This window comes from Blautia sp. MSK.20.85 (genome assembly GCF_013317245.1).
Lineage (GTDB): Bacteria > Bacillota > Clostridia > Lachnospirales > Lachnospiraceae > Blautia_A.
Map to the genome: position 1 here is coordinate 1 of NZ_JAAIUN010000018.1, position 57,671 is coordinate 57,671.

Genomic DNA, 57,671 nt, shown 5'->3' on the forward strand with positions numbered 1-57,671 from the left:
ACATAAAACAACAGTATATACACCCAAAAACAGCAGGTTCCGGATCACTCCGAAAACCTGCTGTCCTGATTCGCTGACTATTATTATTTTACGATAAAAGATTTTCTCTTGCTGACAACATCGAAGATAACCGCTGCCAGAAGAACCATACCTTTAACAACCTTCTGGATATTCTGGTCAATACCCATGATACTCATGCCAAGATTCAGAACACCCATCAGAAGTGCACCAATGATAACACCAGGAACTGTACCGGTACCACCATAAGCAGAAGCACCACCAATAAGTCAATCACAGTCCTTCTCCTGTATGTTTTTCCTTACTGCTCGAATCTGCCCTTCATCTTCACTTCCTGCTCCCACACAGCGACCTTGCCGCGGGCAAACAGGCTGTTGATGTTGAGATTCTCATCCAGTACCAGAAGGTCTGCGTCTGCGCCTTCCGCTACACAGCCCTTGATTCCTTCTTTGCCAAGGAGTACGGCCGGAGTGCTGGTCAGAAGCTGTAAGGCATCCTCCAGCGGCATGCCCTCTCTTACCAGGATCTGGATGGTACGGTGCAGATACTTCGGGGACGCGTAGGTCAGGCCAATGCACTCGCCCTCTTCGTTGAAGCGCGGCTGGCTTCCGAACGCGTCACTGGACATGGTTACATGATCCAGGCTCACATCTTCGCGGTGCAACAGCTCATAGAGCTTCAGAGCATCGGATTCGACCTCCACATCATCGGCGCCGGCGGTGCAGTCAATGTAGCCGCCACGGCGCACCAGATCCGCGCCGGCATCAATCAGTCCAGGATTGCGTAAGATGTGGGTCGGCAGCAGGTTCTTGGCTGGAACGTCGGAATGATCCAGCACATAGAAAATCGGATCCAGTCTTCCCTCTCCGTCACCCATGTGCATGGTTACCAGGCCAGGGGTATTGCTGAGTAAGCCGGCTCTGCGCGCTGCAGTAGCCAGCGCGATCAGCTCTTCTCCGCCTGGGTTGGAGCTTCTGTGGTCCGATACCGCTACCTTCACACCGATCATCGGTGGAACCAGGATGATATCGCGCTCTACACTTCCGGTCAGGGTGGTCGGCGGGTAACCATAGGAACTGGTCAGAGTGTACACGGTCATGCCCTCTTCGGTCAGGGCGCGAGCTTTTGCGACCAGATTTTCCACACTGCGGGTTACGCCATCGGTTCCCAGAAGTCCGACTACCGTGGTAATACCATTTTTGAAGAATTCACTGAGCTGGGATTCCGGTACACGGGATGCCGGCCCCTGCTCTCCGCCGCCGCCTGTGATATGCACGTGCATGTCAATGTAAGCCGGAACAACGGTCTTTCCCTCCAGATCATAGGTTTCCACTCCCGGAAGTCCCTCATATCCCTCAATAGTATCCTGCATCAGAAGGATTTTTTCCCCCTCAATAAGGATATCTTTCTTTCCCAGTTTCTCCGGTGCGTACACATTCGCGTTTTTCAGTAACTTGATCATAATGTCAATTCTCCTGTCTCTTTCTTTTCCGCTTTTCTATTTCAAAGCTTCTGTCAGTCTGTCTCAAAGGTGCCTTTTACCAGTGCTTTTCCATACTCCACCATTTTCTGTCCACGGACAAATACCGTATCTACCAGAAATTCCTCATCCAGGATCACAAGATCCGCGTCGCTGCCCGGACGGATGCAGCCCTTTTTCGGGAATAATCCGTTGGCTCTGGCCGGGTTCTCCCCGCAGATGCGGATGGCTTTTTCCACCGGAACCCCTGCCTTTACAGCATCACGCACTTCCTCATGCAGGGAAGAAAGCCGTGTAACCAGAAGCTTTGCGCCGCCCCCGCCAATCACATGAACATGCTGGTCCACATAACCAGGAATTACCATTTTTCCATCTGCAGAAACAACTTCCACCGGAGCAGAAAGTTCCGGTGGATCGATGTGTTCTGCCACAGAAAATACTTTTTCATCTACGATCAGGATATCACGGATTCCTTTTGGATCCGGATCATACAGATTCGCGTTTTTAATCAAAAGCACTCTGGACATCGTATTTAGTTCTCCTTTTTCTTCTCATCATCGAGCTTGGCAATACCAAATCCGGTAAAGCCCCAGATGATTGCAAAAATCCAGCCGGTGTAGCACAGGATTGCCCATGGAAGGTAATCCAAAGTCTCTACGCCAAGGGTGGAAGCCATGTAAGCACCTGCTGCGGACCACGGGATCAGCGGTACAACTACGGTACCGGCATCCTCAAGGGTTCTGGACAGGTTCTTTGCCGCAAGCCCGCGCTCTTTGTAAGCGTCACGGAACATCTCGCCCGGAATCAGAATGGCAAGGTAAGAGTTACCGGTGGTCAGTGCCATGGTAATGCAGGCTGCAACGGTTGCGGTGATCAGCGCACCGGTACTCTTTGCCACGCTTAAGATCTTCTGGAGTACCACATCCAGACAGCCAGCCCGGCTCATGATACCTGCGAAGCAGAATGCGCAGAATACCAGAAGTGTGGTGCTCATAATGCCGTTCATACCGCCGCGGTTTAACAGCTTGGTTACGGCCTCGGAACAGGTCTCGGTGTCAAATCCTGCACGGTGGATCATGGATACATCAAAACCGTTTACGGTTGCCTTTAACACATCTCCTAACGCTACGTGCTGAATGAAGACACTCTCCAAGCCTGCTACAAAAGTAGAAAGAAGCATAACCGGAATGGTTGGCTTCTGAAGCAGGGAGCCGCCCAGCACGATCACTACCGGAATGATGATCAGCAGGTTCCAGCTGTACATGGAAGAAAGCTGGCTTAATAAAGTAGTAACGGTGTCAGAAGTAATATCTGCGCTTACATCTGCGTTCATACCAACAATGGCATATACCACCAGGGAAACGATGGTTGCTGGGACAGTGGTGTAGAACATATGTCCGATATGCTCATACAGTGTGCTGCCTGCCGCGATCGGAGCCAGGTTTGTGGTATCGGACAGCGGAGACATCTTGTCACCAAAGTAGGAACCTGCGATGCAGGCGCCTGCAGTAGCCGGAAGGGATACGCCAAGGGCGCTTGCGATTCCCATCAGGGCAACACCCATGGTTGCAACGGAACCCCAGGAGGTACCGGTAACAACCGAAACCACTGCCTCGATCAGGAACGCGGTAACCAGCATGAATTTCGGGTTTACGATCTGGACGCCGTAATAAATCATCATCGGAATGGTACCGGATGCCATCCAGGTACCAACCATAGCGCCAACACATACAAGAATCAGGATGGCAGGCATGCCCTTTGCAATCTTGGTGCAGATCTCATCCATCATCTCATCCCAGGTAATGCCTACACGGAACGCGATAAATGCTGCGATTGCAGCTACCATGATCAGAAGCGGCTCTGTGCTGTAGCCGAATACGCCTTTTCCGATGGTAAGGATCAGGAGCATTGCGACGATCGGTGTGATCGATTCCGCAAAAGTGGGCAGACGTTTGGCCCGTTCTTTCTTTTCTTTCATTTGTAGTTTCTCCTTTTAGCCTCCTTCGTGACAGTTTCACATTTTATCACGGCAGAGTATTAAGATTTGGACTTATTATATCAGAAAAGATAACGGGCAACAACTAAAACTTTATATTTTTTTATTTTCTTGTTACACGGGAGTTTGACACATTGAAATTCAAAAAAGTACCGCAAAGCCTTGAAACAGGCTTATTTTTTTGTCAAATTTTTATTTTTATTATATAGTAATATTTAGTGATATGTACTATAACAGTGGAAGCGGTAATTATTGTGCGTATAACAACATCAAAATCAAAAAATTCCGAGTCCTTTTATATCACTCAGTCCTATACAAATCCGGTTATTAAACCGCGCTTTGAAAGGAACTTATACTACAGAACAATTGCTCCATATTTTAAAAGACATAAAATTTGCAGATGTAGAAAAACAGGGTTTCATGCCGGTATATGAACGTCAGAAAATCACTGACGATCTCCACGAAACCTGTGGATTCAGAACAGACTATCAATTCATAACAAAACGGAAAATGAAAGGAATTCAGAAAAAAAGTAAGCGGAGATAAAACATTACTATGTTTCGTGTATGCAGATAAAAGTGCCACACCCCTTGTATTTGAAGGGCACTGAAAAACTTCCATTTCTTCTTAAGTGGAAGTTTTTCTTTTATATTATTTTCAAATCTTTACTTAGGAAAATCATAAAAAGCTATGGTTTACTCCATAGCCAGCTCATCTAATCTTACTATTCGTTTTACATTTGCTGTAAATGCCGTAAAATACATTTGCAGATGCATAGCAAATAAACCTCTCGAATCTGCTTTACGCAAACCGTGAGCTTCCTTTAGTTCTCCATTCTTTTCTTCTATCCTGTGCCGAATCTTCATTCGCTCCTGAAAATATTCGCTTTCTTCAAATTTAAGCCTTTCAAGATTTTTCTCGCTTGCTTGCGTGATACTGTAGCTTCTTGTTTTAGCGTTTGATCTTCCTACACGGCATTTTTCTCTTTGGGGACATTTCCGACACGTTACTTTGCTAAATATATATCTTAAATAAGTATTCCCATTTTTTGCCGTTCTTTTTTCTACACGCGTGGAAAGCTCTCCGGCAGGACACTGCAGCATCCCAGCATCTTTATTAAAGCAGAAACCTTCCTCAAGGTTCCCGTTTGCTGCAGCAGCTACTGCTGTATTGGTTCTGGCAATCAATGTAATCTCTTTTCCGCAGACTTCCAGATTGTCATCACTGACATATGCCATATCGCCTATAACTTCTGTAACTTTTATTCCATTTTCCTTCGCGTTTTCTATCAGTTTTGGTAATTCCTGCCCATCTGGTGCTCCTCCATCTGTTACAGTGATCCCCGCAATGAGACGTTCTTCAGTCATCGCAAGATGATTCTTATATCCATAGAACGTACTGGTTGCCGTTTTATGTCCAAACCGTGCATCTTTATCATCTTTGGATCGGATCTCTTTGAGCCGCTCATCTTCTAGTAGTTCTTTCATTTCATGAGAAAGTTTCTGTATCTTTTTATTTCCACAGGATTTTATTCCTTCCTCCAGAACCTGGAGTAGTTCCCTAGTATAGGCAATTTCTTCATCCAGTCCTGCTTCCAAAGAGGGTTTCTCAGGAAATCGCTCTGATAATTCAAAAGCTGTTTTATAAACCTCTTTCCGAAGTTGTTTGCTCATATCCCGCAGAATCTGCGTTGGAGATTTTGCCCAGACAGAAGCAATTGTATGGGTGGAATCAACGATAATGGTTCCCGATTTGATCAGATTTTTATCCAAAGCCTGTTGAATGGTTTCTTTTAACATTTCTTCCAGAATATCTTCTGTAATACGAGTTTTTCTGAATTTTGTGAGAAGACTGGGATCTATCATTTTTGCTTCTGGTTCCAGGTCAAGGAAAAATTTATATGCCATGTCCGTCTGGGCGCTGCTAATCAGGGCTTCGTCAGAAAGATCGTACAGTTTTTTCAGGAAAAGCAGTTTAAACATCATTTCTGGTTCCTTTGCCGGGCGACCGAAATTTTCACAAAAAAGCCCAATTCTTTTTTAGAATCAGACTTTTTCAGTGCCCTTTTAAATATGGTTTTGATTTGGTTTTGTAGCATAAAAAAATCTCCTTGTAGTTGTATTTGCATCGTGCAGATGCTTCTTTAACTACAAGGGCCGCTCTCACTACTTCTAAAAACCAATCAGTAGTGAGAGCGGCCGCACATTTGAGTTGAAGTGTCAACCCCTATTTAGGGAAAAACTAAAAAAGAGGTTAGACCTCATGTATAAGATCTAACCTTGAAAATTAACTAAATGACATTGACCAGTGAACAGTAACAAAATAACCTTACATAAAACAACAGTATATACACCCAAAAACAGCAGGTTCCGGATCACTCCGAAAACCTGCTGTCCTGATTCGCTGACTATTATTATTTTACGATAAAAGATTTTCTCTTGCTGACAACATCGAAGATAACCGCTGCCAGAAGAACCATACCTTTAACAACCTTCTGGATATTCTGGTCAATACCCATGATACTCATACCAAGATTCAGAACACCCATCAGAAGTGCACCAATGATAACACCAGGAACTGTACCGGTACCACCATAAGCAGAAGCACCACCAATAAAACAAGCACCGATCGCATCCATCTCAAAGTTTGTACCAGCCTGCGGGTTGGAAGAATTCAATCTGGCCATTGTCACCATACCTGCGATAGCAGCCAGAAGACCCATGTTCAAGTAAGCAAGGAAATAAACTTTGTTCGTATCAATACCGGAAAGCTTTGTTGCCTTCTCATTACCACCAACTGCGTAGAAATAACGGCCTGTTGTAGTCTTGGAAGCAATGTATGTATAGATCGCGATGATCACTGCAACCCAGAGAAGAGAATTCGGGATACCTTTGTACTGAGCAAGTCTGAACATGAATGCAAGAACAACTACACAGATCAGAACCATCTTCACTGCAACACCACCGAAAGACTCAACACTGTAGCCTTTTTTTGCACGGTCTGCACGGTTTTTCATAACAAGTGCAACATAGACGATGCAGACAATAATGCCAACTACGAAACATGTTCTGTTAAATCCTTCACCTCCACCAAGGAAGTCCGGAATATAGTTATTGAACAGAGCCAGATAAGCATCCGGCATCGGGGCCAGGGTCTGTCCTTCCAGAACTACGTTGGAAAGGCCACGAAAAGCAAGCATACCTGCCAGAGTAACAATAAATGGAGGAATTCGTACATAAGCGATCCAGAATCCCTGCCATGCACCAATGGCAATACCCACAAGAAGCATCACGATCATAGTGAGATACGGGTTCATACTGTTGAGAACCATCATCTTACCACCGACAGCAGCAACAAAGCATACAACAGAACCAACTGACAGATCGATGTTACCACCTGTTAAAATACAGAACAGCATACCGGTTGCAAGAATAAATACATATGCATTCTGGGCTACCAGGTTATTTACATTCTGCGGAAGAAGCATAACGCCCTTTGTGTTCACAGAAAACATGATCACAACAAATACCAGAACAATGACCATGGTATATTTTTTTAATATTTCTGAAAAACTAATCTTTTTCTCCATCTTCTTACTCTCCTTTACCTGACTTCACGATCCTGGACATGATCAGCTCAGATGTAGCTTCCTCACCACTTACCTCTCCTACGAATCTGCCCTCGTTCATGATATAGATTCTGTCTGACATTCCAAGCACTTCCGGAAGCTCAGAAGAGATCATGATCACAGATTTTCCTGCTGCGACCAGGTCATTGATGATACAGTAGATTTCATATTTGGCTCCTACGTCAATACCTCTTGTAGGTTCATCCAAGATCAGAATATCCGGCTCTGCAAACATCCATTTTGCAAGAAGGACCTTCTGCTGATTACCACCGCTCAGGTTTCCGACATTCTGCTCAACTGTCGGACACTTGGTTTTCAGTTTCTTCCTGTATTCCTCAGCAACTGCGTATTCTTTATCCGTATCGATCACTTTTCCATTACTGATACCAGACATGTTTGCAAGCGTAGTGTTCATCTTTATGGACTTGGAAAGGATCAGCCCGTTTCCTTTTCGATCCTCTGTAACATAAGCAAGCTTGTTGTCGATGGCTTCCTGAACTGTATTCAGCTTCACTTCTTTTCCGTTCATGAACACCTGTCCAGAAATTTTAGTTCCATAGCTCTTGCCAAAAATACTCATAGCCAGTTCTGTACGTCCTGCTCCCATCAGTCCTGAAATACCGACAACCTCTCCTTTATGTACTTTAAAGGATACGTTATTTACCACCTTACGTTCTGTATACAGCGGATGATAAACATTCCAGTTTTTAATCTCCATGGAAACATCGCCGATCTTTACATTTGGACGTTTCGGGAACCGATCTGTCATCTCACGTCCAACCATTCCCTGAATGATCCTCTGCTCAGAAAAATCGTCTTTCTTTTTATCCAGTGTTTCAATGGTAGATCCATCTCGGATAACTGTGATCTTATCTGCTACATAGGAGATTTCATTTAATTTATGGGAAATGATGATAGAGGTCATTCCCTGCTTCTTGAATTTCAGAAGAAGATCCAGAAGAGCTTTGGAGTCATCTTCATTCAGTGATGCGGTAGGCTCATCCAGAATGAGCAGCTTTGCATTCTTTGCAAGTGCCTTTGCGATCTCAACCAACTGCTGCTTACCTACACCAATATCCTTGATCAAAGTTCTGGAGGATTCCTCCAGTCCTACTATTTTCAAATATTTATCTGCTTCTCCATAAGTTTCATTCCAGTTGATGGAAAAGCTTTTGCCTCTTTCATTACCCAGATACATGTTCTCCCCGATGGTCATGTACGGGATCAGAGCAAGTTCCTGGTGGATGATTACAATTCCTTTATGTTCACTGTCTTTGATAGTGTTAAACTTACAGATCTCACCATCATAAATAATATTTCCTTCATACGAACCGTACGGATAAATACCACTTAATACATTCATCAATGTAGATTTACCGGCACCGTTTTCACCTACCAGTGCGTGGATCTCGCCTTCCTCGACCTGGAGATTAACATTATCCAGTGCCTTTACACCTGGGAAAGTTTTGGTGATATTTTTCATTTCCAGAAGTATCTTAGCCAACTCAATTTCCCTCCCTTTCCACTGTTCATGCAGGCGGTTATATTCCCCGCCTGCATGTGATAAATTTCTTTCTTAAAAATTCTGATTATTTGATCTGATCCTCTGTGTAGTATCCGGAGTCGATCAGGATCTCTTTGTAGTTATCTGTTGTAACAACAACCGGATCGCAAAGGTATGTCGGGATGACACCGGTTCCGTTATCATAGGATTTTGTATCGTTCACTTCCGGCTCCTCACCTTTCATGATGGAGTCAACCATTTTTACTACTGCAGATGCAAGAGCTCTTGTATCTTTGAATACAGACATTGCCTGTTTTCCGGCTACAAGGTTCTTAACGTTTGGTGTGTCACAGTCCTGACCAGTAATGATCGGATATTCTCCTGTGTAGGAAGCTGCCAGTGCATTCTCAACACCAAGGGCTGTGGAATCGTTGGAGCAGAGAACTGCGTCAAGGTTTGTTCCGTCAGAGTAGTTACCTGCGATGATAGTATCCATTCTATCCTGTGCTTTTGCACTGTCCCAGTTAGCTGTAGCAACCTGCTCGAACTCTGTCTGACCGGATTTTACTACCAGCTTACCGTCATCGATGTATTTCTGGAGAACATCCATTGCACCACCGAAGAAGAAGTTACAGTTGTTATCGCCAGGATCTCCTGTGAACAGCTCAATATTGAATGGTCCGTCCTGATTGTCAAGATCCAGTGCATCTACCAGGTACTCGCCCTGTTTCTGACCTACTTTGTAGTTATCAAATGTTGCATAATAGGTTACTGCATCGGAATTCATAAGAAGACGGTCATAAGAGATAACCGGAATTCCTTTTTCTTTGGCCTGTTTCAGAGGCTCGCCAAGGCTGCTTCCATCGATGGATGCCACAACCAGAAGGTCACATCCGTTTGCTACCTGGTTCTCAAGCTGGGAAACCTGTGTGCTTACATCATTGGATGCATACTGAAGGTCTACCTCATATCCTGCTGCCTCCAGCTCTTTCTTCATGTTATCGCCATCCTGGTTCCATCTCTGGAGATCCTTGGTCGGCATGGTAACACCGATCAGTTTCTTGTCTGCTGCCTGTGCTGTTGCTGCCGGAACTACCACCATACCAGCTACCATTGTTGCGCAAAGAAGTGCAGATACCATTTTTCTTTTCATTGTAAAATCCTCCGTTTCATTATTTGTTTTTGGAATCACGTTTCCTTTGATGATGTTACTATAACACAGGACTGTCTGGACATAGTTGGCAAGGACAGAGACATTTTTTTGCAAAAGAAAAATGCCCTGCATCAGGCAAGACATTTTTGCACCAAAAATCTGCTATTGATTTTTGTCATAATTGTGTATTATTGCGCATATGGATACACTGCCACATTACTTGCAGAATTTCACTGCCACATATATGCCGGTATGCAATCTGTTCTGCATTACTCTGTATCGTAATCTATATTGAGATATACTTCATCTCGTCTGTGGAAACCGCCGTCAATGATCACCTCATCAATATTATCCCTTGTAACGGCAACCGGTTCCAGCACCTTCGCCGGGATATCATAGCTTCCATCGCTCATGGTATCTGTCACATCTGACGGAATCTTTCCCTCTTCTGCCATCTTCACCGCATATTCAGCTGCCTGGCGTGCCAGATCTTCGATAGATTTAAATGCTGTCATGTACTGGGTTCCTTCCACAATACGCTGACATGCAGCCAGATCACCATCCTGGCCTACCACGATCACCTGTCCGGCAAGCTGGTTTTCCGCAAGAATCTGTATCACCTGGCTGGCAATATCATCATTTCCGCACATGATTCCCTTTACATCAGGATACTCTTCCAGTGCTTCCTCCACATAATCTGCTGCCAGCTCTGCGATCCAGCCCTCACAGTTGGCTTCGTAAACTACCTTCAGATCACTGTTTTTCAGAGTGTCTTCAAATCCCTCTTTTACCATGTCCACATTGTTATCTGAAGCAGAGCCCTGGATCATAAAAATCTTTCCGCCATCAGGGATCGCTTCCATCATGGACTGTGCCATGATCTCTCCGACTTTCCGGTTATCAAAGGAAATATACATGTCTGTATCCGCATCATTTACCATGCGGTCATAGGAGATCACCCTGATTCCTGCATTGTGGGCACGCTCCACAGCCTCAGATAATGCTTTGCAGTCTCTGGCAATGATCACGATCACGTCCATATGCTTCTTGATAAAATAGTCAATCTGGCTGATCTGCTCTTTTGTATCTGCTCCCGCATCCTGAACATTCACTTCCGCTCCCAGCTCCCTTGCTGTTGCCACGAATACATCCCTGTCACGAATCCACCTCTCAATAACAAAAGAATCCACTGTAAGACCGATCTGAATTTTCTTTTCACCACTGTCTTCCTCTGTATCGTTTTCCTGTGCAGCTGTCTGCTTTGTTTTTTCGGAAGCGCAGCCATTCAGCATCAATGTCAACAGACACAGCAAGATCAACAGCTTCCTAATCATTTTCCCCCCGCTCATATTGTCTACCTCAACTTCTCTCTGAATTCACTTGGTGTCACGCCTTCGTATTTCTTGAATATCCTGCTGAAATAATTGGGGTCGCTGTATCCGGATTCCGCACAGATCTCCTTGATGGAAAGCCCTGAATCCTTGAGAAGTTCTCTTGCATTCCGAAGCCGCACTTCTGTAAGATACTCGATAAAATTTCCTCCGGTCTCCTGCTTAAAAAGCTTGCTGAAATAATAAGGGCTGATATCCACCTCCCGTGACACCTCATCCAGTGAAATATCTTTTTTGTAATTGTCCCGAATATAGGACTTTGCTTTTTCGATAATAGAAACCGCTTCTTTTTCCCTTGCACTTTCCATGTTACTGCAGATTTCTGATGTTTTGCCCAGGAACCATTTTTTCATTCCTTCTATATCTGTATATTCCTGGATCTCATGAATATAATTTCTGCGGCAGCTGATCGCATATTTCACGGTACCTGCAAAAAAGGCCTTTTTTTCCACTCCCATCACAAGCTCCAGGATCTTGATGCGCATGTCCTCCAGATCTACTCCCGGCTGCTTCTCCATCCACCGGATAAATTCCTCGGCACAGCTTAAAGCTCCTGCCACATCCTTATCCATCACCCGCTTTTCATAGCGACGTTCCAAATCTCTTGGATATTCGCCGTCATATTTCTGTGCAGCCGGAACATCCTCAATATGTATAACATGGCTGGTGCTTTCCCGAAGTGCGATCATGGCCTCCTTGAAGGATTCTTTCATGGTGCTTCCCATCTCCTTCACCCGGCCGATACCACAGCGAAATTTACTGTCGATCCTGCTTTCCAGCTTATGTACCATGTTTCTGGTTCTTGTTACAACCTCCACACGTTCCTCATAGGACTCCCTGGAATTACGGTATGGAACAAGCAGTACAATACGGTTTCCCATAATGGGTCCTACCAGACATTCAAAAAATCCCTGAGCGATTTCCCGGAATGTGGAATAAAATTTGTTTGCCTTCACACTGGCCCCCACCGCATTGGTAAGAACGCCATTTTCCGTGGAATCCCCGAATTCAGCCACGATCATATATCCATATTCTTCCCGGATATCCAGAAGCTCCCTGTAATTATCCTGATATGTCTGAAAATCATCCTGCAGAAGAATATTATTGATATATCCGCTCTCAATCATGGGCACAACTGTCTCCAGCTTTTCACGGATACGGAGATCATCGCTTCGCTTCTGTCTTGTAGAATCTACCTTTTCCATAGCTTTGGAGCATATTTCCAGAATCACCTTTTTGTTTACCGGCTTGGTAAGAAATTCCATAACTCCAAGATTTACCGCTTCCTTGGCATAATTAAATTTATCATAGGCTGTAATGATCACAAAGACCACAGATCTGTTAAATTTCTGAATTTCCCGGATTGCCTGGATTCCACTTAAGCCCGGCATCTGAATGTCCATAAAGCAGATATCCGGCGGATATTTCTCCGCCTCCTCCACAACCACACGGCCTGTCTTGGCTGTATGGATCTCACATTCATTTCCATAGTTGGAACTTATAATATTTTTCAGGGATTCCAGCATGATCCCCTCATCATCAGCAATCAGGATTCTGTACATTTTTTTCGCTCCTCTCCAGAGGAATATTGATCACTACCTCTGTTCCCATTCCTTCACCTTCACTGTATATTTCCATTAATCCGTCCCGCTCATAATACAGTTCCAGACGGCTGATCACATTATTCATTCCGATTCCCGTGGAATCACCCTCGCCTGAACTGCTGTGGACTTTTTTTGACAGTACTCTTTGTATCTGTTCTCCGGTCATGCCCAGTCCGTTATCCCGAACACTGATCTCAATATGGTCGTTCCATCTCTCCACACTGAGATCAATATGTCCTTCCCAATCTATATTCCGGATTCCATGATTGACTGCGTTTTCCACAACCGGCTGCAGGATCATACTGGGAACACGTACATTTTCCACATCACATTCCACTTTTTTTGAAAAATGGATGTCCCCGGCAAACCGTACATTCAGAATATAAATGTAATTGTCCACAGCCTCCAGTTCTTCCTCCAGTGTGGCATCTTCCTCACCCTTCTTTACATTGTAGCGAAAAAAATCTGCCATCTTTTCCACAAAGATACTGGTTTTTTCTGCATCCTCCATCATTGCAAGCTGTACTCCTGCATTCAGGGAATTAAAAAGGAAATGCGGATTAATCTGAGACTGGAGATACTTAAGCTGTGCCTCCTTGAGATGTGTTTCCATCAAAAGCTCCCTCTCTATCATCTGCTGTTCTTTTTCCATGCTGGCCTTTGTCCTGGCAATGTAAAGACCAAGATTATCCACCATGGTATTAAAGGCTCTTGTTACCGTTCCAAGCTCATCCCTGGAATCTGCTGGGGGCATCTTTACATTAAAATTCCCCTGACCTACCAGCTGTGCAGTTTCTGCCATATTAGTCAGCGGCAGGAACATCTCCCTTGTTGCCATGATCAGAAGGAACATTCCACAGATCACCACCAGAAGCATGATCATCATATTACTGATCTCCAGATATCTCATAACCGCCCGGAGAGCTGCATAAGTCTGGGAATTTTCTTTAAAAAGCTGCTTGTTCAGCTCATCCATAGAACTCTGGATATAACTGTAAAGCTCCAGACTTTCATCATATTCCTGCTTATATTTCTCCACATTCCTGCCTCTCTTGGCAGCTACAGTTCCTGCGGTACAGGAAAGATATGATTCCGACATCTTACGTATCTTCTTCTCCAGAAGTTTTACGGAATCATCAATATTCCGTTCATTTAACTTCTCCAGCTCCTGCCTGTATTTCGCCTCATTCTGATAATAATCCATCAGTGCCTGAGAGTTTTTTACCTTCAGATACTGGTACATACTGTCCTGCACATCGTCAAAAACCTGCCCAAGCTCTGTGATCTGGGCATTGCTGGCATACACATCATCCATCTCATGCATGGAGTTGTTGATCCGCGCATAAAACAGCATGTTGATGCTGAACAGTAAAACTGCCAGCACGCCAACCTCGATCATGATCTTGCTTACAAGAGAAAAGTCACTCCAACGAATCTTTTTCATCTGTGACTGCCTCCCTCCTCATCTTCTCCACTGCTGTTCTGTCAAGAAAATTAATGTCTACGTTGTAGAAAGAATTGGTTCTTCCATCTTCTATATAGCTGGTAACTGCCTCCACACTGTACTGTCCCAGCTGGGTCGTGTCCACATCACAGGTAACTGAAATAACACCTTTTTCAACTGCCGCCAGAATATCCTCAGATGTATAATAACCAATGATCTTCACTTTTCCTGCAAGGTTGAAATCCAGAATTGCCTGTCTTGCACACTCCGTTGTCTCCTCATCCATACACACAAGGATATCCGGAACATTCCGCTTCTGCTGAAAAATATCAGTAACTGCCTCCTCTGTTTCAAAGGTTCCTGTTGACAGAAGATTCCTTCCCTTGATCTCAATATCCTCAGAACCAGCTGCCATCTTCACCGCATTGCTGATCTGAGTGTATATCTGACTTTCGTTCATATCATCAATGTCCCGTTTCTGCAGGATCAGGATATTCTTCGTGTTCTCATCCACGTATTTGGCAACAATTTCCCCGTAAGCCATGCCAAGCTGATAATCGCTGACTCCCACAAAGCTCTGGCGGCGGCTGTGCACCGCATCACTCATGACTGTAACCACCGGTATTCCGTTTCTTACTGCAGTATTGATCGCTTCTTCCAGACCGGCTTCTCCATTATACTGCAGGATAATACCATCCGCCTTGGCCGCAATGCTCATATTCATATAATCAAGTTTATCATAGGATGTTTCCCTGTCCGGCCCCATGATCTCAATCAGTACATTATTAGGAGCTGCTTTTTTCTTCGCACTGTCATATACTGCCTGCCAGAACTGGGAATCGGGACTGTCCACGATCATGTCGTACTGGTATTTATATATTTTCTCTTCCTGTTTATCCAACCCTGCTTTTTCACTGATTCCTCTGTAATAGGATTCTCCTGTCACATAAGTAAGTACTATCACGGCAGCAAAGATCAGCAGGATACAAACTGATTTTTTCTTCATAGTACACTCCGTTCTGTTCCACAAAATATTCCAGGTTCAGTTTATCATAATTTCACAGAAAAGTCACTGTTTAACATGGATTTTCTGTGCACTTTCATGTTATATTAGTAACTATAACATTGCCAAAGGAGGCCGCAAGACATGACAAACGCAACCAAACTTGCTCTGGAAGAATCCCTGAAACGTCTGCTTCTTAAGAAGCCTTTAGATAAGATCACCATCAACGACCTGACTACAGACTGCGGGATCAGCCGCATGACTTTTTATTATCATTTCAAAGATATCTACGATCTTGTGGAGTGGAGTTGTCTGGAGGATGCCAGGATCGCCCTCCAGGGCAAAAAAACTTCTTCTACCTGGCATGAGGGACTTCTTCAGATCTTTGATGCCGTAATGGAAAACAAACCGTTCATCTTAAATGTATACCGCAGCGTTGGACGGGAACAGATCGAGAATTATCTGTTTGCGCTCACCTGTGATCTGCTGATGGGTGTGGTAACTGAGAAATCAAAAGACATCCTCATTACAGAAGAGCAGAAAATTTTTATCGCAGATCTCTATAAATACAGCTTTGTAGGCATTATGCTGGACTGGATCAAAAATGGCATGCGCGAAGATTACCACGGAATCGTGGATGACACCGCAACTGCACTGTATGGATGTATCGACAATGCCATCCACAATTTTGCCGCAAAAAACAAAACTGCCGGTGTGCGTACAGAATAAAAACTTATCAAAACAGGCATAATGATAAAAAACTGAACATTTCCGGTGTTTTGTAAATAGAATCTTTTTTCCGGATGGGCTATCATAGCCTCAACAGCAACAAAGAACAGTTAATCCGATACAAACAGGTATCTCATTTACGAAAGGTGGATGTCATATGTCAGATAAAAAAGGATTCATGGGACTTGCAGCACTTGCGGCAGCCGGAGCCGGCGCAGCCATGCTGATGAAAAAAACAAAAGAGATCAATGAAGAGGAAACTTTCCATGTAAAGGAAACTACCGAGAACTACCGCAATACCGAACGTGGAAAATATGCCAAAAACGGCAAGGGGATCTATTATTCCAACGGTAACTATGAAGCTTTTGCCCGTCCGGAGAAGCCGGAAGGTGTGGATGACAAACATGCTTACATCGTAGGAAGCGGCCTTGCTTCCCTGGCAGCTGCCTGCTTCCTGGTCAGAGATGCACAGATGCCCGGGGACCATATCCACATCCTGGAAGCCATGGACATTGCCGGCGGTGCCTGCGATGGAATTTTTGATCCGTCCAGAGGTTATATCATGCGTGGCGGCCGTGAGATGGAAAATCATTTCGAATGTCTCTGGGATCTTTTCCACAGCATTCCTTCCCTCGAAAAGCCAGGTGCTTCTGTTCTGGACGAATTTTACTGGCTGAATAAGCATGACCCCAATTATTCTCTGTGCCGTGCAACCGTTAACCGTGGGCAGGACGCTCATACCGACGGAAAATTTAACTTAAGCCAGAAGGGCTGCATGGAAATCATGAAGCTGTTTATGACAAAGGATGAGGATCTTTACGACAAAACTATCGAGGATGTTTTCGATGATGAAGTGTTTGATTCCACTTTCTGGCTGTACTGGAGGACCATGTTCGCATTTGAGAACTGGCACAGTGCTCTGGAGATGAAGCTTTACTTCCAGCGCTTCATCCATCACATTGCAGGCCTTCCGGATTTCAGTGCCCTGAAGTTCACCAAGTACAATCAGTATGAATCCCTGATCCTTCCTATGAAAAAATATCTGGAGGATGCAGGTGTTGACTTCCAGTTTAATACCGAGGTCACAAACGTGATCTTTGATTTCAAGGATGGCAAAAAGATCGCCTCCGCCATTGAATGTAAGGTAAAAGGTGTGGAACAGGGCATTCTTCTTACTGAAAATGATTATGTTTTTGTCACAAACGGAAGCTGTACAGAAGGCACCATCTATGGCGACCAGAATCATGCTCCAAACGGTGACGCAGAAGTCCGCACCAGCGGCGTATGGTCCCTGTGGAAAAATATCGCAGCCCAGGATCCGTCCTTCGGACATCCGGAAAAATTCTGCTCTGATATTTCCAAAACAAACTGGGAATCTGCTACCATCACGACTCTGGATGACCGCATCATCCCGTATATCACCAATATCTGCCAGCGTGACCCGCGTTCCGGCAAGGTTGTTACCGGCGGTATCGTAAGCTGCCAGGATTCCAAATGGCTCTTAAGCTGGACCATCAACCGTCAGGGACAGTTCAAGGAGCAGGATCCGAAGAAAGTCTGCGTATGGGTATACGGACTGTTCACCGATGTTCCTGGTGACTATATCAAAAAACCGATGAAAGAATGTACCGGTAAGGAAATTACCGCTGAGTGGCTGTACCACCTGGGTGTTCCGGTAGATCAGATCGACGACATGGCTGAAAACAGTGCTGTCTGCGTTCCGACTATGATGCCGTATATCACTGCATTCTTTATGCCCCGCGCCAAAGGTGACCGCCCGGATGTTATCCCGGATGGATGCGTAAACTTCGCATTCCTGGGTCAGTTTGCAGAGACTCCACGTGATACCATATTCACAACAGAATATTCCGTACGTACCGCAATGGAAGCTGTATATGGACTTTTTGGTGTAGACCGTGGTGTTCCGGAAGTATGGGGAAGCGTTTATGATATCCGTGAGCTTCTTGACAGCAGCGTGAAGCTGATGGATGGAAAATCTCCTCTTGAGATCCAGCTGCCCGGACCTCTGAATGCACTGAAAAAACCACTTCTCAATGTTGTAAAGGGTACTGTGGTTGAAAAGGTGCTCCGGGATCATAATGTGCTGAAGGATTATATGTAAGATATACAGCCTGGCAGACAGATATTCTCAATCCGAAAATTGAGATTTGAACACAGTAACGGAGCCTCCGGTTCTATTCGTGCAGCAATCCCCCCGAAATACTTCTCGCGCGGTATTTCCGGGGGATTATTTTATTTTCTGATACTTATTTTCCCAGTGTTTCATTCATACTTCCGGAACGGAAGCCCTGAAGATCCAGAGTCACGTAAGAAAATCCCAATGTGCGGAATTTCTCTGTGATCTTTGTTCTTGTTTCATTATCTGCAATTTTCAGGATATCTTCTTCCGGAACCTCGATCCTTGCCATGGTACCGTGGATACGGACACGGAACTGATGGAATCCCAGATCCATGAGAAACTGCTCGGCCTGGTCTACCATGTGAAGTTTTTCCTCGGTGATGGTCTCACCGTATACAAATCTGGAAGCAAGGCAGGCAAAGGATGGCTTGTTCCAGGTTGGAAGGTTCATGCCCTTTGACAGCTTGCGAATCTCTTCTTTATAGAGGCCGGCCTCCTGGAGAGGACTTCGGACCCCAAGCTCCTGAATGGCTCTTTTTCCAGGACGGTAATCTCCCAGGTCATCCATATTGGAGCCTTCCACGATCATGTTCATATGGTGGGATTTTGCTGCTTCCCAGAGTTTGGTGAAGATGGCTTTTTTGCAGATGTAGCAACGGTCCGGCGGGTTCTGGCGGAAGCCTGGAATGTCGAATTCGTTGATCTTACAGATCTCCTGTCGGATATGATTTTCCTGGCAAAAATCCTCTGTTTCTTTCAGCTCTCTGTCAGTAAAGGAACAGGGACAGGCAGTAATGGCCATGGCCCTGTCGCCAAGTGTTTCCTGTGCGGCTTTCAGAAGAAACGTGGAGTCTACACCGCCGGAAAAGGCTACGGCTACGCTTCCAAGGGAACGAAGGATCTCCTGGAGTTTTCTGTATTTTTCTTCAAGTGTGATATTGTCTGTTGCTGGCATATGTTCTGTCACCTCGTAATTTGTAAAATATTATTTGTGTATTATTGTAAACGATACCTTTTTGTCCTACAAGCATTTTCTTTCTGATGGATACACTATGAAATTTGTAAGTATATCCGGACGATCTATCCGGCTCATAAGCTTTTCGTAAAATTATCTTCCACAAAATTTTTACAGAACAGGAAAGACTTCTTCCTGGAGGACTCTTTTATGTCATTGGAACATTACGAAATAATTTTCCATGATATAAAATAGGACCGGAAATGCAGCATATGCCACGCTTCCGATCCTTCCTTTTTTACAATTATCACATTTCGATCACATCAAGATCATCCGGAATAAACAGATTTCCGTGATAATACTCTCTGCCTTCTGCGCCGTAGAGTTCTTTACGTTTCTTAATGTTCTTATCCTCTGTATGATACAGTACAAGGTTTTTCACGCCAAGATTTTCAGCAAGCTCGCTGGCATCCTTGACTGTGGAGTGATGTTTCTCATAAGGATTGAAGATATCACGCTGTCCGTACAGGCAGAATGCTTCGTGGAACATCCAGTCGCTGCCTTTGGCGTATTTCTCCTCGCACTCGTTGTATGGCTCATCGCCACAACAGGTAAGTACCTTGCCACCGTCGTAGATCATCTGGAATCCGAACTGTTTTGCCTTGGTGGAACCGATGTCAAAGAAGGTCACTTTCTTATTGAGGATCGTTCTCTCCTCACCGTCTTTTACTTCGATCAGGTGAAGTCTGTCACCAATGTACTGTGTCTCCTTTTTATTCAGAAGCTTAAAGGCCATGTCTTTCAGAAGTCCGATCACCTCATCATGGGCATAGATATTCGCCTCGCCCTGGTAAGTACCTTTTTTCATATTCTGGCAGATGATGCGGATCACCCAGACGATTCCCATGATATGGTCTACGTGCTTATGTGTAACGAAGATCTCATGGACATCCATCAGGTCAATACCTGCCTTCTTCAGCTGGGAAAGTACAGTATTTCCGCCGCCTCCGTCAACCAGAAAATGGCCGTACTCATCGCTGAGCACGAAACATGTATTGTAGCATTCTGTTACCAGTGCGTTACCTGTTCCAAGCATGGTTAATTTCATTGTTTTTCTCCTCCTGTATAGCCCTGGTCATCAAACATTCTGCCACCCATTGCTTTTGTTTTCTGACACTCTCACCGGCTGCTTCAGACCATATTGTAGATACCTACATAACAGCCTTATGTTTTCTCGTTTTTTCTGTGTTTTTCGTGTCCAATGATAACATTATGGAGAAATATTTTCAATAAATTTCTATAAAAAGAACCTCTTTCCTCCCTGCACTCTGCACATTGGACATAGAAAAGCTTTCTTTGCGCTCCATTATTTTTATGTTACAATGGTCCCATATCAATAATTATAACTGGAGGGATTTCTAATGAAGATCACAATCTTAAACGGCAGTCCGCGCCACAACGGCAACACACAGATCATGGCCGATACCTTTGCAAAAGCTGCTCAGGAAAACGGTCATACAGCAACTGTTCTGAACATTGCAAATTTACATATCCGCGGATGCATGGACTGCAAATACTGCTACTCCCATGAGGGCAAATGTGTACAGGATGATGATATGAAGAAGGTTTTTGCGGAGCTTTCTGATACCGACCTTCTGGTATTTGCATCACCAGTTTACTGGTTTGATATCACCGCACAGCTGAAAACCGTAATTGACCGTATGTATGCATGGGGAAGTATCGGATTTCCGTTCCACAAAACAGCTCTGCTCCTGGATGCAGGCGCAGATCATGTCTTTGATGCAGCCATCGCTCAGTACAAGGCCATGACCTCTTATCTGAAATGGGAAGATATGGGTATTGTCACAGTTCCCAATATGCTGGAAAAAGGCAGCATGAAAGTCTGTCCGCAGCTGGAAGAGGTTAAGAAACTGGCAGCCAGACTGTAATTTTTGTATCACAAAGGGGAGCAGTCACATGGTTGACCATGGCTGCTCCCCCTTTTACATTTTTCTTATTACAGCATTTCTATCTCCGTCTCAAAATACTGCTCCTGAAACCGGACCTGTTCCATGATCTCCTCTGCTGTCATGGTCTTATCCTCCGGAACTGCCACCCACTTGTCTTCCACATCATTGAGGCGGTGGATGATGGCGATCACTTTTCCTGATCTGTCCGTTTCATTTTTCTTCCTTTGTCAAACGGATATTCGCAATCCGCATTTGTTACGTAGCTCATGACCAATCTCTCATTCTTTTACATTCCGTCAGAAAAACTGACCTTCTCATTTCAATCCGTTCTTCTCTTTACCAGATCTTCGCCTCTACTGCCGCACGCTCAATTCCAAGACCCTTCATATATCGGTCCATAAATGCGTTGAATCCTTTTACACCTTCGGCTTCCGGTGCAAGTGTGCTGCCTTCGTTTCCTTTGAAGACATTTTCATCCAGGAAATCCGCAAGGTCTTCGCCGTCTTTTTTGTTGATCATATAAGAAGCCAGAAGCGCAATTCCCCAGGCTCCGCCTTCTCCTGCTGTGGACATTACGGATACCGGCGCATTTACCGCATCTGCAAGGATCTGCTGGCCAACACCCTTTGTCTTAAAGAGGCCGCCGTGTCCCAGAAGCTTATCAATCTTTACATGCTCCTGATTGAGAAGGATATCCAGACCTACACGCATGGCACCAAGGCAGGTGTAAAGATTGTTTCTCATAAAGTTTGCCAGTGTAAATTTACTCTCAGGAGAACGTACAAACAGTGGACGTCCCTCTTCAAAACTGGTCATATGCTCGCCGGAGAAATAACAGTAGGAAAGAAGTCCACCACAGTCCGGATCCCCTTCCAGGGCTTTGTTATAAAGAGTTCCGAACAGTTTGTTCATATCCACTTTCATACCCATGGCTTCCGCAAATTCCTTAAACACATTTACCCATGCGTTCAGATCCGAAGTACAGTTGTTGGAATGTGCCATGGCAACCGGATCTCCTGCCGGAGTGGTGACCATATCAATCTCTTTGTACGGTTTGGAAAGAGCCTTTTCCAGGACAATCATGGCAAATACGGATGTTCCTGCAGAAACATTTCCGGTACGCTGACGGACACTGTTTGTGGCAACCATACCGGTTCCTGCGTCTCCCTCAGGCGGACACATGGGGATTCCGGCTTTCAGCTTTCCGCTTATATCCAGAAGCTTCGCACCTTCCTCTGTGAGAACTCCGGCATCCTGGCCTGCCACCAGAGCTTTCGGCATAATATCGCGGAGTTTCCATGGGAATCCATAAGGCGCGATCAGCTCATCGAACTTCTGCACCATCTCTTCGTTATAGTCCTTTGTCTCGCTGTCGATCGGGAACATACCTGCCGCATCGCCGATACCAAGAACTCTTTTTCCGGTAAGTTTCCAGTGTACATAGGCCTCCAGAGTGGTGATGTAATCGATGTCTTTTACATGCTCCTCACCATTAAGGATTGCCTGATACAGGTGGGCAATGCTCCATCTCTGAGGGATATTGTAATGGAAAAGCTCTGCCAGCTTTTCAGAAGCTTCCCCTGTGATGTTGTTTCTCCAGGTACGGAACGGAACCATCAGCTCTCCCGCTTTGTTAAACGGCATATATCCATGCATCATGGCACTGACACCAAAAGCACCTACACTTGTAAGCTCCATCCCATATTTTTTCTGAACATCTTCTGCCATATCCTGGTAACTGCCCTGGAGACCTTTCCAGATCTCCTCCAGGCTGTATGTCCAGATACCATCCACATACTGGTTCTCCCATTCATAGGCTCCGGATGCGATGGGCTGGTTCTTATCGTCCACCAGAACTGCCTTGATCCTTGTGGAACCAAACTCAATACCAAGAGCCGTGCGATTCTCAAGAATTGCTGTTTTTGCCTCATTTACTCCCATTGTAAAAAACCTCCCATATTATTTGCTGAAATACATGCTGTTCCATCTCAGCTCATTCTGCAGATTCCAGATCGTTGTATCGCCATCAATATAAACCGCTTCAATACCCATAGCTGCTGCCCAGTCACCCATCTGCTCTGCAGTAAGGTCATAGGTAAATGCAGTGTGATGTGCGCCGCCGGCAAGGATCCATGCTTCTGCTGCTGTGGAAAGATCCGGCTTCGGTGTCCAGAATGCAGTACCTACCGGAAGTGCAGGCATCGGCTTCTCTGTTTTCTTACACTCAACCTCATTGATCAGCAGACGGAAACGGTCGCCAAGGTCAACCAGGGATGTTGCGATTCCAGGACCTGTCTTAGAAGTAAATACCAGTCTTGCAGGATCTTCACGATCTCCCATGGAAAGCGGGCATACACGCATGCTGACCTTGCCATCAGCAACGGATGGGCAAACCTCCAGCATATGTGCCTCAAGGATTCCCTCTTTACCAGGTACTAGGTTATAAGTGTAGTCCTCCATAAAAGAAGTACCCCTGGCGTCCTTTTTGCCTGCTGCCATGATCTTCATCAGGCGAACCATAGCTGCTGTTTTCCAGTCACCCTCGCCACCGAAGCCATAGCCTTTTTCCATCAGTCGCTGGATTGCAAGTCCCGGAAGCTGCTTCAGGGAGCCCAGATCACCAAAGTGTGTTACGATAGCCTGATAGTTTTTCTCCTCGAGGAAGCGCTCAAAACCGATCTCGATCCCTGCCTGGACTGCTACATGCTTCTTAAATTCCTCAGGGTCACGTCCATCCAGAATCATATCGTATTTATTATAATATTCTTCTACCAGAACATCAATATCTCCCTGGCTTACATCCTGAACATATTCTGCGATCTCGTTAACCGGATAAGCATCGATCTCCCATCCGAATTTCATCTGAGCCTCAACCTTATCGCCCTCTGTTACAGCTACGTTTCTCATATTGTCGGCTACACGGCATACACGGATATGGCTGCTCTCCATGATACCAACTGCAGTACGCATCCAGGATGCCAGACGCTCCTGGACCTTTTTGTCTGCCCAGTGTCCTGCAATGACTTTTCTCTCGATTCCCATGCGGGTTACCATATGGCCAAACTCACGGCCGCCGTGTGCGGACTGGTTCTCATTCATAAAGTCCATATCAATGGTATCATAGGGGATTTCCACATTGAACTGTGTATGAAGATGGCACAGCGGTTTGCGATACTCTTTAAGGCCAAGGATCCAGGATTTTGCCGGGGAAAATGTATGCATCCACGCGATCACGCCGGCACAGTTTTCATCTGCATTGGCATCATTAAAGGTTTTACGGATCAGCTCATTTGTGATCAGCGTTGGTTTCCATACAACCTCAAACGGAAGTACACCGGATTTATTCAGTTCCTCTACGATGATCTTTGAATGCTCGGCTACCTTGCGGAGACATTCATCTCCGTAAAGATCCTGTGAACCTGTGCAAAACCAGAATTTGTAATCTCTTCCTGTTTTCATGTGAAAATTCCTCCTTGAAATATAAAATTATATAATATGCATAACATTCCTGAAAATCTGTAACACATTTCTGTTTCCAACATGTGTCCAGCCTTCTGAAATGTTATAAAGTTCTCTGTAAAATATGTCATGTTTCATTATCTGATAAGTGATTATCTCTCTGCCCTCATGCATTTGTGTTCATATTCCTGTCTTCACACTGCTGCCCCGTACGATCAGCTCCGGCCGGATCAGCCGTTCCACCTTACTCTCTTCGTCCGGCACGCCACTTAATTTTTCCAGGAGAAGCTTTGCTGCCATCTCACCCAGTTTTTCCTGGGGATGGGTGATAGTAGTGATTCCCTGCCCCTGTCTTGCGTACAGCGAATTGTCATAACCGGTCACCGCAACATCCTCCGGGATTTTTTTACCCTGACGTTCCAGTTCTTCCATGACCTGGACAGCAATCTGGTCGTTGTAGCACACGATCCCATCCGGAAAGCTGTTCTGTCGGACCATGTTCCGGACCATAAGAGCCGGCTTTTTTCGCCGGTCCTCGGTGTGAAACCAGACCACCTTATCCGGATCATAGGCAATTTCATGCTCCTGCAAAGCCTTCACATAGCCCTTATGCCGTTCGATTCCCTGACGGTCATCTGCCTTGAAAAATCCCGCGATGTTGCGCCTGCCGGAGTCCAGGAGATGTTTTGTCACAAGATAACCGCCTCCTGCGTCATCCATGAGGATGTGGGGCTTTTCCTGCATCTCCGTATACAGTCCCTGGATAAAAATATAGGGGATCTGATACTTGTCCAGTGTTTCGTACAGGCTTACATGTCTGCACAACAACTCACTTTTGCTGGGTTCGATGATCAGTCCGTCAATTCCCTTGCTGATCAGCTCTTCCAGGAATCTTGCCTCCTTCTGGCGGCTGTTTCCTGTATTTTTCAGGATGATACTGTACCCGTTATCGGACAGCACCTCATCGATTCCCTGGATCAGCCTTGGAAAAATATAATCCGAGATATATGTAGTCACCACTGCGATGTTTCCGGTCCCGTGAATCTGACGGAGCACATCCGCACAGAAGGTTCCTTTTCCCTGAAAGGATTCTATGTATCCATCTCCTGCCAGGATCCCCAGAGCCTTTCGCACCGTATGCCTGCTCAGCCCATAGCGTACACTGAGCTGGTTTTCAGAGGGAAGCTTCTCACCCGGACGGATCTTTCCGGAAAGAATGTCTGTTTTCATTTCTTCCATCAGTGCATAATATTTTGCTTTTCCGTTTTCTGCCATAAGCTCCTCCCTTCGTTTGTATTATTCTTCCTTCAAACATCGGATGTAAAACGGACATTTATATTTTCATCTGTAATCATTTTATAACTTGTATATACATACGAACAAGTTGTTTTTTATTATTTAACAAAAGTTCCATATAAAAAAGGCCGGAACACCTTCCCCAATTTGGTGTTCCGGCCTGTATATACTGCTTTTTTATCTCAACGTTTCTGCCTTATCGTAAAGCGGGCCTTTTGCTCCGCCTTGCTGTCTTTGTTCAGAAAAAACGCCTTCTCCATATTTGTTAAAACTATTCTCCAGTCCCCTGATGTACTTTATATTTAGCGGTACATCTTCATATAATCCCCATGTGCCTCGATCAGCTCATCACACATTGCCTGGATGTCTTTGATGTTCAGCTCTGCACCTGTGTGCGGGTCCATCATGGCTGCCTGATAGATTTTCTGGCGGTCTTTGGTCACTGCTGCCTCAATAGCAAGGAGCTGCGGGCTGACATTGGATGAGTTCATAGCTGCCAGCTGTGTAGGAAGCTTGCCCACTTTTACCGGATGTACACCGGTTCCGTCGATATAGCATGGAACCTCTACGCAGGCATCCGACGGAAGGTTATCGATGTAACCGTTGTTAAGAACATTTCCACCGATCTTGTACGGTGTGTTTGTAACAACAGCCTCCATGATATAAGAAGCATACTCTTTACTTCTCTCATGGCCGATCTTGCCATCCTTGAGGATATCCTCGCGCTCTTTTTCCCAGCCCTCGATCTGTTTGATACATCTTCTCGGATATTCGTCAAGCGGAATATTGAACTCCTCGATCATCTCCGGATATTTGGATTTAATGAAGAACGGATTATACTCTGCATTGTGCTCACTGGACTCTGTGCAGTAGTAGCCAAGATGACGGATGTACTCATAACGTACCATATCCTCATGTTTCTCACCGGAAGTATTCTTCTCCTCTGCAATTCTGCGGATCTCCGGGTACAGGTCATTTCCATCTTTGTCATGAATCTCAAGAAGCCATGCCATGTGGTTGATACCTGCGATCAGCTCGGTACGTCCCTCAAGTTTGTCTTCCATTCCCATTCCCTCAAGAAGCTTCTGGGAGCAGACCTGAACACTGTGGCAAAGACCTACTGTACGAATCTTTGTGAAACGCTGCATATAACCGGTGAGCATTGCCATCGGATTGGAGTAATTCAGGAACAGAGTGTTCGGGCATACTTCTTCCATGTCCCGTGCAAACTCTTCCAGAACCGGAATGGTACGAAGTGCACGCATGATTCCGCCAATTCCCAGAGTATCTGCGATGGTCTGTTTGATGCCGTATTTCTTCGGGATCTCAAAGTCTGTTACTGTACATGGCTCATAACCGCCTACCTGAATGGCATTGACTACGAAGTCTGCATCGCGAAGTGCATCTTTACGGTTCTCGGCACCGAGATATGTTTTGATCACTGCGCGGTCCTCATTTACGTTGTGGTTGATGGCACTTAGGATAATTCTGGAATCCTCCAGTCTCTTCTCATCGATGTCATAAAGTGCGATCTCGCTTTCGCGAAGTGCCGGTGTGCACATACAGTCTCCAAGTACATTTCTTGCGAAAACCGTGCTTCCTGCTCCCATAAATGTAATTTTGATCATGTTCGTTCCTCCTGCCTGTCTTTTTGGATTTTTCTGTGACAGATTTTTCTGTTCTTGGCAAAAATCCTGATTTTCTGCTGATTCTGCGGCGCAGCCCCGCTTCGTTATTATTATGGTTTTATGATACTACCGGAAGCATCTTTAAAATATGTACTTTGATGTCAATAATTGTTGTTTTGTTGCATGAAATATAAATGCCCGTTTACTGATACAGTTCAGAAATTTCCTATAAAACATATTTCCTATAAAATTTACTTCCATTCGTTTTTATGCTTTTTTATGTTTTCGAAACATTGCAAAGTAATTTTCCATAATGCAAAAACTCTCCATCCGATACCAGGATCATATATATCCTGATTCGGACAGAGAGCTGTTATTTTTTATTACAAAGGTCTGCCAGCAACAAAAGGTACTGCCAGTTATCAGGACTCAGATTCCATATAATCGCCCTTCTTTCCCTTCACTACAAGTCTTCTCTTTTCTTCCTTGTATTCTCTCGGACTTCTTCCTGTTCTTGCCTTGAATACCTTGGAAAAAGCCAGCGGATCTCCATACCCTACTTTTGCAGCTACTTCACTGACCTGAATACCTCCATTTTTCAGAAGAGTCTTTGCCTTCTCGATGCGAAGATTCATAAGATATTCCTGCGGCGAGCATCCGAGGCTTTTTTTAAACGAGCTGGTAAGATAGCTCCGGTTGACGCCAATGCGGTCTGCCAGCTCATTGATCTTCAGCCGCTTGTCAAAGTTAGCTGCAATGTAATCCACTGCATGCTCCACATAAACGGAATTTGGATATCTGTGGGATGGGAGAAGCTTGCCTTCTCTCAGACATGCATCCCGGTTATCTGTGATCAGGTCAGAAAAAAGAAGCATCAGAAGTCCGTTCCGTTTCAGTTCATTTTCAAAAACGAGCTTGTTGGTCTGGACCATTGCATCAATATATTTTGCAGCATTTTCCATGCAGTGGATCCTTCGGACCGGATTTTCCCGGCTGAAGCCGCTTACATGGATCACTTCCTCCGCAGTCATTCCCTCAAATCCTACCCAGCGATATGTCCAGGGATTGTCCATGTCTGCCTCATACCAGGCCTCCACACTGGATGGGATCAGAAATGCTTCTCCACCTGTCAGATGATACTGATGGCCATCCATCTCAAAAACCCCGGTTCCGGATTCCACGATATGAAGTACATGAGAGATCCTTTTATTTGGTCCAAATCGATGTCCCGGATCGCATTTTTCCCACCCACAATAAGTAAGACAGAGATCCACCGCACCTTTCTTTAAATTCTCCAGACATTTAAAGCTGTCCGAGCTTGTAAAACCAACTGTGTGAAGCAACTTGTCACCTCCCTGATGTCATATATTATGTTTCCGCCTGTGAGCTGCTTCGCCACCCAATAACAGGCCGCCATATCCGGCGGCCTGTTATTTTTCTGGTCAGGCGGATGTTTTTCTGCAGATAATTTTTATTCCATCATTTACAGAAATCAGTCCTCTGCTTCAATTGTATACAATACAGAATGGAAATCACCGTTTGTCTTATTGCAGTAGTCACGATCAACCGGGATTCCTGCATACATCAGCTCATTTCCGTAAGCTTTCAGGCACTTATCTTCCCATTTTACTTTGTAAAGCTGATCCTCGTCAAGACCCTTGAAGCGCAGACGCATCCAGGAAGCATTGACCTTGTTCAGTCTTTCATAGTATCCGGCAACTGCCTGCTTTTTGTCTCTGGAAACAACCATCCATGCAGTATCATTTCCTTCGAACGGGCTTAAGATACGGTAGAAATCACCCTCCACCTGGATCAGGTCACGATGTTCCTTCATGAATTCCACCTGTGCCTTTACCTCTTCGATCTCTTTGGCACTTAAAAGGTTCAGATCCAGCTCATAGCCAAAGGTTCCGAAATATGCCACATTTGCTCTTGTGGAAAGCGGTGTGGTACGGTGCAGCTGATGATTCGGTACTGCTGATACATGAGATCCCATGCTGACGATCGGATAAACAAAGGAGGTACCGTACTGGATTTTTTCTCTCTCTGCTGCATCGGTATCATCACTGGTCCATGTCTGTGGTGCAAAATACAGCATTCCCGGATCAAATCTTGCTCCGCCGCTTGCGCAGGATTCAAAGAGGATGTCAGGGAATCTCTCTGTCAGTCTTGTATACAGCTCATATACACCAAGGATATATTTATGCATAGTCTTGCCCTGATCTGCTGCAGATGCGCCGCGGCTGAAAGGCTCGGACATGTAGCGGTTCATATCCCATTTAATGTAGGAAATGGAAGATTCCTCGATAACCTTGGAGATGGAATCATAAATAAAATCCACAACCTCAGATCTGGAAAAATCAAGAACGTGCTGATGTCTTGAGTGGGACTCAAAACGGTCCGGTGCTCCGATGAGCCAGTCCGGATGTGCTCTGTAGCAGTCGCTGTTCTTGTTTACCATCTCAAGCTCTACCCAGAGGCCAAATTTCAGGCCCATCTCCTCGATCTTGCGGGAAAGTCCGGAAATTCCGTTTGGAAGCTTATTCTTATTTACGAACCAGTCGCCAAGGCCCTGGTAATCATCGTTTCTGGTTCCGAACCATCCGTCATCCAGAACGAAAAGCTCTACCCCAACCTCTTTGGCTTTTTTTGCAATATTAAGGATTTTTTCCTCATCAAAATCAAAATAGGTTGCCTCCCAGTTATTAAGAAGGATCGGGCGTGCATGATTTCTCCATTTTCCGCGCATCAGGCGGTCACGGTACAGTCTGTGGTAAGCCTGGCTCATTCCGTTTAAGCCCTTATCGCTGTATACCATAACGACCTCCGGAGTCTGGAATTCCTCATCTCTGGAAAGCTCCCAGGAAAATCCCTGTGGATTGATTCCCATCATAACTCGTGTCATCTCGTAGGTGGAAACCTCGACCTGTGCAAGGAAGTTGCCGCTGTACACAAAGCTGAAGCCGAAAACCTCGCCTGTATCTTCTGTTGTATGAGGACGCTTCAGCGCGATAAACGGATTCTGCTCAGAGCTGGAGCCAGTTCCTGCAAGACTCTGTACAGCCTGTGTACCCATCTCAAGTTTGCGCGTTTTTACATAGCGCTCACGTGCCCACGCACCGGAAAGATGGATCATCTCATAATCCATATCCGGGAACTCCACTGCTGCACTCATCACGTTCTCAAGACGGATCTTCTGATCCCCTTTCTGAACAAGGCGTGCGCTTTTGGTGACCACCGGATAATCTTCATATACAGAATAGGTAAGAACAAGATCTGTGTCCATCACGGAATCATGAAGTATGATGTCCAGAGATGTTGCTTCCTCATCGCTCTCTGTATAAGTTGCAGGAAGACCTGCAAGTTTCTTTTTGCCGCCATAGATCTCGTGGGAAACATATTTGAAATCTACGATCTCACTTCCGTTCTCCTGACGAACAGTAAGAGCGGGGCTTCTGAAATCACCGGTTCCGTAAACAGGATACTCCTGTTTGGTATACTGCATGGAAAGAAGTCCCGGTTCCGGAACGCATACAGCCATCAGGGAACGCATGATCTCCTCGTGAAGATAACTGAAATCCTCTTTATCGCGGATAGCTTTTCCATAGTACAGATTCTCCATCTGGCCATTTTCCATGATACAGGTGATGTAGCTTAAATGTTTGTTATAAATGTGGAATGTCTTTGATCCCTCGTGAAATTTGATCGGCATAATTTTCTCCTTTTTTCGTTTACTGCGGATAAAAATATCCGCCTCTTTCCTTAAGAATCATCAAATAACTGTGCATTTTGGCATTTGCTTCGATAAAAATACCGCTGACAACCTCAATAACCAAATCCTCAGTTATATACATTGTCAGCGGTCTTGTATTACCTTATGTAATATTTCTAATTACAGTTTTCCACCGCTGGTAGCAATACCTTCGATAAACTGTTTCTGGAAGATCATGTAGATCACGATCATCGGAATGCAGGCGATCAGAGATGCAGCCATCAGTTCCGGGAATTTGGATACGTACTGGCCCTGCATCTTTGCAAGTGCGGAAGAAAGTACCAGCATATCCTTATCTGTATTAACGATCATCGGCCACATCAGATCTTTGAACGCGAATACAGCTGTGAAAATTCCAAGTGCGACCATACTGGATCTTGTAAGTGGTGCCATGATGTAAAGGAAGGTCTGACCGATGTTACATCCGTCAAGTCTGGCAGCCTCCTCCAGATCCTTCGGCAGTCCCATATATCCCTGTCTCAGAAGGAAAGTACCGAATGCAGTAACAATACCTGGGAATACAAGGGCAAAGATCGTATTCAGCATACCCATCTTGCTGACCATCAGGTACTGCGGGATGATGAAGATCTGTACCGGAACCATCATCTGGAACAGTACAAGACTGAAGCAGAGATCACGGCCCTTGAAGTTCAGTCGTCCAAATGCATAGCCTGCCATAGTTGCTGTAAGAACCGCACACACTACTCGGAAGAAGATCAGAAGCAGTGTATTCTTGTACAGAAGCAGGAAGTTCATGTTATTGATAACAGAAATAAATGCGTCTTTTCTCCATATTTTCGGGAAAATGGTGAAAGGATCTACAGATGTTGCTTCCGTTACAGTTTTAAAAGCTGTCAGGATCATCCAGATAAATGGCACAAGCATCGTTATGGACACAATGATCAGTATGACATGTATTAAAATAGTGGTTAATTTCTTTTTTGTTTCCATACTATCCATGGTTAATCCCCCTTTTTAGTTGTAGAATACCCATTTCTTCTGACCGATCATCTGGAATACTGTCAGGATCATGGTGATAATAAGAAGTACTACTACGATCGTAGCGCCGTATCCCATGTTCTTATTGATAAATGCATATTTATAGAACAGGTAAACCAGTGACTGAGTCTTGGTAAGTGCCGGGTTTGACTTGTCAATAACCATATAGATCAGGTCGAATACCTGAAGGGATCCGATCACACGGGTAACAAGTACGAAGAAAATGGTTGGTGAAAGAAGCGGGACCGTGATGTTAAAGAATGCATTCACGCCTGTTGCACCGTCAATGGATGCTGCTTCATAATAATCTCTCGGGATTTCCTGAAGTCCTGACAGGAAAAGAACCATATTGTAACCGATGATAGACCATACACCGATGATCGCAACTGCAAATACTGCAATTTTCGGATTAGAAACCCAGTTTACATGAACATGGAAAACGTTATTGATAAGACCATAATCAGAATTGAACAGCCATCTCCATACCATGGCTACCGCTGCCGGAGCTGCTACCATCGGAAGGAAGATGATGGTTCTGTAAATAGAACGGCCCTTCATCTTTCTGTTAAGAAGTACTGCAAGAACAAGTGCGATGACAATGGAAAAAGGGACCTCCACGATCGCATATTTGAATGTGTTGATCAGTGCCTGCCAGATCTCTTTATCTGCAAAAACCTTCTGGTAGTTCTGTAAACCGATAAAGATATTTCCTTTACCAAAATCTCCTGTCTTGAAAAAGCTCTGGTAAATAGTCTGGAAGATCGGAATGATGTTCAATACGATCAGTCCGATTGTTGTTGGGAGAATAAACAGCCAGCCCCAGAGGAACTCACTGCGCTCTCTCTTTGTCCGTGCCTGTGACTTGGTAGTTTTAGCCATAAGAATCACTCCTTCTATTCCTTCTATGTATGAGGCCGCTGCACCTGAGTGCGGCGGCCCCTCTCATTACTGCACTTAATTATCGGTGTTTCTTAATGCTTACTCCTCAGCCAGCTTCTCGTTCATCTGATCAGCCATCTGCTTGCAAGCCTCTTCCATTGTGATGTCGCCTGTGTATACGCCTTTAAGGATCTCGTTGTCCTCGTTCTCCCATGTTACAGTAGATTTGGAGTATGGACGGATCTCCATGTCATCCATCATGTTCAGATAAGCCTGAAGGTTGAAGTCTGCGGATTTAGCCCATGCATCAGATGTATCTTTGTATGCACTCATTGTAACACCAAGCTCAGCCTGTTTCTCCTGAGCCTCTTTGGATCCGAGGTACTCGATCAGCTGCCAAGCTTCGTCTGTGTGCTCACCGGAAGCAGATGCTGCCCATCCAAGTCCGTTATATGAGGAAGCTCTTCTGCCTGTCTCAGCGTTTTTAGGAAGCTCTACACAATCACAGTTAGCTGCTGTGTACTCGTTCTCTTTAAATGCTGCAAGCATCCAGGAGCCCTGGCATGTCATAGCGATCTTGCCAGCCTCGAAAAGTACGTCCTCGTTGTTCTCGGACATTGTCTCAAGAGACGGGATCACGCCATCCTTGATCCATCCTTCCAGTGTCTGCATAGCTGCGATCGTCTTCTCATCATCCCAGCCGGATTTTGTCTTGTCATCGCTGATGATGTATCCGCCGTTATCATAGATCAGGTTGTAGTATCCGGCCTGGTTGTTATCATTTCTCATTCCGAGACCGTACTGGGAACCATCATCCTTAGTAAGCTTCTTAGCTGCCTCTGTAACATCATCCCATGTCCAGTCAGCTGTCGGATAATCAAGTCCTGCCTCGTCAAATAATGTCTTGTTGTACCAGAGAGCGATTGTATCTATATCCTTCGGTACTGCATAATATTTATCATCGTATGTATACAGTCCCCAGATATCCTCCGGATAGTTCTCCGGATCGATCAGATCGCTGTCTTTGATCTTATCGGTCAGATCAAGAAGCATATCGTTGGACATGTATCTCTGACTCTCGTTGGAGTGCATCCAGAATACGTCCGGAAGGGAACCACCCTGTGCACCGGCCTCGAGCATTGTCCAGTACTCATCCCATTTAACAACGGAGATCTCTGTCTTGATTCCTGTCTTCTCTGTGAAGTCTGCGAGAATTTCTTTGATTCCCGGCTCCTGGTTGGTGTCCCAGATGGATACGGAAAGTGTAACATCGTCACCTTTTGCATATACCGGAACTGCTGTCATTACCATGGCACCTGCTAACAATAATGCTGCTACTCTTTTGAAATTCATAACTTCTTCCTCCTTTTAAATCTTTCTTATTTTCCCTCTTTCTTTGGTCAGTTTTTATATTTTTCCACGTCTCTGACCGTTGATATTATTATAATTGCACATGGAAAAATGATAAATGGATTATTGTCATTTCAATATGGAAAAATGTTGTTTTTTATTTATTTTGTCCATTTTCTATTCATAGTTTGTTAAATATCCGTCATTTTTCCCTATGTGCTTTTATTTTTTTGATATATTTTCATATTTATCACTATTTTTGAGCATGTTTTGATACGTTTTTCTTTCTTTGTAGCAAAACCAACATTTTTACATGTTCGTTTTTATATATTTTTAACAACCAAAATGGTCGAAAATGCTTTTTTTTTGCAAAAATGAACTTTTTGTTAACACACATTTTTCTATGCGTGCGCCGATTTTTACATGTGCACGCAAAATTCCATGTTTTTTTCACAGTCCTGCAAAGCGTTCCACACATTCTCTTTACATGCAATCAGTGTCTGTGCTAAGATTGTCTGTATTGGACGTTTTTCGTATTCTATATTAAGGAGGATTTTGTTATGAATCTTTTAAATGAAGATAATGTTGTTCATGTATTCCTCAACAAGCTGGGAGACATCGTGATCGCCAATCTTCTCTTTATTTTATGCAGCATCCCAGTGATCACTATCGGACCGGCACTGACTGCACTTTATCATTGTATGATGCGTACCGTAAAGGGAAATAACAATGGAACGACCAGGACTTTTTTCCGGGCCTTCAAGGAGAATTTCAAACAATCCCTGATCGTGTGGCTGCTGATCCTTGTGGCAGGAATCATACTTGTGCTGAACCTTCGTTTCCTGCTTCATGCAAACGGAAGTGCTGCAAATATGCTCTTTTATCTTACGATTGGAGTGCTGACCCTGCTGGTTATCTTTTCCCTATACATATTCCCGGTGATCGCAACCTTTGCCAATAGCTTAGGAGCGCTTTGCAGGAATGCGTTTCTGCTGGCGTTTATGCATTTTCCTACAACTGTTGCCATGGCAGTGATCACGATCTTTCCGCTGTATATGACTTATCTTGACGTGAAACTGCAGCCACTGTATGCATGCTGCTGGTTTTTCTTTGGATTTGGACTTGTAGCTTTTATAAATTCGATGCTGTTGTATCGATTTTTTAAGAAGCTGCTTCCTCCGGAGGAGAATGTTACGCTTTTGTGATAAAAGCGGAGAAAATTGTTTTTTTGGTTTTTTAATATAATTTTTTGCTTTTCAAAGCTGAGGAAATGCGAGGGGGAAAGCACTCGGAGTTAGCGAAGCCCGCTTTTCCCCCTCGCGCTCCCCCTTTCCGGGCACGCAGTTGTTGTTCGTTGTGGGGATGTGTGTATGTACTGGTGGGGCGATGAATTCTAAGGTGTTGGTGATGTTATGTTGAGCCGATCTATGCTACTATGATGCTGATAATGTTACGCTGAAACGGTCTATGCTACTACGATGCTACAGCACTGATAATGTTACGCCACACCACCTCACCTCCAAGTCGAAAATGAAGCGCCTCGACCTAATCTCTACCGTCAGGCCACAGGGAAACTCCGCCTTTCGCCCCAGTCATCCAGCGCAGCGCTGATGCCCCATCCAACTCCCGGGAAACCACTCTGCTTCTCACTCTGAACCGAATTCACACCCCACCACTTCTCCCCATCTGATTCCCCTTCCGACCAGCCCCCGGCGACAGACAGCATACACCTTGCGGGCGTCCATTTCATCTACACTCTTTTCAAAACAACCAATCCCTCATTCTCACCAAGAATCACATCCCGGCCACCATTCAGCACATCACCCTCAGTCTCACCAAGGCCAACACACCTCCACTGCCCCTCAGGCAAACGCACACTTCTGGCAACCTCCCCCTGCTTCCAAACAGGCGCCACCATCAAATCCTCGCCAACCATAAACTGATCCATCACCCTCTCCATCCCCTGTCCAGGGAAAACAAACTCCATGGAACGAACGATCGGCTCACCAGTAACTTTCGCACACTCTACAGCCTTCAAAATCTCCGGCAGACACTTCTCTCTGAGAGCCAGTGCATCCTTAACCTTCTGAAAATCCGCCTCAGGCAGCACCCTCCAAGGAGAAGCCGAAAACTGCATCACCGGCATCAAAGCCGCAATCTGCGCATACCGCACAAACATCTCCGGCGTACACGCATTCTCATTTCCATTCAAAAAACAGGTATACTCACCACCGCCGATCATATCCGGGCTGCCAAAAGGATGTCCCGTAAGCCCCTGTATCAACGTATCCGGAATCAATCCCGCAATACCGCTCTCATCCCACTTCGTCTGCTTATCACAAAGCCTCTGCATCAGAGAATAACCACCGGCCCGGAAACATACCCTCAGCTCATTAAACACAAACTGTTCCCCAAACTCAGCCCAAAGCCTGGACAGCTCATCCGTAGAAGCATCCCGGAACAGCTTATCCCCGGCATGATAATAACACGGATCCCCAGCATCCAGTTTAAAACCATCCACACCCATATCCATCAGAACATCCAGCTGATCCTTCAGCCACTTCAAAGCATCCGGATTCGTCAGATCCAGAGCCGCAGAATACCCGTTCCACCACTCCAGGATACGAGGTTTCCCCTCCGGAGTCTCAATCAGAAAATGCTTATCCCTGGCCTTCCGGAACTCCAGCGTATCCGGAGTAACAAACGGACAGATCCACAGCATCACAGAAAATCCCATCTCATGCAATTCTTTGATCATCGCCTTCGCATCCTTGAAATTATCTCCCCTGAACTGCCACCTTCCATAATAAGGAGACCAGCCATCATCGATCATCAGAACACCTGATGGAAAACCATTTTCCAGAATACCTTTTGCATATTTCAGGATATTCTCCTGGGTCTGATAATAGGTAAGTTCAATCCAGGAATTATATACCGGTGCTTTGAAAAATCTGTCTGAAAGTTTGATCTCATGAAATGGAAAATGCGCTTTCATGGCTGCCAGGTATGCACCTCTCAGATCATTGAAGCCGTTTTCCAGAACGATAGATTCCGGACCTTCCGCCAGGATCTCACCTTTTCGAAAAGAGATATGAAAACCTGCGTTGCTCCAGATGTAACGGCCTTTCGAGGAAAGGAATAATGGCATGATCTGATTGTGGGTTGGGTTTTCGCGGAAATCCCAGTCCACAATGTCGTCTGCGCCTACGGGCTGGCGGTAGCCTTCGTAGACTGCGCCGCCGTACCAGAATTCGTTTTTTAACATGGTTGTTTTCATGTTGAAGCTCCTTTCTACATGTGAATTTATAGTTCTTATTTATATGTTGAGATTTTTTAGTCAAGCGGATATTCGCAATCCGCTTCGCTACTTGCTCATAACCAAATAACTGCTCCGCAGTTTTGGTTAAATGTTGATGTTATTTTTTCTTTATTAATTTATTTTTTTCGCTTTTCAAAGCTGAGGAAATGCGAGGGGAAAGCACTCAGAGTTAGCGAAGCCCGCTTTTCCCCCTCGCGCTCCCCCTTTCCGGGCACGCAGTTGTTGTATGTTGTGGAAATGTGAATATGTACTGGTGGGGCGATGGATTCTACGGTGCTGGCAATGTAACGTTACGCCGATTTACACCCAAGTCGAAAGCGCAGCACCTCGACCCAACATCTCCCGTCAGACCACAGGGAAACTCAGCCTTTCGTCCCGGTCATCCAGCGCAGCGCTGATGACTCATCCAACTTACGGGAAACCACTCTACATCTCACCCTGAACCAGATTTCCACTTCAACCACTCATACCAGACCATCTGATCCCCCTTTTATCCAGTCACTCACATCATCCTATCGGATTTCCCTTCCGTACAGCCACATCTCCCTTCCGGTTGGAAATACCAGCCAGCAAGACGTGTGCTGGCTGGTGCGGCTCTGCAGGAGGGGTGCTGCTTCTTGGCTGGCGGGAATCTGCGTTGTTTTTCAAAAGTTCGCTGTCTGAGCGCAGCGAGTTCGAACTTTTGGAAAACGCTTTTAGCAGATTTTCGGCAGCCTAGAAGACAGCCCCCGACGAAGCCCCGCGCCGGACAGCACACGTCTTGATGGCGTCCGTATATCCGTATATCCATCCCCTCACTCTATCCCTACCTCCTGGAAATACCAGCCCGTATATCCGTCCTCCCCATCCTTGCCCTTCCCACCCCAATATTGTATAATCACCTCATACAACATCCCACCCCATTTTGTGACCCAAAATTGCGTTTTTGTTGCATACCCCAAGAAACCAGGAGGCCCACCCAAATGAAAAACACACACCAAGAACCCCAAACCCAGCACACCCTCTCCGTCTACTTCTGCGGCCAGGAAGACTGCGGCCCCGGCCACTCCTTTGGCCCGGCCATGCGCCCCCACTACCTTCTCCACGTAATCTACCACGGCAAAGGCATCTACCAGTGCGGCGGACACACCTACCATCTTAAAGCAGGTGACGCCTTCCTCATCCGCCCCATGGACTCCATCTACTACCGCGCCGACAACACCGACCCCTGGAGTTATGCCTGGGCAGGCTTTGACGGCTCCGCCTGCAAAGAAATCCTGGAGCAGACCATATTTTCCGACACCCTCATCTTTACCCCCGAAACCCCAGCCCAGCAAAACAACCTCCTCACCCGCATGACAAACCTCCTTGCCACCTTCTCCGAAAACAACGGAAACGACCTCGCCATCGCCGGAAACCTCCTCCTAATGCTATCCTCCGTGCAAAAAAAGCCCTCTGAAAGCAGAACCGACATCGCAACCCTCTACTTTCAGAAAGCTTCTGAATACATCAAAAACAATTACGCCTACCCCATCCAGATCTCAGACGTGGCACGCTACGTAGGAATCGACCGTTCCTACCTCTACCGGATCTTCATGGAACACGAAAATATCTCCCCAAAACAATATCTCCTGAAACACCGCCTCCAGATGGCAACCCAGCTCCTCTGTTCCTCAACCTGCACCATCACAGAAGCAGCCCTTTCCTGCGGGTTCCGGGACGCCCCATCCTTCTGCAACTACTTCCGCCAGGGCACCGGCTACACCCCGAAAGAATTCCGAAAAGCCTACAGCGGAATCATTAACGCATAACCAGACAATACTTCACCATTTCTCAACTGCCCACCAGAAGAATCCACCCCAAAAAATCCGCATCCAAACATCCGGATCATCTCTTCCGGAAACAAAAAAAGACGACCGATCAACCTGCATCCATACCAAATGCAAATGATCTCCGTCTTTCACTTTCTGGAAAAGAAATGCTTAAGAAATACATACAAAACAATAATAAACGCAAACACATAACCAAAAGCTCCCAGGGCCGGGATCCCCCACAGCTTCGGTTTCATATCCGTAGTACAGATAATACTGGAACTGATCAGAAGCGCCATCACCCACAGTCCCATCACAATATTACGTATCAGCCGCCGCAAAAGCCATGCAAGATCATCTGAAGCATGAAGATCCAGATTGATCTTCGTCTGTCCCTTCATACAGCCCTGAAGAAAATCCGCTGCCAGAGAAGGAATATCAACAGCCCTCTTCAATGACCAGGCGAGATTTTTACCACCTTTTTTGAGCTCATGCTTCCAGTTCCCATTACTGAAAAACTGCTCCTTGATCCTTGCCGCGGCAATCTGTGTCATATTGATATCCGGACAGATCTCAGCAAGAACCCCCTCCACATGGGTCAGTCCTCTTGCAAGCATGGTCAGTCCATGAGGCATCATGATCTTGTTTTCCTTCATGACCTCCATCAGATCCACCATGACTTCCGCCACATCAATATTTCCCATATCCGCAGTACCATATTTCTCCATCAGGCCCCGGATATCTTCATAAAGCTTACTGGAATCCGGTTTGCCCTTAAACTCACCAAGAGCCAGAACCGCATCCTGGATCTTGCCGATGTTGTTCATGGCAACCCCTTCAATGGCTTCTCCAATCAGCTGACGGTCATGCTCTGTGAGCCGTCCCATCATTCCCATATCGATCCAGACAATCTTTCCTTCCTGGATCCGCACATTTCCCGGATGGGGATCCGCATGGAAAAATCCATCCTCCATGACCTGTTTGATGAAATTATCCACATATTTCGTTCCAATCTCATTAAGGTCATAGCCATTGGCTAGAAGATTGGCTTTGTCATTGATGGCAAAACCGTCAATATATTCCATCACCAGAATATGAGGAGAAATATACTCTCGGTAAAGAATTGGCACTTTAACAAAAGCCACATCTTTATTCTTCTTGGCAAATTCCGCCATGTTGGCAGCTTCTGTCAGGAAATTCATCTCCTCCTGGGTCACTGTCCACAGCTCGCTTAAAACCATATTCAAGTCCACCATACCCTTGATGCTTACCGGCGGCATCAGACGCACAGCCTTATGCATCAGGCCGATATCCCTTGCCATGGTTTCATAGATTCCCTTACGCTGAACCTTGATCACAACTTCTTCTCCGGTTTTCAGCGTAGCGCGGTGAACCTGGGCAATTGAAGCAGCACCCAGCGGTTTCTGCTCAATATGCTGAAATTCTTCCTGCCACGGACACCCCATGGATTCCTCCAGAACCTCGATGACCTGAGAAAATGGCATGGGTGGTACATCCGAGCAGAGTTTCATCAGCTCATCACAGTATCTCTTGGGAAGAATATCGGAACGCAGGGACATAATCTGACCCAACTTAATATAAGTTGGGCCCAGATCTTCCAGTATGAGCCGGAGCTTCTCAGGCGAAACACCCCGGGTAATGGCATGCTTTTTCAGAACAGCTGTGATCTCTCTCAGCCGTTCTCCATATCCGCTGTTCTCTTTCTTCTCCTGTTCTTCTCCGCCCATAAACTTCTCCATTTACTGCTTTCTTTATGATATTTCTTATTACTCTGCTGCCGGCTCTTCGCTCCCGGCTTCTTCTGTTACCGTTTCTGCCTCCACAGGAGCTTCCGGTGCAGCCTCCTCAACCGGTTCTTCTGCTGCCTCAGAAGCCTCTTCTTTCTCTTTTGCTGCCTCAGCCTGCATGCTCTCGATCTGTGCTTTCACAGCTGCCAGCTGCTCCGGTGTCAGTTTGGAGATCGTTGCTTTCAGCTCTTCCTGATCGTTCTTTCTGGCTGCAGATTCTTTTACAGAATCAGCGGCTGTCTTAACTGTTGATTTGATGTTGTGTTTCAGTTCCTGATTAAGAACCTTACCCTGCTCAACAGTAAGCTCGCCTTTTTTAACCAGCTCGTCCAGGATCTCCTTGGATTTCTCTGCTGTTACTGCTGCTGTACCAATTCCTACTAATAAGATTTTCTTCAGTCCTTCACCTAATTCCATAATAATTCTCCTTTCCTAAAAACGGCCACTGCCGTTCCATGTACCTGATCGATTTCTACCATATTCCCAGAAAAACAAGCCCTTTCGGAACAAAAATGATCAGCCCGACAATCGCTGCCATGATCGCTGCGATCAGTACTGCTCCGGCTGCTGTGTCCTTGGCGATCTTTGCCAGAGGGTGACGTTCTTCTGTCACAAGATCTACCACAGCTTCCACTGCCGTATTTACCAGTTCCAGCGCCATCACCATTCCAAACAGCCCCAGGCAGATGCACCACTCTGTCACGGAAATTCCAAGGATCAGCCCTGCGATCACAACGAGAACTGCCACCGTACAGTGGATCTTCATATTTCTTTCCTTGCGGATACAAGTAAAAATTCCCTGAAACGCATATCCGAAACTTTTATACAGCGGGTCCTTCTTTCTGCCTGCCATGTTCCTCACCTGATTTCCTGTGTGAATGATCCCCTCCATTGGGAATTATGGAATTATTATAACAAGTTTGCAGGAATATTTCCAGTATTTCAGAAAATTTATGAATATTTAAGGAGTATATGCGGTTATTCACAGACAACTTTCAACCACATATACTCCCGATCTTATCCTATATTATTCCACATTTTTCAGTGCTTCATCCATAGGCACATGACGGATTCTCCGAAATTCCAGCACTGCTACCACTGCATAAGTCGCGATTCCGATTGCCATCATTTTTACATAGATCATCGGATCCACCCACATAGTAATCCAGCCTGAGATGCTGGAAAGCATCATCTCGCGGAACAGAACTTCCATGATCTGCCGCTCAATAGGAAGGCTTAACAGCAGGCAGATCACCACCACAAGAGAAGTGGAAAGTATATACAGACGGCTGATTTCGCCATCGGTATAGCCGAGAATCTTTGTCATAGATATCGCCTGGGCATTTTTTTCAATAATGACTTTGGAAAGCAGATAGATCACCACCAGGAAAATGATCACGGAAAATCCATACATCATTCCCATCATATCTCCCATGGAAACATCCAGCTGTCTGGATATTTTTGTAAGAGATTCCAGGTCGATGACAGAACCGATATATTTTGAATCGATATCCTTGATCTCCGTATTGGAAAAATATCCGCCAAAATAATCATCTCCCAGGTCAAACACCTCATTCAGTTTATCCCGCTCCATAAATACGCAGAGACTTGCGGTGTAATCATAAATCCCGTCTACTTTAAAGGAATATTCATCCTTCTCGTATTTTTCCTTCAAAATTATAGTATCGCCCTCTTTGATCCGGAATTTATCTGCATAGGCACTGGAAATATATACCCCGTCCCCGGAAAGATCTGCATGGATATACTGGCTTTCCGGCTCCACACCATAGAGAACGATCTCCTCGCTTTTATATTTGCCTGGCATGGTATTCAGGGAATAGGCGGAAAATTTTTCCGCATCTTTATTGTCCGTTCTGGTATCCATATAATATTCCAGAAGGGAAATCATGCCATCCAGCTTGTTTCCTGAGGAAACACTTGCCGGAACGCTCAGCATATACTGATATTTCGCCAGCATGTTCTCCTGGATCTCCAGCTGATAATGATCCAGCGCAGACGGCAGGAGCATTCCGAAAAACAGCAGCAGATTGGCAAAAATAACGCCCACAAACAACACCAGATAATTGCTGACATTCTGAAAGATCACACGAAGGCGGAATCTGGAAAAGATTCCGATCTTTGGGCTTAAATACATGGCGCGTTTCTGTTTTTTTCCGGAAAAATCCCTTCGCAGGAATTTAAGGGGTGAAAGCTGCAGACGGTACCGGAGCACTGCATAGTTGATCAGGATCATAATGATAACCGGCACTACCGTTGTCAGAAGAAACGCCTCCGCATTCCATATGGTCACATAAGTTGGCAGGCTATAACTTCCGTAATACATTCCCGCACATACACCCTTAAACACAGTATAGCCAAGGATGTTTCCAATCAGGGCCCCTATCAGGGTTACCAGCACCGGGAGGGTCATATAGTGAAGGATCAGTTCCCGCCTGGTATAACCGGATGCCCGTAAAGTACCGATAACACCGGCTTCTTTTCGGATGGTATTGCTGATGGTGATTCCAAACACAAAAGCCATAATCACGATCACAATATAGAGAAGCATAACGACCATCGCCTTGTCTCCGCCCATATCGTCACCCGTAAAAATAATCGCCTGGTTAAGATAACGCGGGACAAAAGTCTCCAGGTTTACTACTTTTCCAATGTCTTCCATGAGATCCTCAGAAACTTCTTTCTCTTCTTTTTCGTCTACCGGCTGCTGGTCGTAGATCCATGCATAATTGTACTGGAGCTTTTCCTGATCCAGAGTTTCAAATTCTTCCGGAGTTACGATTCCCACGCCGAATTTTACAGAATCAAACATGGAATCGTTATTATTCTGAAACAGAGCACTGTAATCCGAAAGTGCCACCAGACCTGTGATCTTCCAGAACTTTTTGCCCCTGGTGAGGGTATCCCCTACCTGAAGGCTGTTGTTATCCGCATACATACGGTCAATGGCGATCTCCCCCTGACCGGATGGCATTTCCCCCTTCATGAGGCAGACCTTGTTCACCTGCTCCCGGTTCTTAAAGAAACGCATGGTACTTCCGTTATCCAACGCTTCTTCTATATAATAGTTCTCGTAAAGTTTGACACCGGCTGCCTCAATGTCTTTCCACTGAGATCTGTAAACTTTTTCCGCAGTACGGAAATTTCCGTTTTCGATGTTATATTTGTCAAAACTTTCGTCATAGGCTTTCAGCATGCTTCCGTCCGCAACCAGGAAGCCGGACACAAACCCGATGGTCAGTACCATCAGCAGAAAAACCACCAGATATTTTCCAAATTCCCCTTTCAGTTCCCTGGGGATACGTTTACGTAAAGGACTCTTCATAATGACCCCCTTACCATTCCAGATCTGCTGCCGGAATTTTTTGCTCATTCTGGTAGTTTCTTCGGATCATACCATCGCGAAGTTTCACCACACGGTCTGCCATATCCTTGATGGCATCGTTGTGGGTAACCATGACTATGGTATTTCCGTATTTATGGTTGACGGTTTCGATCAGCTTGAGGATTTCCTTGGATGTATTGTAATCCAGAGCACCGGTAGGCTCGTCGCAGAGCAGGATGTCCGGATTTTTTACAATGGCACGGCCAATGGCAGTTCTCTGCTGCTGGCCTCCGGAAAGCTGATTGGGAAGTTTCCGCTGATGTTCATAAAGTCCCAGGGTTCCAAGCAATTCATCCACATCCAGCGGCCTGTCACTTAAATAGGCGCCAACTTCAATGTTTTCCCGCACAGTCAGATTGGGGATCAGATTATACATCTGAAAAATATATCCCAGGTGTTTTCTGCGGTACAGCGAAAGTTTTTTTTCTTTCATATCTTCCAGACGTTCTCCCTGGATGGTGATGCTGCCCGCATCTGCTCCGTCAATACCACCGATGATATTTAACAGTGTGGATTTTCCGGAACCGGATGGTCCCAGAAGCACACAGAATTCTCCTTTTTCAATCTCCAGATCGATCCCCTTCAGGACATCCACACGGCTTTCTCCTGCCCCGAAGGATTTTTTGATTCCTTTTATCTCCAGAAACATATCGTTCTCCTTCCATTTCAACCTATTTTTCCGGCATCATATTTCCGCAGCCACCGGAAAATACTGATAAATATATGTTAGTTTAGACTCACTATTTTGTCAAGAAGCTGTCGTATTTTCGTACATTTTTCGGAGGATTTCTGTCTCCTTACACCACTTGCCAAAAGGCCAAAAAACGTATATAATGTGGGAGTATCTATATATTTTTAACCAAATAAATCTTATTTTTTTAAAGGAGTGAATATTGAAAGTGGACCCCAGCGACACTTACCAGATAATCATATTACTTATTCTGCTGGCATTGTCAGCCTTTTTCTCATCTAACGAAACCGCGCTGATGTCGGTAAACCGGATCCGTCTCCGCTCTCTTGCAGACGAGGGCAACAAACGTGCATCCATGGCTCTTGACATTCTGGAAGATCAGATGCCAAAACTTCTCAGTGCGATTCTCATCGGAAACAACATTGTGAACATTTCGGCTTCTTCCCTTGCAACAACACTTGCATACAGTTTTGGCGGATATATGGTCAGCATCGTGACATTGATCCTTACTGTCCTGATCCTGATCTTCGGCGAGATCACCCCAAAGAACTACGCAACCATAAACGCGGAAAAGATCACTCTCCGTTATATCCCGATTTTTAAATTTCTCATGACTATTATGACGCCGGTGATTTTTATCATCAATCTCTTTTCCAGAGGTGTGATGCGCCTTATGCGTGTGGACCCGGATGCTGCCAGCAAGGCCATGACTGAGGAAGAGCTCCGTACCATCGTGGATGTGAGCCATGAGGACGGTGTCATTGAATCCGATGAGAAAGAAATGATCTACAATGTGTTTGATCTTGGAGATGCCACAGCCAAGGATATCATGGTGCCGAGAGTCCATGTTACTTTTGCAGACGTGGAATCCACCTATGATGAGCTGATCGAGATTTTCCGTGAAGACAAATTCACCCGTCTCCCGGTTTACAAAGACAGCCAGAATAATATCGTGGGAATTATCAATATGAAGGATCTTCTCCTCTATGACAAAAATGAAGAATTTGTCATTGACCGTTTCTTGCGGAAACCGCATTTCACTTATGAGACAAAAAGCATTTCCGATCTTCTTGTAGAAATGAAGGATTCCACCTTCAACATTGCTATTGTCCTGGATGAGTACGGTGATATGGCCGGACTTATTACACTGGAGGATATCCTGGAGGAAATCGTCGGCGAGATCCATGACGAGTACGACGAGAAAGAGGACGAACTTGTCCAGAAAATTTCCGACCGTGAATATATCATCGAGGGTTCCATGCACCTGGACGATGTGAACGATCACCTGAATACAGAACTGGATTCTGAGGATTACGATTCCCTTGGCGGATTTATCATCGAACACCTGGACCGCCTGCCTGTTGCCGGTGATGAAGTGATCACAGAGGAAGGCATCCGTCTGATCGTGGAAAAACTGGATAAGAACCGCATTGAGAAAGTGCATGTTTATCTTCCGGAAACGCTTCATGTAAGCGATCATGAATCCGAATAGAACCATTATCGGAACTGTCTATTTCTGATTGACAGTTCCGATATTTTATATTATAATAATCTAAAATTTTTATTCACATTTACTAAATGCAATGACAGGGAGTAGTACATAGTTTCCGGATGCACAGAGAGAAGATGGCCGGTGAGAATCTTCGTGACAGTACTATGGAAGTAGCCCTCGAGCAGTGGACTGAACCATGGATCTTCATGCAGTAGGCTTCATCGTCATTCCCACGTTACAGGGAGGCAGTATAATTTTGTACTGGCAGAGAGCAGAGTTTTACCTCTGAAAACAGGTGGTACCGCGGAATTATCCGTCCTGAGCATATTTTATCCGATATGCCGGGACTTTTTTATTGGAAAAATTTCTCGCGGCAGCCCTTATCTGCTTAACTTTTCACATCATCAAAGGAGGGAACCAATTCATGAAACAGATTTCCGGAAACAAATTGCTTGTAAAAGCCTTAAAAGAAGAAGGCGTTGATGTTCTGTTCGGCTATCCTGGTGCCTGCACCATCGATATCAGCGATGAATTATATAAACAGAGCGGCATTGACATCATCCTGCCACGTCACGAACAGGCCCTTGTACACGAAGCAGATGCCTATGCCAGAACTACCGGAAAGGTTGGCGTATGTCTCGTTACCAGCGGTCCCGGAGCTACCAACCTTGTTACAGGTCTTGCAACTGCCAACTATGACAGTGTTCCGCTTGTATGCTTTACCGGACAGGTTGCCCGTCACCTCATCGGAAACGATGCGTTCCAGGAGGTTGATATTGTCGGGATCACCAGAAGCATCACAAAATACGGTGTTACCGTCCGCAACCGTGAGGATCTTGGACGTATCATCAAGGAAGCTTTCTATATCGCACGCACCGGACGCCCAGGCCCGGTTCTCATCGACCTTCCAAAGGATGTAATGGCCGAGCTGGGAAGTGCTGAGTATCCGAAGACTGTCAATATCCGCGGCTACAAGCCCAACACCAGCGTGCATATCGGACAGCTGAAGCGTGCCCTCAAAATGCTGCAGAAGGCCAAAAAACCTCTGTTTCTTGCTGGCGGCGGTGTGATCATTTCCCGCGCGCAGGAGATTTTTACCCAGGTTGTTGAGAAAACTCAGATCCCGGTTGTCACAACCGTTATGGGACGTGGCGCCATTTCCACAAAGAACCCTCTGTTTATCGGAAATCTTGGTATGCACGGCGCTTATGCCGCAAATATGGCAGTAAATGAATGCGATCTTCTGTTTTCCATCGGAACCCGTTTTAACGACCGTATCACAGGCAAGCTCCATGAATTTGCCCCACATGCACAGATTGTCCACATTGATATTGATACTGCTTCCATTTCCAGAAATATTCATGTAGATATCCCCATCGTTGCCGATGCAAAAGAGGCCATCACAAAAATGGATGAATATGTACAGGAGTGCAACACTGAAAAATGGCTGAAACAGATCCAGGAATGGAAAGAAGAACATCCTCTTACCATGAAAGACCGTGGTATTATGGGACCGCTGGATATCATCGGCGAGATCAACCGCCAGTTTGACAAAGCCATTCTTGTTACCGATGTAGGACAGCATCAGATGCTGGTAAGCCAGTATGCAGACATCACTGAGAACCGTCAGCTGATCATGTCCGGCGGACTTGGAACCATGGGTTACGGCCTTCCGGGTGCCATCGGTGCCAAGATCGGCAATCCGGACACACCGGTCATCTCCGTTTCCGGTGACGGCGGCATGCAGATGAACATTCAGGAGCTGGCTACCGCAGTTCTGGAGGAACTTCCGATCATCTGCTGTATCTTTAATAATGAATATCTTGGAATGGTCCGCCAGTGGCAGAAGCTTTTCTACGGAAAACGCTACGCCATGACAAACTTAAAAGCCGGTGCACTCTCCCGCCGTACAGACGGACAGGAATATCCGGAATACACACCGGATTTCATCCGTCTCGCAGAGAGCTATGGGGCAAAAGGTATCCGCGTAACTGAAAAGGATCAGATCGCGGCTGCTTTCGAAGAGGCTAAGAAGAATACAAAAACTCCTACGATCATCGAATTTATCATTGATCCGGAGGAAATGGTTTACCCGATGGTTAAGCCGGGCGGTACTCTGGCTGATCTGATCATGGATTGTTAGGAGGAATGAATGATGGATAAAGGAATGAAAAAAAGATGGATCTCTCTCTACGTTGAAAACCAGGTCGGTGTTCTTTCCAAGATTTCTGGTCTTTTCTCCGGAAAGTCCTATAACCTGGACAGTCTTACTGTTGGAACCACCGAGGACCCCACAGTTTCCAGAATGACCATCGCCACAGTCAGCGATGATGAGACTTTTGAGCAGATCAAAAAACAGCTGAACCGTATGATCGAAGTTATCAAGGTCATTGATTTTACAGATGTATTTGTTCGAATGAAGGAGATCCTTTACATCAAGGTAAAAGGCTGCTCCCCGGAAGACAAAGTGGAACTTTTCCAGATCGCTGAGACCTTCAAAGCCCGTGTCATCGACTACGGAAAAGACAGCCTTCTCCTGGAATTTGTCCAGACCGCAACCAAAAACGACGCAGTTATCAAACTGATCAAAGAAGAGTTCAAACACATCGAAGTTGTCCGCGGCGGAAGTGTCGGAATTGAGTCCATCAGTATGATGGAGAGATAAAAGCGGAATAATACTCCGACAGAAAAACACGGGGCTGATGCTTTAACGATTAATAAATCGTGATTTTTACAGCCCCGAGTTTGTTCATATACATTCATTATTTCTGCATAAATTCAAGCACTGCCTCTTTCGTCGGAATCGCAGGGATTCCGCCTCTCTTTTGCACACACAATCCAGCAACTGCATTTCCCAAAACAGCACACTTTTTGATTTCTTCCCATTCCATTTTTTCAACATTCTTATTCATAGAAAGGATACTGCATAATACGCCTCCCCAGAATGAATCACCTGCCCCAGTCGTGTCGACCGCATGTGTCTGAAATGCTTTGATGATTTCTTTTCTGCTTTTTGTTGCCATAAGAACGCCCTGTTCTCCCAATGTAATGGCAACCAGCTTTGGTCCCATGGCAAGGAGTTGATCTGCAGCCTGCTCATAACTTTTCGCCTCTGTCAACAGAATACTCTCTTCATCCGATACCTTCATGACATCTACCAATTCTATGACAGATCTCATTTTTTTCACTGCATACTCTTTGCTCTTCCAAAGAGACGGACGGTAATTTGGATCATATGAAATAAGTACACCCGCTGCTTTTGCCATTTTTACCGCTTCGATCGTTGTACTTTCTGCCGGTTCATCTGTCAGTGATAATGATCCAAAATGAAAAACTCTACAACCTGAAATTAATGTCTGATCCAGTTCTTCTTTTTTTAACTGTGTATCTGCACCCGGTTTTCTTGCAAAAGAAAATTCCCGTTCTCCATTTTCACCGATTTCCACAAATGCCAACGTTGTAAAATAACCCGGGTCTTCAACAATAGCATCTGTATTGATTCCTTCCTTTTGCAATGTCTTCTTTAAAAATTTACCATGCATATCGTTTCCAACTTTTCCAATAAAAGATGTGCGATACCCAAAGTGGCTTGCAACGGTTAGAAGATTTGCCGGAGCACCGCCGGGATTCTGTTCGAACAATTTCCTCCCATCCTGACTATGTCCTGCTTCCGTAAAATCAATCAGCAATTCTCCCAATGCCACGATATCAACTTTTTCTTCCATTTTTTAGTTCCTCTACAATCTCGTTATAACGTTTTTTATTTAACCGGTAGAAAAATAATACAACCGCAGTCACAATCCACAGTACACCCGGAATCGTCGTAAATGCATGTTTCATAATTGAAAGTACAATTGCATTTTGTGTCTGATTTGCAATATAACCATATTTTCCAAGTAATCCTGCTAAAAGTGCTGTTCCAACTGCCATTCCGATTTTATTTCCAAGTGAAATAAATGCATACTGAAAACCGTCATTTCTAAGTCCGGTTTTCCACTCCCCATATTCCACACAGTCTGGAATAATTGCATAGATTGCGGTATTAAATCCAGAGAAGAAAAACTGTGTGAGACCAGATAATGCATAAAAAATAGCTGGTGATTCTTTGGCATTGAAGAAAAACATAGACAACATGGAAATTCCTGTAAATAAAGCAAAGAGAGATGCTGTTCTTCCTTTGTTATTCAACTTGCGGAATAATGGTTGAAAACAGGCTGCCCCGATGATAGAAGGAATAATAATGCACATCGAATAAGTTGTGTAGTAGGAGGCATTCCCTTCCACATATGTAAAATAATACAGAATATCTGCGTTTCTACCATATAATGTAAATCCAAATAATATCTGCCCTGCCAATGCAAGAAGATATGGTCTGTTCTGCATGACTGCTTTCAACTGTATCTTTACAGAAATTTTTTCTTTTTCCGGAGTAATCACTGCCTCTTTCGTCTTCGCAAAGCAGAAGAAATGACAGGCTGTAAAAATACATCCATATATGACCGCCACCGTCAGATATCCTGTCTTTGCACTGTGACTGCCGAATTTGCTGAGCAGCGGAACTGTGATAATATTTAACACACCAATTGCAATCATCGCTGCAACCGAACGGGATGTATTTATTTTTGCACGTTCATCAATATCCTGTGTCATAGCACCACACAAGGTTCCATATGGAATATTCACACAGGTATACCCCAAAACCAGCAGACAATATGTAATTACCATATAAATGATCTTTCCATTCTGCGGCCAGTCAGGTCTTGCCCAGAATGTCATAACAAGAAGAATCGCTGTAATTGGTGCCGCTACTAACAGCCATGGACGGTACCGTCCCCATCTCGATTTTGTTTTATCCGTAAGTCCCCCGACGATTGGATCATTGATCGCATCCCAGAATCTTGAAAAAAGCATAAGTGCTGACACAGCCGCCATACTGATTCCGAACACGTCTGTATAAAATATCATCAGAAAATTACTGACGAACATCCAGCTGAAATTACATCCGACATCACCAAAACCATATGCAATCTTACTGATCAGCGGTACTTTTCCATTTTTGTTTTCGCTTCCCATATGCCCCTCCTATTTTTATCAGAGTTTCTGACAGAACTCTATTCTTTCCTCATTTGGGCCCTTGATCATAAAAAACTTCACACCATTTTCCCAAAATGGCAGTTCTTCGATTCCGTCTGTAATAATTGTGTATTTTTCATTGCAGATTTTCTGATACATACTTTCAATGTCTTCCACATCAAGTGCAACATGTTGGTATGCACCGTCTGACATTGCCGCCTGCCCATTTTCAAAAGTCTCTATACAGTAATTTTTTATCTGTAAAAATGCCACTTTTTCCCCTGCTTTTTCATTATAAGACTGCATAATTACTTCAAATCCAAGACTCTTATAAAACTCAACTGTTTTCTGCAAATCGTTTGTCGGAAGCCCGATATGAGCAACTCCGACAATTCCATATTTATTTTCCATACGAACTCCTTACTTTTCACTGACGTTGATAATTACTTTCATCGTTGTCTCGCGGTTATCATCAATATACTGGTACGCCTTCAGATAATCTTTAAAAGCAAATGTCTTTGAGATGAGCGGTTTCAAATGAACTTTGCCCTCATTTACCAGTCTGATTCCATCTATGTAATCATCATGGCGGTACATCATCGTGCTCTTAATGTCAAGTTCGTGGTCATTTGCCACTGCAAGATCTACTTCTGCCATTCCTGCAAAAACAGCCACCAGTACGATCGTGCTTCCTTTTCTTGCATATTTAATTGCCTGTCCCATTGTAATATTGTTTCCGGCACAGTCGTAGATCACATCCGCCTTATCCGGTCCAAATGCTTCGATCATTGCCTCACCGAAGTCTTTATTTTTGGTATTCACACACACATCAATTCCACATTCTTTTGCCTTTGCCAGTCTAAGATCACTGATATCTGTGATCATCACTTTCGCTGCCCCCATTCCTTTTGCTGCCTGTGCCACGAGATTTCCGATCGGTCCTGCGCCAAGGACTACAATATTCATGCCAGCCACATCGCCCATCTGTTTTACACCATGAACTGCCACCGCAAGAGGTTCGATCATAGCTCCTTCTTCATAGGACATATCTTCTGGAATAGGTGTTACTTTAGATGCATCCACTGCAAAATACTCAGATGCTGTTCCTGTCGTCTGAAATCCCATTACTTTTAATTCCTCACAGAGATTATACTTTCCATGACGACATGGATAGCAATGTCCACAATATACCTGCGGCTCTATCGTCACCTTCTGTCCCACATGAAACTCTGTGACATTTTTTCCAAGTTCTGTAATCTCACCGGAAACCTCATGTCCCTGTGTTACCGGATATTTTGTAAACGGATGTTTTCCATGGTAAACATGAATATCTGATCCACAAACACCAATATTCATAATCTTTACCAACACCTGATTTTCCTTTACCTCCGGAACCGGAACCTCTCTGAAAATAATTTCTCCTGGATTTGTCATTACCTGCTGTAACATAATTGTTTTCTCCTTTTTTATCATAATTGTTTCCTCCTTATTTATATTGTTTTATTTGGTCTTTTATAAATTGTTTTATTAAAGTAATTACATTATTATCCTGTAAACACGATTTGTCAATATGTTTTTCATAATTTTATATATTTCATAATTTTAAAATACATTTTTTGTGTATTTTTCACAATCAACACGAAAAAAACGGAAAGGAAACCGTAGTTACTGTTTTCTTTCCGTTTTTTACTATAATATCTTTTTCTAATTTTACACAACTTCTTGTTTTTCACACATATAAAGCGGACATCCTCATTCGCTTTGCAACCTGTCAGTGGGAGCTTTTAACTCCAACAGAGTGAACATCCCCTTCCCCTACACTTAATGCCCTGCGCACCAGATGCGGTGTACTGCTTATCTGCGTTCAAAAAATTTACAATTCTGCCATATATTTTGTAAAAAAGTATTTCGCAGCTCCAACAGCCGACGCTTCTTTCTTATACGAACAATTTTTTAAGTATGAAACATCATGCTCAAAGCCATTATATGCCATCACTTTTTCTCCCAGTGGTATCATATAATCTGACAATACACCTCCCACATCACCTCCTAGTATGATATCCATATCATATGCCATCCGCAGATTTGATATCAAAACAGCAAGATGATCCAGATACTCATTCCATGTCTGCAAAATTTTTTCATCACCACTTTCAATTTTTTCCATAAATGCATCCAGTGACTGCCTGTTATCTTGTGTCAGTACACTTGCAGCACAATATGCATCTGCACATCCTGATTTACCACAATAACACTTTCTTCCACCGGGAACGAGTATCATGTGACCAAACTCACCTGCTTTCTGGTTCTGCCCTCGAAACAGCTTTCCATCTATGCAGAATGCGCCTCCTAAGGTGTGGTTCAAAGACAGATATATCGCATTTGGATACTTTTGCTTTTTTTCTGCAAGCATTGCAGCATTAGCATCGTTTTCAAAATATACTGGAATTTCCAAAGCCTGCTCTAAAAAGCGCAGACTATAATTCTCTATACCTAAAGCATGGGATTTTAAAACGATCCGTTCTTTCTGATCAATAATTCCCGGAATCGCCACTCCAATCCCAAGTAGCGTATCCTTCGCTAATTCGCCTTCAAGAAAAGTTTTGACCTTTTGTGCCACTTCTGTACAATAGGATAATTCTGCCGTAAATTTTAAACGGATGCGATCTTTTTTTATAATCTCATCTCCAAGATTTACTAATACCATTTCTATATGATTCGCTGTAATCAAAATTCCCATTGCATGACAGTATGACTTATTAATCCCTATACTTTTTGCCTTTCTTCCACCGGTCGAAGCATATTCCCCAGTTTCTTCCAACACCATTTTTTCTAACAAGTCATTCACATTTGCTAACACAGTCGGCATACTCAAATTTAAATCTTTTGCGATTCCCGCCTTGGATGTAACATGATTGTTCAGCACATAATTAATTATTCTTTTTCTTGTTATATTTTTTTTATCTTTATTTTCCGTTTTCTTACCCTCTTTTATTAAATATATTATAAAAGAATTATATGCTTTTTTATTCTTCTTGTAAAGCAATGTTTTATAATAAATCTCCGACAGAATTTATCTTATAAACAGCAAAAAGCTCCCGAAGGAGCTTTCCACGCTTTAGAACACCAATTCTTTTAACACAATCTCTTCTGCCATATTACGAATACCATTTACCAATCTGACACATTCCCTCTAATCACGAGCTTTCAACTCAGCACTGGTTGCATCCAGCTCATCTAAGTCGCTCTCTATCGTGTCATCTGGTTTTTGCGCGAGCAACGAGGCAAGCCGAGATGCTTGCATCTCGATTTACCGACTACCGCGTTCATCGAGACAAGTACTCTTGTCTCAATGTTGGGACAAAAGAACAATCGTCTCCACATGAACCCCCTGACAGAACTGATCCACTGCACAGGCGTTGGTCATCTGATACCCTGCTTCATAAAATGCCGGAAGGTCTCTTACAAGGCTTGTAACCTTGCAGGAAATGTATACGATCTGGTCCACCCCATAAGCCAGAATCTTCGGAAGGGCTTTCGGGTGAACGCCGTCTCTTGGCGGATCCAGAATGATCATATCCGGTTTCTCCGGCACTTCATCCAGCACTTTCAGCACATCTCCGGCTATAAAGCGGCAGTTGCTGATGCCATTTCGTGCTGCGTTTTCTCTGGCAGCTTTTACCGCATCTTCCACAATCTCCACACCGATCACCTCACTGGCAACAGATGCCGCAAGCTGGGCTATGGTGCCGGTGCCGCTGTAAAGGTCAAACACTACTTTATCTCTGGTATCCCCCACATATTCACGGACTTTTGAATACAGGATCTCCGCAGCCAGGGAATTTGGCTGGAAGAAGGAAAACGTGCTGATCTTAAATTTCAGCCCAAGAAGTTCTTCGTAGAAATAATCCTTTCCGTAAAGAATCTTCGTCTCATCGCTCTGTACCACATCGGACAGAGAATCATTTAAAATGTGCATGATTCCCACGATCTTACCTTCCAGGGGAAGTGCAAGGAGCTGTTCTTTCAGTGGTTCCAGATCATACTCTTCCTGGGTGGTGGTCACCACATGGACAAGGATCTCGCCGCTTGTGACACCTCTTCGAAGAAGCAGATGTCGGAGATATCCCACATGCTGAAGCTTCTTATAAAAACTGGCATTTCGTTCCAGGAAAAACTCCCGCACACAGGCAAGGATTTTCGTCATATCCGGATGCACCAGCTTACAGTCATCTGTATTCAGGATATCGTAAGTGCTGCCCTTCTTATGAAGTCCAAGGGACAGCGGACCATCCTTATACTCATCGCCAAAGGAAAACTCCATCTTATTACGATATCCAAACTCAATGGGACTGCCATAGATTCCATCCCAGTGATATAAATTCTCTGTGTTCCAGGCTTCTTCTGTCTCATCACTGTTCTTCCCGATCTTAGCCAGGCTTTCTTTTACCGCTCCGTCCAAAAGCTCTCTCACCTGACGCTCTTTCATCTCTTTCTGCGCCTCATAGCTCATGGTCTGATACATGCAGCCGCCACAGGCCGGGAACTCCTGACAGGCCGGTTCTCGTGTCTCAAGAGGAGATTTCTCCAGAACTTCTAAAAGACGTCCCTCTACCCGCCCGGAACGTTTCTTATTGATCATAAAACGGACCTTCTGTCCTGGAATTCCGTTTTTTACAATGACTTTCTGGTCATCCACCCACACACAACCTTTGTTTGGGAATTCCACTTTCTCTATAACACCTTCGTAAATTTCACCTTTTTTCATAGATCCTCTTTCTGTAATCACTTCACAATCTGTGTTCAAAAATCAAGCCCCGGTATCGCGCCGGGGCTCCAATCATCTGCATCACAGGAATATCTTACTCTTCCTCGTCCTCAAAATAATCATCGAAGTCATCATCAAAATCTTCTTCGAAATCCTCCAGATAATCCGGAGCGAAGAAACGGTATACTGCAAATGCGATTCCTGCAACAGCTGCAACCGCACCGATGATCGCCAGTACCCAAAGGACTGTGTTCTTATCTTTCTCTTCTTCTTTTTTCTTCAGTGTCGCAAGCAGTTCTTCAAGCTTTGTTGTATTTAAATTCATAACACTGCACCATCCTTTCTTTCTATTCGGCTGTACTGTCTGACAGTAAACCCGTAGCACAGTAGTTTCACTGTACTAATATCTCTTAAGTGTTCTTATTATACCACCATATGTCTGGTTTTACCATAACTTACGCAAATTTTCACAGGAACATTCTTGCCTTCATATTGCTTCCGATCAGATCTTTTTCAGCTTGGCAAAACCTGCGAACATTTTTTTCACTCCGACTTTGTCAAAGTCGACCGTTACCTCGTAATCCCTGCCGCCATCTACAATATTTTTTACGATACCGACACCGAATTTCACATGGCGTACCGTATCACCGACACCGTAATCCAGGCTTGCTGCCTTGCTGACCGTAAAGTCTTTTTTCTGGAGGCTGGTCTTTGCCTGGAAATTCATCTTCATCTGTGCATAGGCGCTCTTCGGAGATACGATGTTATCCACCTTGGGCTTTTTCTCCTGAATCGTATGTCCAAGATCCACCAATTCTCTTGGAATTTCCCTTACAAAGCGTGATACGCGGTTGTACTGGGTCTCTCCACGGATCATACGCTGTTTTGCACAGGTTAATGTCAGTTCCTTCATGGCACGTGTGATCCCC

45 protein-coding genes, 3 pseudogenes and 1 other annotated feature (1 of these 49 running past the window's edge) are annotated in these 57,671 nt (G+C 44.8%); of the genes and pseudogenes, 9 read left to right on the forward strand and 39 right to left on the reverse strand.

Translation table 11 applies throughout. The annotated features are described in order from the left end of the window. Positions 1-83 precede the first annotated feature (83 nt). From G5B12_RS10600 to nhaC, 4 genes and pseudogenes are all read right to left on the reverse strand, one after another. A pseudogene (locus G5B12_RS10600) lies at positions 84-284 on the reverse strand (sugar ABC transporter permease); the annotation flags it as partial. Between the two features lie 35 nt (positions 285-319). Beyond that, a complete protein-coding gene (gene iadA / locus G5B12_RS10605; protein ID WP_015526031.1) occupies positions 320-1,480 on the reverse strand; it encodes a beta-aspartyl-peptidase in 1,161 nt (386 codons plus the stop codon). A gap of 53 nt (positions 1,481-1,533) precedes the next feature. Next, a complete protein-coding gene (locus G5B12_RS10610; protein ID WP_015526032.1) occupies positions 1,534-2,025 on the reverse strand; it encodes an amidohydrolase family protein in 492 nt (163 codons plus the stop codon). A 5-nt stretch (positions 2,026-2,030) separates the two neighbouring features. Further along, positions 2,031-3,476, reverse strand: coding sequence for a Na+/H+ antiporter NhaC (nhaC, locus tag G5B12_RS10615; protein WP_015526033.1), 1,446 nt, complete (start codon positions 3,474-3,476; stop codon positions 2,031-2,033). Between the two features lie 336 nt (positions 3,477-3,812). On the opposite strand from nhaC, the pseudogene G5B12_RS18525 reads away from it, so the two are divergent. Next, positions 3,813-4,040, forward strand: a pseudogene (locus G5B12_RS18525) (IS1634 family transposase); the annotation flags it as partial. A gap of 149 nt (positions 4,041-4,189) precedes the next feature. Here the strand turns inward: G5B12_RS18525 and G5B12_RS10620 are convergent. From G5B12_RS10620 to G5B12_RS10655, 8 genes and pseudogenes are all read right to left on the reverse strand, one after another. Further along, positions 4,190-5,518: pseudogene (locus G5B12_RS10620) on the reverse strand (IS1182 family transposase); the annotation flags it as partial. 389 nt (positions 5,519-5,907) lie between these two features. Beyond that, a complete protein-coding gene (gene mmsB, locus G5B12_RS10625; RefSeq protein ID WP_092070224.1) occupies positions 5,908-7,083 on the reverse strand; it encodes a multiple monosaccharide ABC transporter permease in 1,176 nt (391 codons plus the stop codon). A gap of 4 nt (positions 7,084-7,087) precedes the next feature. Further along, entirely contained in the window at positions 7,088-8,626 is a 1,539-nt protein-coding gene (mmsA, locus tag G5B12_RS10630; RefSeq protein WP_044960730.1) for a multiple monosaccharide ABC transporter ATP-binding protein, read from the reverse strand. A gap of 85 nt (positions 8,627-8,711) precedes the next feature. After that, a complete protein-coding gene (chvE, locus tag G5B12_RS10635) occupies positions 8,712-9,740 on the reverse strand; it encodes a multiple monosaccharide ABC transporter substrate-binding protein (RefSeq protein WP_227588556.1) in 1,029 nt (342 codons plus the stop codon). Between the two features lie 308 nt (positions 9,741-10,048). Next, complete coding sequence (locus tag G5B12_RS10640; RefSeq protein ID WP_021650428.1) at positions 10,049-11,128, reverse strand: sugar ABC transporter substrate-binding protein; 1,080 nt, start codon at positions 11,126-11,128, stop codon at positions 10,049-10,051. Between the two features lie 5 nt (positions 11,129-11,133). Further along, positions 11,134-12,732 carry a response regulator transcription factor gene (locus tag G5B12_RS10645; protein ID WP_015526037.1) on the reverse strand — a complete coding sequence of 533 codons (1,599 nt, stop codon included), beginning with the start codon at positions 12,730-12,732 and terminating at the stop codon, positions 11,134-11,136. After that, complete coding sequence (locus G5B12_RS10650; protein ID WP_174088192.1) at positions 12,710-14,218, reverse strand: sensor histidine kinase; 1,509 nt, start codon at positions 14,216-14,218, stop codon at positions 12,710-12,712. Before G5B12_RS10650 ends, G5B12_RS10645 begins: the two co-directional genes overlap by 23 nt. Next, positions 14,196-15,224, reverse strand: a complete 1,029-nt coding sequence (locus G5B12_RS10655) for a sugar ABC transporter substrate-binding protein (protein ID WP_174088194.1) — start codon at positions 15,222-15,224, stop codon at positions 14,196-14,198. Before G5B12_RS10655 ends, G5B12_RS10650 begins: the two co-directional genes overlap by 23 nt. 141 nt (positions 15,225-15,365) lie before the next feature. Between G5B12_RS10655 and G5B12_RS10660 the strand changes: the two genes are divergently transcribed. After that, complete coding sequence (locus G5B12_RS10660; RefSeq protein WP_021976662.1) at positions 15,366-15,950, forward strand: TetR/AcrR family transcriptional regulator; 585 nt, start codon at positions 15,366-15,368, stop codon at positions 15,948-15,950. Between the two features lie 157 nt (positions 15,951-16,107). Next, positions 16,108-18,072 carry an oleate hydratase gene (locus tag G5B12_RS10665; protein ID WP_174088196.1) on the forward strand — a complete coding sequence of 655 codons (1,965 nt, stop codon included), beginning with the start codon at positions 16,108-16,110 and terminating at the stop codon, positions 18,070-18,072. 145 nt (positions 18,073-18,217) lie between these two features. Here G5B12_RS10665 and larE read toward each other — a convergent pair whose 3' ends face one another. Together larE and G5B12_RS10675 are read right to left on the reverse strand one after the other, a co-directional pair. Further along, positions 18,218-19,045, reverse strand: coding sequence for an ATP-dependent sacrificial sulfur transferase LarE (larE, locus tag G5B12_RS10670; RefSeq protein WP_174088198.1), 828 nt, complete (start codon positions 19,043-19,045; stop codon positions 18,218-18,220). 307 nt (positions 19,046-19,352) lie between these two features. Continuing rightward, positions 19,353-20,153 (reverse strand): MBL fold metallo-hydrolase, encoded by an 801-nt coding sequence (locus G5B12_RS10675; RefSeq protein ID WP_021976659.1) that lies wholly within the window; start codon positions 20,151-20,153, stop codon positions 19,353-19,355. 313 nt (positions 20,154-20,466) lie between these two features. On the opposite strand from G5B12_RS10675, the gene G5B12_RS10680 reads away from it, so the two are divergent. Beyond that, entirely contained in the window at positions 20,467-20,994 is a 528-nt protein-coding gene (locus G5B12_RS10680; protein ID WP_119247792.1) for a flavodoxin family protein, read from the forward strand. Positions 20,995-21,062: 68 nt separating this feature from the next. Here the strand turns inward: G5B12_RS10680 and G5B12_RS10685 are convergent, their stop codons facing one another. The 10 genes from G5B12_RS10685 to G5B12_RS10730 form a co-directional block, all read right to left on the reverse strand. Continuing rightward, positions 21,063-21,206 (reverse strand): hypothetical protein, encoded by a 144-nt coding sequence (locus tag G5B12_RS10685; RefSeq protein WP_174088200.1) that lies wholly within the window; start codon positions 21,204-21,206, stop codon positions 21,063-21,065. A 145-nt stretch (positions 21,207-21,351) separates the two neighbouring features. Then, positions 21,352-22,956, reverse strand: coding sequence for a xylulokinase (locus G5B12_RS10690; protein WP_174088202.1), 1,605 nt, complete (start codon positions 22,954-22,956; stop codon positions 21,352-21,354). Positions 22,957-22,974: 18 nt separating this feature from the next. After that, positions 22,975-24,474 carry an L-arabinose isomerase gene (araA, locus tag G5B12_RS10695; RefSeq protein ID WP_174088204.1) on the reverse strand — a complete coding sequence of 500 codons (1,500 nt, stop codon included), beginning with the start codon at positions 24,472-24,474 and terminating at the stop codon, positions 22,975-22,977. A gap of 180 nt (positions 24,475-24,654) precedes the next feature. Further along, complete coding sequence (locus G5B12_RS10700) at positions 24,655-25,749, reverse strand: GntR family transcriptional regulator (RefSeq protein ID WP_129974599.1); 1,095 nt, start codon at positions 25,747-25,749, stop codon at positions 24,655-24,657. A gap of 323 nt (positions 25,750-26,072) precedes the next feature. Beyond that, positions 26,073-27,398, reverse strand: coding sequence for an alpha-glucosidase/alpha-galactosidase (locus tag G5B12_RS10705; RefSeq protein WP_015526048.1), 1,326 nt, complete (start codon positions 27,396-27,398; stop codon positions 26,073-26,075). A 422-nt stretch (positions 27,399-27,820) separates the two neighbouring features. Continuing rightward, the gene (locus G5B12_RS10710; RefSeq protein ID WP_174088206.1) at positions 27,821-28,741 is read right to left on the reverse strand and encodes an AraC family transcriptional regulator; all 921 of its coding nucleotides are present in this window, start codon (positions 28,739-28,741) and stop codon (positions 27,821-27,823) included. A 149-nt stretch (positions 28,742-28,890) separates the two neighbouring features. After that, on the reverse strand, positions 28,891-31,110 hold the full coding sequence (locus tag G5B12_RS10715) for an alpha-galactosidase (RefSeq protein WP_174088208.1): 2,220 nt from the start codon (positions 31,108-31,110) through the stop codon (positions 28,891-28,893). Positions 31,111-31,290: 180 nt separating this feature from the next. After that, the gene (locus G5B12_RS10720; RefSeq protein ID WP_021650444.1) at positions 31,291-32,130 is read right to left on the reverse strand and encodes a carbohydrate ABC transporter permease; all 840 of its coding nucleotides are present in this window, start codon (positions 32,128-32,130) and stop codon (positions 31,291-31,293) included. A gap of 15 nt (positions 32,131-32,145) precedes the next feature. Beyond that, the gene (locus G5B12_RS10725; RefSeq protein ID WP_021650445.1) at positions 32,146-33,048 is read right to left on the reverse strand and encodes a carbohydrate ABC transporter permease; all 903 of its coding nucleotides are present in this window, start codon (positions 33,046-33,048) and stop codon (positions 32,146-32,148) included. Positions 33,049-33,147: 99 nt separating this feature from the next. Then, positions 33,148-34,401, reverse strand: a complete 1,254-nt coding sequence (locus G5B12_RS10730) for an ABC transporter substrate-binding protein (RefSeq protein ID WP_021650446.1) — start codon at positions 34,399-34,401, stop codon at positions 33,148-33,150. A gap of 557 nt (positions 34,402-34,958) precedes the next feature. Between G5B12_RS10730 and G5B12_RS10735 the strand changes: the two genes are divergently transcribed. Continuing rightward, positions 34,959-35,603: a YesL family protein gene (locus G5B12_RS10735; RefSeq protein ID WP_148448712.1), complete on the forward strand. Its 645-nt coding sequence runs from the start codon at positions 34,959-34,961 to the stop codon at positions 35,601-35,603. A 353-nt stretch (positions 35,604-35,956) separates the two neighbouring features. Here the strand turns inward: G5B12_RS10735 and G5B12_RS10740 are convergent, their stop codons facing one another. Both G5B12_RS10740 and G5B12_RS10745 read right to left on the reverse strand, forming a co-directional pair. Beyond that, positions 35,957-36,148, reverse strand: coding sequence for a hypothetical protein (locus tag G5B12_RS10740; RefSeq protein ID WP_174088210.1), 192 nt, complete (start codon positions 36,146-36,148; stop codon positions 35,957-35,959). Further along, the gene (locus tag G5B12_RS10745) at positions 36,149-37,675 is read right to left on the reverse strand and encodes a glycoside hydrolase family 31 protein (RefSeq protein ID WP_174088212.1); all 1,527 of its coding nucleotides are present in this window, start codon (positions 37,673-37,675) and stop codon (positions 36,149-36,151) included. A gap of 1,004 nt (positions 37,676-38,679) precedes the next feature. Here G5B12_RS10745 and G5B12_RS10750 point away from each other — a divergent pair. Next, positions 38,680-39,507 (forward strand): AraC family transcriptional regulator, encoded by an 828-nt coding sequence (locus G5B12_RS10750; protein WP_174088214.1) that lies wholly within the window; start codon positions 38,680-38,682, stop codon positions 39,505-39,507. 149 nt (positions 39,508-39,656) lie between these two features. On the opposite strand, the gene G5B12_RS10755 is transcribed toward G5B12_RS10750, so the two are convergent. The 5 genes from G5B12_RS10755 to G5B12_RS10775 form a co-directional block, all read right to left on the reverse strand. Next, the gene (locus G5B12_RS10755; protein WP_244096083.1) at positions 39,657-41,267 is read right to left on the reverse strand and encodes an ABC1 kinase family protein; all 1,611 of its coding nucleotides are present in this window, start codon (positions 41,265-41,267) and stop codon (positions 39,657-39,659) included. Between the two features lie 27 nt (positions 41,268-41,294). After that, on the reverse strand, positions 41,295-41,732 hold the full coding sequence (locus tag G5B12_RS10760; protein ID WP_180214433.1) for a hypothetical protein: 438 nt from the start codon (positions 41,730-41,732) through the stop codon (positions 41,295-41,297). A 55-nt stretch (positions 41,733-41,787) separates the two neighbouring features. Further along, positions 41,788-42,168, reverse strand: a complete 381-nt coding sequence (locus tag G5B12_RS10765) for a diacylglycerol kinase family protein (protein ID WP_174088216.1) — start codon at positions 42,166-42,168, stop codon at positions 41,788-41,790. A 174-nt stretch (positions 42,169-42,342) separates the two neighbouring features. After that, positions 42,343-44,658 (reverse strand): ABC transporter permease, encoded by a 2,316-nt coding sequence (locus G5B12_RS10770; protein WP_174088217.1) that lies wholly within the window; start codon positions 44,656-44,658, stop codon positions 42,343-42,345. Between the two features lie 10 nt (positions 44,659-44,668). Beyond that, complete coding sequence (locus tag G5B12_RS10775) at positions 44,669-45,367, reverse strand: ABC transporter ATP-binding protein (protein WP_119248328.1); 699 nt, start codon at positions 45,365-45,367, stop codon at positions 44,669-44,671. Positions 45,368-45,617: 250 nt separating this feature from the next. Between G5B12_RS10775 and G5B12_RS10780 the strand changes: the two genes are divergently transcribed. The 3 genes from G5B12_RS10780 (at position 45,618) to ilvN (ending at position 49,566) form a co-directional block, all read left to right on the forward strand. After that, the gene (locus G5B12_RS10780; protein ID WP_119248332.1) at positions 45,618-46,901 is read left to right on the forward strand and encodes an HlyC/CorC family transporter; all 1,284 of its coding nucleotides are present in this window, start codon (positions 45,618-45,620) and stop codon (positions 46,899-46,901) included. An 82-nt stretch (positions 46,902-46,983) separates the two neighbouring features. After that, positions 46,984-47,225: a binding site (T-box leader), on the forward strand. Positions 47,226-47,325: 100 nt separating this feature from the next. Next, the gene (ilvB, locus tag G5B12_RS10785) at positions 47,326-49,044 is read left to right on the forward strand and encodes a biosynthetic-type acetolactate synthase large subunit (RefSeq protein WP_174088219.1); all 1,719 of its coding nucleotides are present in this window, start codon (positions 47,326-47,328) and stop codon (positions 49,042-49,044) included. Between the two features lie 12 nt (positions 49,045-49,056). Next, positions 49,057-49,566: an acetolactate synthase small subunit gene (ilvN, locus tag G5B12_RS10790; protein WP_015526065.1), complete on the forward strand. Its 510-nt coding sequence runs from the start codon at positions 49,057-49,059 to the stop codon at positions 49,564-49,566. Positions 49,567-49,663: 97 nt separating this feature from the next. Here the strand turns inward: ilvN and G5B12_RS10795 are convergent, their stop codons facing one another. From G5B12_RS10795 to pcrA, 8 genes are all read right to left on the reverse strand, one after another. Beyond that, entirely contained in the window at positions 49,664-50,626 is a 963-nt protein-coding gene (locus G5B12_RS10795) for a carbohydrate kinase family protein (RefSeq protein WP_173771807.1), read from the reverse strand. Beyond that, entirely contained in the window at positions 50,610-51,974 is a 1,365-nt protein-coding gene (locus G5B12_RS10800; RefSeq protein WP_059086762.1) for an MFS transporter, read from the reverse strand. The genes G5B12_RS10795 and G5B12_RS10800 overlap by 17 nt, the downstream gene beginning before the upstream one ends. Before the next feature lie 18 nt (positions 51,975-51,992). Continuing rightward, the gene (locus G5B12_RS10805; RefSeq protein ID WP_021652508.1) at positions 51,993-52,385 is read right to left on the reverse strand and encodes a VOC family protein; all 393 of its coding nucleotides are present in this window, start codon (positions 52,383-52,385) and stop codon (positions 51,993-51,995) included. Between the two features lie 9 nt (positions 52,386-52,394). Continuing rightward, on the reverse strand, positions 52,395-53,423 hold the full coding sequence (locus tag G5B12_RS10810) for a zinc-dependent alcohol dehydrogenase (protein ID WP_059086986.1): 1,029 nt from the start codon (positions 53,421-53,423) through the stop codon (positions 52,395-52,397). Positions 53,424-53,847: 424 nt separating this feature from the next. Next, on the reverse strand, positions 53,848-55,020 hold the full coding sequence (locus G5B12_RS10815) for an ROK family protein (protein WP_330597696.1): 1,173 nt from the start codon (positions 55,018-55,020) through the stop codon (positions 53,848-53,850). A 303-nt stretch (positions 55,021-55,323) separates the two neighbouring features. Further along, positions 55,324-56,742, reverse strand: coding sequence for a 23S rRNA (uracil(1939)-C(5))-methyltransferase RlmD (gene rlmD, locus G5B12_RS10820; protein WP_174088221.1), 1,419 nt, complete (start codon positions 56,740-56,742; stop codon positions 55,324-55,326). 94 nt (positions 56,743-56,836) lie between these two features. Next, positions 56,837-57,067, reverse strand: a complete 231-nt coding sequence (locus tag G5B12_RS10825) for a hypothetical protein (RefSeq protein ID WP_015526073.1) — start codon at positions 57,065-57,067, stop codon at positions 56,837-56,839. A 177-nt stretch (positions 57,068-57,244) separates the two neighbouring features. Then, positions 57,245-57,671: the final stretch of a DNA helicase PcrA gene (pcrA, locus tag G5B12_RS10830; RefSeq protein ID WP_418407877.1), read on the reverse strand. Its footprint extends 1,829 nt past the window's final position; 427 of the gene's 2,256 nt are visible here — the last part of the coding sequence; the start codon falls outside the window, past its right edge; the stop codon is at positions 57,245-57,247.

Coding starts and splice junctions, on each gene's coding strand:
- G5B12_RS10810 (WP_059086986.1), bottom strand. CDS start 53,423: ATGTTACAGCAGGTAATGACAAATCCAGGAGAAATTATTTTCAGAGAG.
- G5B12_RS10805 (WP_021652508.1), bottom strand. CDS start 52,385: ATGGAAAATAAATATGGAATTGTCGGAGTTGCTCATATCGGGCTTCCG.
- G5B12_RS10705 (WP_015526048.1), bottom strand. CDS start 27,398: ATGATCAAAATTACATTTATGGGAGCAGGAAGCACGGTTTTCGCAAGA.
- nhaC (WP_015526033.1), bottom strand. CDS start 3,476: ATGAAAGAAAAGAAAGAACGGGCCAAACGTCTGCCCACTTTTGCGGAA.
- G5B12_RS10655 (WP_174088194.1), bottom strand. CDS start 15,224: ATGAAGAAAAAATCAGTTTGTATCCTGCTGATCTTTGCTGCCGTGATA.
- G5B12_RS10645 (WP_015526037.1), bottom strand. CDS start 12,732: ATGTACAGAATCCTGATTGCTGATGATGAGGGGATCATGCTGGAATCC.
- G5B12_RS10755 (WP_244096083.1), bottom strand. CDS start 41,267: ATGGAGAAGTTTATGGGCGGAGAAGAACAGGAGAAGAAAGAGAACAGC.
- G5B12_RS10650 (WP_174088192.1), bottom strand. CDS start 14,218: ATGAAAAAGATTCGTTGGAGTGACTTTTCTCTTGTAAGCAAGATCATG.
- ilvB (WP_174088219.1), top strand. CDS start 47,326: ATGAAACAGATTTCCGGAAACAAATTGCTTGTAAAAGCCTTAAAAGAA.
- G5B12_RS10700 (WP_129974599.1), bottom strand. CDS start 25,749: ATGGCAGAAAACGGAAAAGCAAAATATTATGCACTGATGGAAGAAATG.
- G5B12_RS10680 (WP_119247792.1), top strand. CDS start 20,467: ATGAAGATCACAATCTTAAACGGCAGTCCGCGCCACAACGGCAACACA.
- G5B12_RS10665 (WP_174088196.1), top strand. CDS start 16,108: ATGTCAGATAAAAAAGGATTCATGGGACTTGCAGCACTTGCGGCAGCC.
- G5B12_RS10610 (WP_015526032.1), bottom strand. CDS start 2,025: ATGTCCAGAGTGCTTTTGATTAAAAACGCGAATCTGTATGATCCGGAT.
- G5B12_RS10715 (WP_174088208.1), bottom strand. CDS start 31,110: ATGCCGATCAAATTTCACGAGGGATCAAAGACATTCCACATTTATAAC.
- G5B12_RS10825 (WP_015526073.1), bottom strand. CDS start 57,067: ATGAATTTAAATACAACAAAGCTTGAAGAACTGCTTGCGACACTGAAG.
- G5B12_RS10675 (WP_021976659.1), bottom strand. CDS start 20,153: ATGAAATTAACCATGCTTGGAACAGGTAACGCACTGGTAACAGAATGC.
- G5B12_RS10775 (WP_119248328.1), bottom strand. CDS start 45,367: ATGTTTCTGGAGATAAAAGGAATCAAAAAATCCTTCGGGGCAGGAGAA.
- G5B12_RS10740 (WP_174088210.1), bottom strand. CDS start 36,148: ATGAAATGGACGCCCGCAAGGTGTATGCTGTCTGTCGCCGGGGGCTGG.
- G5B12_RS10800 (WP_059086762.1), bottom strand. CDS start 51,974: ATGGGAAGCGAAAACAAAAATGGAAAAGTACCGCTGATCAGTAAGATT.
- G5B12_RS10640 (WP_021650428.1), bottom strand. CDS start 11,128: ATGAGCGGGGGGAAAATGATTAGGAAGCTGTTGATCTTGCTGTGTCTG.
- G5B12_RS10750 (WP_174088214.1), top strand. CDS start 38,680: ATGAAAAACACACACCAAGAACCCCAAACCCAGCACACCCTCTCCGTC.
- G5B12_RS10745 (WP_174088212.1), bottom strand. CDS start 37,675: ATGAAAACAACCATGTTAAAAAACGAATTCTGGTACGGCGGCGCAGTC.
- G5B12_RS10720 (WP_021650444.1), bottom strand. CDS start 32,130: ATGGATAGTATGGAAACAAAAAAGAAATTAACCACTATTTTAATACAT.
- araA (WP_174088204.1), bottom strand. CDS start 24,474: ATGAAAACAGGAAGAGATTACAAATTCTGGTTTTGCACAGGTTCACAG.
- G5B12_RS10760 (WP_180214433.1), bottom strand. CDS start 41,732: ATGGAATTAGGTGAAGGACTGAAGAAAATCTTATTAGTAGGAATTGGT.
- G5B12_RS10725 (WP_021650445.1), bottom strand. CDS start 33,048: ATGGCTAAAACTACCAAGTCACAGGCACGGACAAAGAGAGAGCGCAGT.
- larE (WP_174088198.1), bottom strand. CDS start 19,045: ATGCCAGCAACAGACAATATCACACTTGAAGAAAAATACAGAAAACTC.
- iadA (WP_015526031.1), bottom strand. CDS start 1,480: ATGATCAAGTTACTGAAAAACGCGAATGTGTACGCACCGGAGAAACTG.
- G5B12_RS10690 (WP_174088202.1), bottom strand. CDS start 22,956: ATGGGAGTAAATGAGGCAAAAACAGCAATTCTTGAGAATCGCACGGCT.
- rlmD (WP_174088221.1), bottom strand. CDS start 56,742: ATGAAAAAAGGTGAAATTTACGAAGGTGTTATAGAGAAAGTGGAATTC.
- G5B12_RS10735 (WP_148448712.1), top strand. CDS start 34,959: ATGAATCTTTTAAATGAAGATAATGTTGTTCATGTATTCCTCAACAAG.
- G5B12_RS10795 (WP_173771807.1), bottom strand. CDS start 50,626: ATGGAAGAAAAAGTTGATATCGTGGCATTGGGAGAATTGCTGATTGAT.
- G5B12_RS10660 (WP_021976662.1), top strand. CDS start 15,366: ATGACAAACGCAACCAAACTTGCTCTGGAAGAATCCCTGAAACGTCTG.
- ilvN (WP_015526065.1), top strand. CDS start 49,057: ATGGATAAAGGAATGAAAAAAAGATGGATCTCTCTCTACGTTGAAAAC.
- mmsB (WP_092070224.1), bottom strand. CDS start 7,083: ATGGAGAAAAAGATTAGTTTTTCAGAAATATTAAAAAAATATACCATG.
- G5B12_RS10770 (WP_174088217.1), bottom strand. CDS start 44,658: ATGAAGAGTCCTTTACGTAAACGTATCCCCAGGGAACTGAAAGGGGAA.
- chvE (WP_227588556.1), bottom strand. CDS start 9,740: ATGGTAGCTGGTATGGTGGTAGTTCCGGCAGCAACAGCACAGGCAGCA.
- G5B12_RS10765 (WP_174088216.1), bottom strand. CDS start 42,168: ATGGCAGGCAGAAAGAAGGACCCGCTGTATAAAAGTTTCGGATATGCG.
- G5B12_RS10730 (WP_021650446.1), bottom strand. CDS start 34,401: ATGAATTTCAAAAGAGTAGCAGCATTATTGTTAGCAGGTGCCATGGTA.